Below are 57,671 nucleotides of genomic sequence, written 5' to 3'. Positions count from 1 at the left end.
CCGCTCGGCCGAGGGCGTCCTTGAGCTCAAGGACCGCCGCACCGGGGAACGCGAGGAGCTGACGGTGGCCGAGGCCATCGCTCGCCTGACGGCGTAACGGGGGGCTGTGTGCGGGAAGTTCGCGGCGGGGCGAGCCCCCTCACAGCCAGCCCGCGAACTCCAGCAACAGCTCAGCGTCCTGGACCCGCCCCACCCGCCGGGCCCGTACCCCCGACTCGACGGCCCGGAACAGCGTCCACCCCCGCAGCCGCTCCTGGTCCACGTCCAGGGACTCCGCGAGACGCTTCACCCGGCGGCGTGTGGTCGAGGCCCCGGCGGGCGAAGCGATCAGGTCCTCGACGCGGTCGCGGACCAGGCGGGCCAGATCGAAGGCGCACTCGCCGACGACGGGATCGGGACCGACGGCCAGCCAGGGGCTGCGTTCACCGGCGAGGACCTTGCTCTGCCGGAAGGTGCCGTGCAGCAGACGCTCCTCCGGCGGAGCCGCGAGCAACTGCTCACGGGCCGCGAGCGCCGCGTCGACCAGCGGCAGCGCCTCCGCGTCGGCACTCGCCCGCATCGCATCGGCCTGCCGTCCCGTCCGCTCGGCCACGGTCTCGAAGGCGTACCCGGCAGGCGGCTCGACCCACAGCCGCCGCAGCGTCCCGGCCGCCTCCAGCATCGACTTCGCCTCGGGCAACGACCGCACGGACAGGTCGGGATGCAGCCGCTCCAGGAGCAGCACACCACTGGTCGAGGGGAGCCCGGAGGACTCGAGGAGCCGTACCGCGCCCCGTCCGTCCCAGTGCGCGAGCGCGGCCCGCTCGCTCTCCGGCCGCGCTCGCGGCGGCGCGAGCTTGAGGACGGCGGGGGTTCCGTCCGGCAGCCGCACCAGCACCACAAGACTGCTGCGCCCGCCGGGCACCTGCACCCGCTCCACGGTCAACTCGCGTACCGCGACGGCTTGTCGAGCCGTCTCGGGCAGCTTCTCCAACCAGTCGTCACCGGCCGGTGACGACTCGCCGAGCGCCCTGACGAGCCGCTGCGGCGGTTCGAAAGCCATACGCGAGTGTTCCCTTCCGACGTGCTCGACGTGAACGACTGTTACGTGCGGGGTGTTGTCGGCACCGCGGCCGGGGCGGCCCGTTCGGCGAGACCAGGGAAGGCTACGCTCCCGCCACGCCAGCGTGCCGCCCGCACCGCCGCCTCCCGCAAGGCCTGAGCGGCATCGCGCCGCCGCGCACCTTCGGCGGCCCGTACGACATCCGAGTACACACCGGCCACCCGCTCCTCCAACTCGACGGCGAGCCGCACAGCCGCGTCCGCGTCGGTCACCGGGAACGGCAACGCGTACGCGGCCGCCGCCGACTCCGGCTTCCCGTCCAGGTCCCGCACGGCCCGCACGAGCCCGTCGCGCCGGGCCCGATGCGCGTCGTACGCCGCCTGCGCCTCAGCCTGCCGCTCCTCGCCCACCTTTCCGCCCACGACCCCGTACCCGTACACCGCGGCATGCTCGGCACGCAGCGCGGCCTGCACGGCCTTCAGCTCGACCAAGGCCGCCGCCTCCCCGGAACTCCAGGAACTCTGAGACCCGCTCACTTCCTACCCTCCGCCAACAAGTACACGTGCACCGCACCGGCCGCCGCCACCGAGGCCAGCAGCCGAGCCAGCTCTCCCGGCACCTCCTCCAGCGCCTTCGTACGCCGGTCCGCCAACGCCCGCTCGGCCGAGGCCAGTTCGGCGAGGGCGTCCTCCTCGCGGGCCGGAACGCCTGCGGCCGGAGCACTCGCGGAAGCAGCGGGAGACGAAGAAGCCGAAGACGCCGAGGCACTGGGTGTGGCAGACGCCCGCTTCCCGCCCCCGAACGCCTCCGCATGCCGTACGACCTCCGCCCGCAGCGGCGACAACCGCGCCGCCAGCGCCGGATGCGCGGCGAGCACGGCCTCGTACCGCGCCGCGAGCCCCTCGCTGTCGCGTGCCGCGCGCGCGCGTGCCCGATCGGCGGCGGAAGTGCTCCCCTTGGTGGTCTCGGAGGAGGAGTCGGAGGCGGAGCAGCCGGTGAGCAGCGCGGCTCCCGCACCGGCGGCTGAGGCGAGCAGGCTCCTTCGGCGCGGCCCCGAGGGCGAGCGCGACGGCGGGGTGAACGACAAGGCAGACGTCCTCGGCAGGCTCGTACGAAAGGAAGGGCGGCGACCGGAGTTCCGGGTGCGCCTGCCCCGGATCAAGGTAACCCGCGGTGATGCCGGTGGAACGCAACACCCTCCTGGACCCGATACCCTTTGACCTGACACGCGACCTACCCACAACAGCACACGCGGCCGAGGAGTCACCCGGATGAGCACCACCCAGAGCGAGAGGCTGCGAGGACTGCTGGAACCGCTCGTCAGCTCCCAGGGACTCGATCTCGAGGAGATCGAAGTGGACTCGGTCGGGCGTAAGCGTGTGCTGCGCGTCGTCGTCGATTCCGACGAAGGTGCCGACCTCGACCAGATCGCCGAAGTGAGCCGCGTGCTCTCGGCGAAGCTCGACGAGACGGACGCGATGGGCGAGGGCGAGTACACCCTCGAAGTGGGAACCCCAGGTGCGGAGCGCGAGCTCAGGGAACACCGTCACTACGTACGCGCCACCGGCCGGCTGGTGAGGTTCCAGCTGACCGAGGGGGGCGAGCTTCTCGCCCGGATCCTCGAGGTGGACGACGAGGGCGTGGACCTCGAAGTGCCCGGTGTGAAGGGGCGCAAGGCCACCGCCAGAAGGCTCGCCTTTGAGGACATCGCCAAGGCGCGCGTCCAGGTCGAGTTCAGCCGCAAGGACAAGAAGGAAGAGGAGGCGTAGCCGTGGACATCGACATGAGTGCCCTGCGGGGCTTGGTACGGGAGAAGGAGATCTCCTTCGACCTGCTGGTCGAAGCGATCGAATCGGCCCTCCTCATCGCGTATCACCGCACCGAGGGAAGCCGCCGCCACGCACGCGTGGAGCTCAACCGCGAGACCGGCCATGTGACCGTGTGGGCGAAGGAGGACCCCGAGGACCTCGAAGAGGGCCAGGAGCCCCGCGAGTTCGACGACACCCCGACCGGCTTCGGCCGCATCGCCGCCACCACCGCCAAGCAGGTCATCCTGCAGCGCCTGCGGGACGCCGAGGACGACGCGACGCTCGGCGAGTACGTGGGCCGCGAGGGCGACATCGTCACCGGCGTCGTCCAGCAGGGCCGCGACCCGAAGAACGTACTCGTGGACATCGGCAAGCTGGAGGCCATCCTGCCGGTGCAGGAGCAGGTTCCCGGCGAGACGTATCAGCACGGGATGCGGCTGAGGTCGTACGTCGTCCGGGTGGCCAAGGGTGTGCGTGGGCTCTCGGTGACACTCTCCCGGACGCACCCCAATCTGGTGAAGAAGCTCTTCGCCCTCGAGGTGCCGGAGATCGCCGACGGATCCGTCGAGATCGCCGCCATCGCCCGGGAGGCGGGGCACCGTACGAAGATCGCTGTCCGGTCCACCCGTTCGGGCCTGAACGCCAAGGGTGCCTGCATCGGGCCCATGGGCGGCCGTGTGCGAAATGTCATGGCCGAACTGAACGGCGAGAAGATCGACATCGTCGACTGGTCCGACGACCCGGCCGACATGGTCGCCAACGCGCTCTCCCCGGCCCGGGTCTCCAAGGTCGAGGTCGTCGACCTCGCCGCCCGCTCCGCGCGCGTGACGGTGCCCGACTACCAACTGTCCCTGGCCATCGGCAAAGAAGGGCAGAACGCCCGGCTCGCCGCCCGGCTGACCGGCTGGCGGATCGACATCCGTCCGGACACGGAACAGACCGGTGAGCAGGCCGGGGACCAGCGGGGGGAATAGATCACGCCTCCCGGTCGCTGAGATCACGACAGTTTTATACGCGGCAACCGTTCGATTCATGCCCCAAAGGGGTGAGGTCGGTGCGGGGAGGTAGACTTGATTGTGTCTGGCCGGACGTCAGCCCGAGCATGCCCTGAGCGCACGTGTGTGGGGTGCCGGGAGCGAGCGGCCAAGGACGATCTGCTGCGCATCGTGGCGATCGAGGGCGCCTGCGTCCCCGATCATCGCGGTACGCTGCCCGGCCGGGGTGCCTATGTACACCCCGCCCTGGTCTGTCTCGATCTGGCGGTGCGCCGCCGGGCGTTCCCACGGGCGCTGCGTGCCCCGGGACCGCTCGACACAAAGGCGTTGCGCCTAGCCGTCGAGAAGACCGTTGCCGAGAAGGCAACACCGTAAGACGTGTCGCACGGAACCCCGTGCGGCCCTGGTACCCCGCGAGTTGGAAGTAGGTCGAGATTGCGATGAGCACTCGATGAGCACGCGATGAGTACGCCCATGAAGTAGCGACGGTCCGGACGCAACCCGGACCTAAAAGGAGCGAAGTGGCTAAGGTCCGGGTATACGAACTCGCCAAGGAGTTCGGGGTTGAGAGCAAGGTCGTCATGGCCAAGCTCCAAGAACTCGGTGAATTTGTCCGTTCTGCGTCTTCGACGATCGAAGCGCCCGTAGTACGCAAACTGACTGACGCCCTCCAGCAGGGCAACGGCGGCGGCAAGCCCGCCCCGCGCAAGGCCGCGCCCGCCAGGCCGGCCTCCCCCTCTCCGGCGCAGGCCGCCCGTCCGGCTGCCCCGCGTCCGCCGGCCCCGAAGTCACCGGCCGCGGAGAGGCCCGCGGCTCCGGCCGGTGGGCCGGTCACTCCGGGTCCGCGTCCGACGCCGGGTCCCAAGCCGCCCGCGCCGAAGCCCGCTCCGGCGTCTCCGGCTCCGGCCGCGCCCGAGTTCACGGCGCCTCCTGCGGCACCCGCGGCACCTGCGGCATCCTCAGGTCCCGCGGCTCCCGCAGGTCCGCGTCCGGGTGGTGCCCGTCCGGGTGCCCCGAAGCCGGGCGCTCGTCCGAGTGGTCCCGCTCAGGGCGGCGGTCAGGGCCGTGGTGACCGCGGTGACCGTCAGGGCGCTCCGCGTCCGGGTGGTCAGGGCTCGCGTCCGGGTGGCCGTCCGGCCGGCCCGCGTCCGGGCAACAACCCGTTCACCTCTGGTGGCTCCACCGGTATGGCGCGCCCGCAGGCGCCCCGTCCGGGCGGTGCACGTCCTGGCCCCGGTGGACCTGGCGGCCCCGGTGCCCCGGGTGCTCCGCGTCCCCAGGGCGCGGGCCAGGACCGTGGTCCTCGTCCGCAGGGTGGTCCCGGTGGCGCTCCGCGTCCCGGCGGCGGCCCCGGCGGCAACCGTCCGACTCCGGGCGGCATGCCTCGTCCGCAGGGTGGTCCCGGTGGCGCTCCGCGTCCCGGTGGCGGCCCCGGCGGCAACCGTCCGAACCCCGGAATGATGCCGCAGCGTCCGGCTGCCGGTAGCCCGCGTCCCGGCGGCGGTGGCCCCGGTGGCCGCGGTCCCGGTGGCGGCGGTCGTCCCGGCGGTGGCGGCGGCGGTCGTCCCGGTGGCGGCGGCTTCGCCGGTCGTCCCGGTGGCCCCGGTGGCGGTGGCGGTTTCGCCGGTCGTCCCGGTGGCCCCGGTGGCGGTGGCGGCGGTTTCGCCGGTCGTCCGGGTGGTCCCGGTGGCGGCGGTGGCCGTCCCGGCTTCGGCGGTCGTCCGGGTGGTCCCGGTGGCCGTGGTGGCACGCAGGGCGCCTTCGGTCGTCCCGGCGGTCCCGCGCGTCGTGGCCGCAAGTCGAAGCGGCAGAGGCGCCAGGAGTACGAGGCCATGCAGGCCCCGTCGGTCGGCGGCGTGATGCTGCCTCGCGGCAACGGACAGACCGTCCGCCTGTCGCGCGGTGCGTCCCTCACCGACTTCGCGGAGAAGATCAACGCCAATCCGGCGTCGCTCGTCGCCGTGATGATGAACCTCGGCGAGATGGTCACTGCCACGCAGTCCGTCTCCGACGAGACCCTCCAGCTGCTCGCCGGCGAGATGAACTACGTCGTCGAGATCGTCAGCCCGGAGGAGGAGGACCGCGAGCTGCTCGAGTCCTTCGACATCGAGTTCGGCGAGGACGAGGGCGGCGAGGAGTTCCTCGCGCCGCGTCCGCCGGTCGTGACCGTCATGGGTCACGTCGACCACGGTAAGACCCGACTGCTCGACACCATCCGCAAGACGAACGTCGTCGCGGGCGAGGCCGGCGGTATCACGCAGCACATCGGTGCGTACCAGGTCGCCACCCAGGTCAACGAAGAAGAGCGCAGGATCACCTTCATCGACACCCCGGGTCACGAGGCGTTCACCGCCATGCGTGCCCGTGGTGCCAAGTCGACCGACATCGCGATCCTCGTGGTGGCGGCCAACGACGGTGTGATGCCCCAGACGATCGAGGCGTTGAACCACGCCAAGGCGGCCGGTGTGCCGATCGTGGTCGCGGTCAACAAGATCGACGTCGAGGGTGCCGACCCGACCAAGGTGCGCGGTCAGCTCACCGAGTTCGGTCTGGTGGCCGAGGAGTACGGCGGCGACACGATGTTCGTCGACATCTCCGCCAAGCAGGGCCTCAACATCGAGAACCTGCTGGAGGCCGTGGTCCTCACCGCGGACGCCTCGCTCGACCTGCGGGCCAACCCGGAGCAGGACGCGCAGGGTATTGCGATCGAGTCCCACCTCGACCGCGGCCGTGGTGCCGTCTCGACGGTCCTGGTCCAGCGCGGCACGCTGCGCATCGGCGACACGATGGTGGTCGGCGACGCGTACGGCCGTGTCCGGGCGATGCTCGACGACAACGGCAACAACGTCGAGGAAGCGGGTCCGTCGACCCCCGTCCTGGTCCTGGGTCTCACCAACGTCCCGGGCGCCGGCGACAACTTCCTCGTCGTCGACGAGGACCGTACGGCCCGTCAGATCGCAGAGAAGCGTGCCGCTCGTGAGCGGAACGCCAACTTCGCCCGCCGGGGTGTCCGGTTCTCCCTGGAGAACCTGGACGAGGCCCTCAAGGCCGGTCTGGTGCAGGAACTCAACCTCATCATCAAGGGCGACGCGTCCGGTTCGGTGGAGGCTCTCGAGTCCTCGCTGCTCCAGCTCGACGTCGGTGAAGAGGTCGACATCCGTGTCCTGCACCGTGGTGTGGGTGCGGTCACCGAGTCGGACATCGACCTGGCGACCGGCTCCGACGCCATCGTCATCGGCTTCAACGTCCGCGCGGCCGGTCGTGCCTCGCAGATGGCGGAGCGCGAGGGCGTCGACGTCCGCTACTACTCGGTGATCTACCAGGCCATCGAGGAGATCGAGGCGGCCCTCAAGGGCATGCTCAAGCCGGAGTACGAAGAGGTCGAGCTCGGCACGGCGGAGATCCGCGAGGTCTTCCGCTCGTCCAAGCTGGGCAACATCGCCGGTGTGCTGGTCCGCTCCGGCGAGGTCAAGCGCAACACCAAGGCGCGGTTGCTGCGCGATGGCAAGGTCATCGCGGAGAACCTCACCATCTCCGGTCTGCGTCGCTTCAAGGACGACGTCACCGAGATCCGCGAAGGGTTCGAGGGCGGTATCAACCTCGGCAACTTCAACGACATCAAGATCGATGACGTCATCGCGACGTACGAGATGCGGGAGAAGCCCCGCGGATAACACGGGTGCCTGAGGTTGGCCGGCGGGGTTCCGCCGGCCAACCTTCCCGTTTCCTGAGGGCTCCGCCCCCAGACCCCCGTATCGGCCTGAACGGCCTCGTCCTCAAACTCCCCCACTCTCGGCTTCGCTCGAGCGGGGGGACCCCCACGACGGGCTGAAAATCAGCCCCTCCGGCGTTTGAGGAGCGGGGGTCCGGGGGCTGGCCCCCGAAACGGGGTCCGGGGCGAAGCCCCGAAGGGGGTCTGGGGGTGCAGCCCTCAGCGGGGTCCGGGGCCGACCCCGGGACGGGTAGGGGCGGCGGGGGCGAAAACCCCGTCGAGCCGAACCGGCCCCCCGTTGTACCGTTCTCGACGTCCCTGCCAAGAGCTTGGCGGGTCATCTACCCCGTACCGGCGGGACATCCGGACACACACATGTACGTGGGGACTCTGTCCTTCGATCTGCTTCTCGGCGACGTACGGTCGCTGAAGGAGAAGCGTTCCGTCGTCCGGCCGATCGTGGCGGAGCTCCAGCGCAAGTTCGCGGTGAGCGTGGCGGAAGTGGGCGATCAGGATCTGTATCGCAGGGCCGAGATCGGCCTTGCGGTGGTCTCGGGAGACACGGGGCATCTGACGGACGTACTGGACCGGTGCGAGCGCATGGTCGCCGGCCGGCCGGAGGTGGAGTTGCTGTCCGTACGACGGCGGCTGCACGGCGACGACGACTGACCGTGCACGACGATGGACTGTGCACGCGGACACCCGCGGCACACGCGGATACGCGGAACAGGCAAGAAAGAGGGAGACGGACCAGTGGCCGACAACGCGCGGGCGAAGAGGCTGGCGGACCTCATCCGAGAGGTGGTGGCCCAGAAGCTGCAGCGCGGGATCAAGGACCCGCGGCTCGGTACCCACGTCACCATCACGGACACCCGGGTCACCGGGGATCTGCGGGAGGCGACCGTCTTCTACACGGTGTACGGGGACGACGAGGAGCGGGCGGAGGCGGCAGCCGGCCTGGAGAGCGCCAAGGGCGTGCTCCGCTCGGCCGTCGGGGCTGCGGCGGGCGTGAAGTTCACGCCGACCCTGAGCTTCGTGGCGGACGCCCTGCCGGACACCGCCAAGACCATCGAGGACCTGCTCGACAAGGCACGGGCCTCGGACGCGAAGGTACGCGAGGTCTCGGCCGGCGCCAGCTTCGCGGGTGACGCGGATCCGTACAAGAAGCCGGACGAAGAGGACGAGACGCCAGAGACGGACGGCGACGCCCCGGCATGACCCAGAAGAACAACCGGACGCCCGACGGCCTGGTCATCGTCGACAAGCCGTCGGGCTTCACTTCGCACGACGTGGTCGCCAAGATGCGCGGGATCGCGAAGACACGCCGCGTCGGACACGCCGGAACCCTCGACCCCATGGCGACGGGCGTCCTCGTCCTCGGCGTGGAAAAGGCGACCAAGCTTCTCGGCCATCTCGCGCTGACCGAGAAGGAGTACCTGGGCACGATTCGGCTCGGGCAGACGTCCGTCACCGATGACGCCGAAGGTGACATCACGGCCTCCGCCGACGCCTCGGGTATCGTCCGGGACGCCATCGACGCCGGGATCGCCAAGCTCACCGGCGACATCATGCAGGTGCCGTCCAAGGTCAGCGCCATCAAGATCGACGGGGTGCGCTCGTACAAGCGGGCCCGCGAGGGTGAGGACTTCGAGATCCCGGCCCGGCCGGTCAAGGTCTCCTCCTTCTCCGTGTACGACGTCCGGGGCGCCGTCGCCGAGGACGGCACGCCCGTACTGGACCTGGTCGTCTCGGTGGTCTGCTCCTCGGGGACGTACATCCGTGCGCTGGCCCGCGACCTCGGCGCCGACCTGGGTGTCGGCGGCCATCTGACGGCGTTGCGCCGCACCCGTGTCGGCCCCTACAAGCTCGACTCCGCGCGCACGCTCGACCAGCTCCAGCAGGAGCTGACCGTGATGCCTCTGGCGGAGGCCGCCGCGGCCGCGTTCCCGCGCTGGGACGTGGACGCGAAGAGGGCACGGCTGCTGACGAACGGGGTCCGGCTCGAGATGCCCGAGGTGTACGCGGGGGCCGGCACCGTCGGGGTGTTCGATCCCGAGGGGCGGTTCCTCGCGCTGGTGGAGGAGCAGAAGGGCAAGGCGAAAAGCCTGGCCGTCTTCGGCTGACCGGGACTGACCGGCGGGGTGCGGCCTGTCACAGGGCCCATGCCGATGCGGGGCGAGGGGGTGCGGCATGGCACCCTGGGACCTGCGTATGAGAGACCTGCGTATGAGGCGATCGGTACGCAGCCAATACGGACACGGGTTCTACGAGGAGCGGTCACAGTGCAGCGCTGGCGTGGCTTGGAGGACATCCCCCAGGACTGGGGGCGCAGCGTCGTCACCATCGGCTCGTACGACGGCGTGCACCGCGGGCATCAGCTGATCATCCGGCATGCCGTGGAGCGGGCACGTGAGCTGGGCGTTCCGTCCGTGGTCGTGACGTTCGACCCGCACCCGAGCGAGGTCGTGCGCCCCGGCAGCCACCCGCCGCTGCTCGCCCCGCACCACCGCCGAGCCGAACTGATGGCGGACCTGGGTGTCGACGCCGTGCTCATCCTGCCCTTCACCACCGAGTTCTCGAAGCTCTCGCCCGCCGACTTCGTCGTCAAGGTCCTCGTCGACAAGCTGCACGCCAAGGCCGTCGTGGAGGGCCCGAACTTCCGCTTCGGCCACAAGGCCGCCGGGAACGTGGCGTTCCTGACCGAGCAGGGGAAGACGTACGACTTCGAGGTCGAGGTCGTCGACCTGTACGTGACCGGCGCGGCCGGGGGCGGCGAGCCCTTCTCCTCCACGCTGACCCGACGGCTCGTCGCCGAGGGCGACGTCGAGGGCGCGCGCGAGATCCTGGGCCGCCCGCACCGGGTCGAGGGCGTCGTCGTACGCGGTGCCCAGCGCGGCCGTGAGCTGGGCTTCCCGACCGCCAACGTCGAGACGCTCCCGCACACCGCGATCCCCGCCGACGGCGTCTACGCCGGCTGGCTGCACACCCAGGGCGAGGCCATGCCCGCCGCGATCTCCGTCGGCACGAACCCGCAGTTCGAGGGCACGGAGCGGACCGTCGAGGCGTACGCCATCGACCGCGTCGGACTCGACCTGTACGGCCTGCATGTCGCGGTCGACTTCCTGGCCTTCGTCCGCGGGCAGGCCAAGTTCGACTCCATCGAGGGGCTGCTGGAGACGATGGCTCAGGACGTGAAGCGCTGCCGGGAGCTGGTGGAGGCGTACGAGGGGGAGTAGGCGGCTGTTGTACGTGGCTGGGGGCGTCCGGTGCCGGTGAGGGCACCGGACGCCCCCAGCCACGTATCGACCACTCGACTACGGCCGCACCTGCTCCACGGCCTCCGTCCGGACGACCCGTGCCCAGTGGCAGGCCACCTGGGTCCGGCCGGCTCCGGCCAGTACCGGCAGGTCCTGTTCGCGGCAGGCGTCCGCGACTGAGGCGCGTTCGGCCTCGCCGCTCGCGAGGATCTGGCAGCGGGCGTGGAAGCGGCAGCCGGAGGGGATGCGGGAGGGGTCCGGGGGTTCGCCGGTGAGGACCACCGGATCGCCGGGTGCCTCCGGCAGGACGGACAACAGGGCCTGGGTGTACGGGTGTTGGGGTGCCGTCAGGACCTGCTCCACCGGTCCCGTCTCCACGATCCGGCCCAGGTACATCACCGCGACCCGGTCGGCGATGTTCCACGCGAGGCCGAGGTCGTGCGTCACCACGAGGGCGGACAGGCCGAGTTCGGTGCGCAGACGTAGTAGGAGGGCCAGGATCTCGCCGCGTACGGAGGCGTCGAGGGAGGCCACCGGCTCGTCGGCGACGATGAGTTCGGGCTCCAGGACGAGCGCGCCCGCGATGACGACGCGCTGCCGCTGGCCGCCGGACAGTTCGTGCGGGTAGCGGAGGAAGAAGCGCTCGGGTGGACGCAGCCCGGCTCGGGAGAGGGCCTCGGCGACCGCCGCCCGCTCGTCACCCGCGTACCTGTGGATACGCAGGCCCTCCGCCACCGCGTCGTACACCGTGTGCCGCGGATTGAGCGAGCCGCTCGGATCCTGAAGGACCAGCTGAACGCGTCTGCGGTACGCCTTGAGAGCCCGCGAGGAGTACTCGAGGGGCCTGCCCGCGAACGTGACCCGGCCCGCGGTCGGCGGAACGAGCCCGAGCAGCGAGCGCGCCAGCGTCGTCTTGCCGCAGCCCGACTCCCCGACCAGCGCGACGATCTCCCCGGGCCGGATGTCGAGGTCGACCCCGTCGACGGCCCGGGCCTGGGCTGCGCCGTGGCGACCGGGGAAGGTGACGTGCAGACCTTCGGCGCTGAGGAGGGGCGCCGTCCTGGAGGGCGGGGGAGGAGTGGTGCTCGTCATGGCGTACTGCTCCTCGCTTCTCCGGCGGCATCTCCGGCGGGTTCTCCGACGGCTTCGCCTGCGGCGGGTGAGCTGGCGGCCTCGGCCGACGCCGCGCCGGACTGTCCGTCGGGCCCGGCCGGCCCCGGCGCCCTCACGTGGACGCACGCCGCTCGGCGTGCCGGGCCCGCGTCGCGCAGCGGCTGGTCCTCCGTGGCGCACATGTCCAGGGCCTCCGGGCAGCGTGGATGGAACGTGCAGCCGGAGGGCAGCGCAGCCGGATCCGGAGGGTCGCCCGGCAGGCCGCGTGGCGCGAAGCGCGAGGCAGGGTCGCCGATTCGGGGGAACGCTGCCGACAAAGCCCGGGCGTACGGATGGTGGGCGTTCTCGTAGACCGACTGCGCCGGGCCTTCCTCCACCACCCGGCCCGCGTACATCACCGCGAGCCGGTCGCAGGTGTCGGAGAGGACCGCGAGGTCATGGCTGATCATGATGAGGCCCAGGTCCTGTTCGGCGACGAGCTGTTCGATGAGGCGGAGGATCTGCGCCTGGATCATCACGTCGAGCGCCGTGGTCGGCTCGTCCGCGATGATCAGGCGGGGATCGCAGGCCAGCGCCATCGCGATCATGACGCGTTGGCGCTGGCCGCCCGACAGCTCGTGCGGGTACGCGGACGCGCGTGCCGCCGGAAGGCCCACGTGCTCCAGGAGTTCGCCGGCCTTCTTGCGGGCGCCCGCGGGCGTCGCCTTCCTGTGCAGCAGGATCGGCTCGGCGATCTGGTCGCCGACGCGGTGCACGGCGTTGAGCGAGTGCATCGCGCCCTGGAACACGATCGAGGCACCGGCCCACCGGACCGCCCGTACCCGCCCCCACTTCATGCCCAGCACGTCCTCGCCGTCCAGGAGAATCTCCCCGGACACCCGCGTCCCGGACGGCAGCAGCCGCAGCAGCGCGAGCGCCAGCGTCGACTTCCCGCAGCCCGACTCACCCGCGAGGCCGAGCTTCTGGCCCGCGTCCACGGTGAGGTTCACCCCGCGCACGGCGGCGGCCCCACCTGCGTACGTCACTTCCAGGTCGCGTACCTCCAGAAGCCTCAACGGGCCACCCCCAGCCTGGGGTTGAGAACGGACTCGACCGCACGCCCGCACAGCGTGAACGCGAGGGCGACGACGGCGATCGCGATACCCGGCGGGACGAGGTACCACCACTTCCCGGAACTGACCGCGCCCGCCTCCCGCGCGTCCTGGAGCAGCCCGCCCCAGGAGACCACCGTCGGATCGCCGAGCCCGAGGAATGCCAGCGTGGCCTCGGCGAGGATCGCGGAGGAGATGATCAGCGTCGTCTGGGCCAGCACCAGCGGCATGACGTTCGGCAGGACATGGCGGGACATGATGTGCCAGTGACCGCCGCCGAGCGCCCTGGCGCGTTCGATGTACGGCCGCGACTCCACGGCCAGAGTCTGCGCGCGCACCAGCCGGGCTGTGGTCGGCCAGGTCGTGACGCCGATCGCCAGGATGATCGTGCTGAGCGAACGGGACATCACGGTGGCGAGCGCGATCGCGAGCACCAGCGTCGGCATGACCAGGAACCAATCCGTGATCCGCATCAGCACGGTCGCGTACCAGCCCCGGAAGTGCCCGGCGGTGATCCCGATGAGTGCCCCGATCGCCACCGAAAGCACGGCCGCGAGCAGCCCCACGAGCAGCGAGACCCGCGAGCCCCAGACCACAAGACCGAGCAGACTGCGCCCGAACTGGTCCGTGCCCAGCGGGAATTCGGCACTCGGACTCTCCAGCGGCCCGCCCGGCGCGTCCGTCACGCTCTGCACATCGGAGCCGATGGTCAGCGGCGCGGTCAGCGCGACCAGCGCGAAGAGCACGAGGGCGGCCAGCCCGAAGAGACCGGCGCGGTGCGAACGGTACTGCTTCCAGAAGCGGGCTGCCGAGTGACGGCGGCGCTGCCGGGCGAGTGCGCGCGGACTCGCCTTCGCAGCCTGAGGCGGGGGAGTTGCTTCGGTTGTCATCGGCCCACCCGGGGGTCGAGCAGCGGATAGATCAGGTCGGCCAGCGTGTTCATCACGATCACCGCCGCCGCGAAGATGAAGAACAGCCCCTGGACCAGGGGGAGATCGGGCACGCTCAGCGCCTGGTAGAAGAGCCCGCCGAGGCCCGGCCAGGAGAAGACGGTCTCGACGAGGATCACACCCGCGACGGTCCGCCCGAGATTGACGAAGATCAGCGTCACGGTCGGCAGCATCGCGTTCGGCACGGCATGGCGACGGCGTACGAGATCGTCCCGAAGTCCCTTGGCCCGCGCGGTCGTCAGATAGTCGCTGCCCATCTCGTCCAGCAGCGCGGACCGTGTGACGAGCAGGGTCTGCCCGTACTCCACCGCGACCAGCGTGATCACCGGCAGGACCAGGTGATGGGCGACGTCGAGGACGTACGCGAAACCCTCCTCGCCGCCCGACTCCATGCCGCCGGTCGGGAAGAGGCCCGGAATCGGGCCGATGCCCACCGAGAAGACGATGATGAGCAGCAGCCCCAGCCAGAACGACGGAATCGAGTAAAGGGTCAGCGCCAGACCGGTGTTGAGCCGGTCGCCGAGCCTGCCGTGGCGCCAGGCGGCACGCGTACCGAGGAAGACGCCGAGCGCCGTGTAGAGGACGAACGCCGTGCCGGTGAGCAGCAGCGTGTTCGGCAGCGCCTCGGTGATCTTGTCGATGACGGGTGCGTTGAACTGGTACGAGGTGCCGAGATCGCCGGTGAGCGCCTTGCCGCAGTACTCCGTGAACTGCTGCCACAGCGGCAGATCAAGGCCGAACTCCCGCCGGTAGGTGGCGAGTTGCTCGGCGGACACCTGGCGCCCGCCCGTCATGTACTTCACCGGGTCGCCGGGGATCAGCCGGAAGAGGAAGAAACTGGTGACGAGGACGGCGAGCAGCGAGACGGCGGCGCCGCCCACCTTGCCCGCCACATACCGCAGATACGCGGTTCTCGTGCGCGCCCGTGGCCCGCGGACCGACGGCCCGGCCTCGGCGGGGCCGTCGGTCTTCTCGACCAGCGAGGGTGTCGCTTCAGCGGTCATCTCAGTCGTGGGACTCTCACTCGTTGGTCATTCGCGGTCTTCGGTAGTGGCACGACGGCGCATCGTGAAGAACGCCCCGGCGCCCGCCAGGACCACGACCCCCGCGACGATGCCGATGATGACGCCCGCGGAGCTCGACTCCTCGGAGGCAGCCTCGCCGTCGGCGGCCGGAGTCGCCGACCACCAGCCCCAGTAGCCGTCCTGGCCGTAGATGTTCCCCGCGTCCTGAGGCATCGTCATGATCGACTCGATCTGGTCGGTGCGATAGGCCTCGACCGCGTTCGGGTACGCCATGACGTTCATGTACCCGGTGTCGTACAGCCGCGACTCCATCTGCTTGACGAGGTCCGCCCGTTTGGCGGGGTCGTACTCGGCGAGCTGCTTCTCGTACAGCTCGTCGTACTGCTTGTCGCAGATGAAGTTGTCCGTCGCGCCGGTGTCCTTGGGGGTGGCCGGGAGTGCGGCGCAGGTGTGGATGGACAGGACGAAGTCCGGGTCGGGGTTGACGGACCAGCCGTCGAAGGCGAGGTCGTACTCACCGGCCAGCCATGGGTCGGTCACGTTGTCCAGGCAGTTGAGGGTGACGCCGATGCCGAGCTCGCCCCACCACTCCTGGAGGTACTTGCCAACTGCCTTGTCCTGGGGGTCGGTTGCGTGGCACAGAATGCGGTAGTTGATCGGCTTGCCGTCCTTGCCGACCCGCTTGCCGTCGGCGTTCTTCTTGTAGCCCGCCTGGTCGAGGAGCTGATTCGCCTTGTTCGGGGCGTACGACAGTTTCTGACCATCCGTCGGCTTCCAGTGATACGTCGAGAAGCGCGGCGGGATATAGCCCTCGCCCTCGACCGCATGGCCCTGGAAGACCTTGTCGATGATGGTCTTGCGGTCCACGGACATGAACAGCGCCTGACGGACCTTCTGATCGAGCAGCGACTCATGACCGTCGCCGAACTTCTCGCCGTTCTTGGCCCGCGCGCCCGGGTTGGTCGCGAGCGCGTAGAAACGGCGGCCGGGCGCATCGTTGACCTTGATGTTCTCCTCGCCCTTGAGGGACGCGGCCTGCGCCGGCGTCAGGGCGGGAGCGCCCGCGACGAAGGAGACCTCGCCCTTGCGCAGGGCGGCGACGGCGGCGTCCTGGTCCTTGTAGTAGCGGAAGACCAGTTCGTCGAACTTCGGGGCCCCACGCCAGAAGGACGTGTTGGCCTTCAGCCGTACGAAGCTGTCGGGGGCGTAGTCGGTGATGACGAACGGTCCGTTGCCGACGATGGGGAACGTCTTGTCGTTGTTGAACTTCGAGAAGTCGCCGACGTTCTCCCACACGTGCTTCGGCACGATCGGTACGTCCAGCGCGGCCATCGTGGCCTGCGGCTTCTTCAGTTCGATGACGAGCTTGGTGGGGCTCGGGGCGGTGACCTTGCGGAAGTTCGCGACGAAGCTGCCGTTCGCGGTGGCCGCGCCCTCGTCGGTCATCATCTTGTTGAACGTCCACGCCGCGTCCTCGGCGGTGGCCTGCTTGCCGTCCGACCATTTGGAGTTGTCACGGATCGTGTACGTCCAGGTGAGCTTGTCGGCGGACGGCTCCCACTTGGTGGCCAGGCCCGGGACCGCGTGGTTGTCCTTCGGGTCGTAGTTGGTCAGGTACTCGTACATGAGCCGGTGAATGCTCGTACTGACCAGCCGCGTCGCCAGGAACGGGCTCAGCGAGTCGACGCTCTGCGCCACGGCGACGGTGAGGACGTCTTTGCCGTCCTCCGCCGCCCGGGCCTGCTGGGGTGCCGGGTTGAGAGGGGTGGTGAGGGCGGCTGTGAGGGTGAGGGCGGCGGTGGCCGCGGCCAGGAGGAGGCGGAGGGGGCGGAGGGAGCGGACGGGGGTGCGTTTGGTTCTGTCGTACTGGCTGTACCGGTCGTGGGTGTCCATGGCTGCTGACCTCGCTGACCTCGCGTCATCACCGGCAGTTTGGTGTGCGTGTCTATCAGTGGCGATCGGCGTGCGTCAACGGTGGGAACACCCCATGTGGCCTGCGGAAATAACGAGTTGACGCGGATTTGGCGACCATTGGTTCAGACCGGTGAAGGTGCCCTGGTAGCAGCCTGGCGGTGGGGATCGGACGGGGATCGGGGCTGGTGTGAGGGTGTTTCGGGGGCCGTGGGTGGGGTCGGTGTCGGGACGTCCGCGGGCGGATACGGGCGTACGCGAAGAGCCCGCGCCGTTGGGGAACGGGCGGGCCTTTCGGGTGGAACCGGGGGGTGGGATTCGGCCGATTGGGTTACTGCGGGGGTGGGGGTGGTGGGGTTTGGCCCTGGCCTTGGTTCTGTCCCTGTCCCTGTCCCTGGCCTTGGTTCTGGCCTTGGTCTCCCTGGGGTGGCTGGTGCGGTTGGAATGGCTGACCTGGCTGGAACTGCTGGCCCGGGGCGGGGGGTTGGAACGGGGCGCCCGGTTGGGGGTGCGTGGGGTGGCCAGGGTGGCTGGGCTGGGGTTGCGCGGGTGCCGGGCCTCCGGGGTGCGGCTGAGGCGGTTGTCCTGGCTGGGGCTGGGGCTGGGGCTGGGGCTGTGCGGCCTGGCCGGGCTGCGGGAATCCGTAACCGCCGGGCTGGGGCGGTGTCGGTCCGCCCGGGTGGGGCTGCCAGCCCTGGGGTGCGCCGGGGTGGTCCGGTTGCGCGGGCGGCTGGGGGTAGCCGCCGGGCTGGGGCTGGGCACCGGGGTGAGGGCCGGGCTGGTGACCGGGTGGGGGTTGGGCACCCGGCTGGTGGCCGGATTGGGGCTGCGCGCCGGGCTGTTGCGGGTACGGCTGGCCGCCCGGCTGGCCCGGGTGCTGGGGGTACGCGTGACCAGGCTGGCTCGGCTGGCCCTGCGCCGGGACCTGGCCGGGGACGTGCTGGCCCGGCAGGGGCGGTGCGGCGACCGGCGGCGGGTTGCCGTCCGATGTCCACAGGCCCTGCGACTGCTGGTGCCGCGCGATGTCCTCGGCGACCAACGCCGAGAGGTTGAAGTACGCCTCGCGCACCTTCGGCCGCATCATGTCGAGGTCGACCTCGGCACCCGCCGCCAGATGCTCGTCGAACGGCACGACGATCACGCCGCGGCACCGTGTCTCGAAGTGGCTGACGATGTCGTCCACCTTGATCATCTTGCCGGTCTCACGCACTCCGGAGATGACGGTGATGGACCGCGACACCAGGTCGGCGTATCCGTGGGCGGACAGCCAGTCCAGCGTCGTACTGGCGCTGCTCGCACCGTCCACGGAGGGCGTCGAGATGATGATGAGCTGGTCGGCGAGGTCGAGTACGCCGCGCATGGCGCTGTAGAGAAGACCCGTACCGGAGTCGGTCAGGATGATCGGGTACTGCTGGCCGAGCACGTCGATCGCGCGCCGGTAGTCCTCGTCGTTGAACGTCGTGGAGACCGCCGGGTCGACGTCGTTGGCGATGATCTCGAGCCCCGAGGACGCCTGCGAGGTGAACCGCCGGATGTCCATGTACGAGTTGAGGTACGGGATCGCCTGGACGAGGTCACGGATGGTGGCCCCGGTCTCGCGGCGCACGCGGCGGCCGAGCGTACCGGCGTCCGGGTTGGCGTCGATCGCGAGGATCTTGTCCTGCCGTTCGCTGGCGAGCGTGGAGCCCAGCGCGGTGGTCGTGGTCGTCTTGCCGACGCCGCCCTTGAGGCTGATGACGGCGATGCGATAGCAGGACAGCACCGGCGTCCGGATGAGCTCGAGCTTCCGCTGCCGCTCGGCCTCCTCCTTCTTGCCTCCGAGCTTGAACCGTGAGGACGCGGCTGCTGTGCGACCGCTCTTCGCCTTCTGCTTCTTGTTGTTGAGCAGCCGGTCCGACGACAGCTCAACGGCCGCCGTGTACCCGAGCGGCGCACCCGGGTTCGTGGGCTGCCGCTGATCGTGCCGCACGGCCTGCGGCCAGGCGGCACCGGCACGGGGGTCGACGGGCGGTTGCCCGCCGGGCTGACCTGGCTGGCCCGGCTGGGGCATGGGCGGCTGCTGGCCGCCCTGCGGGTGCGGTACGCCGGGCTGGTGCTGGTCCGTGCCTGCCTGAGGGTTCGGCTGGTGCGGGACGTGCGGTTGGCCGCCCTGCGGCGGGTACGGCTGGCCGGGGTGGGGCTGAGCTTGGGGCGGCTGCGGCTGCGGCTGCGGCTGTGCGGCGGCCTGCCCCGGCGCCGGGGGCTGGCCGGCACCCTGCGCCTGGGGGAACCCGTAACCCCCCTGCTGGGCGGGCGAGTTGGGCGCAGCCGGGTTGGTGGGGGTGGGCGTGCCGGGCTGCGGGAATCCGTAACCGGCGGGCTGCCCGGGCCTGTTGGGCGCGCCCGGAGCGGCGTTCCCCGGCTGAGGGAATCCGTACCCGGCCTGCGGGCTGGACGCCTGTGGCGGCTGCGCCTGCGGTTGCGCGGCGGCGGGCGGCTGAGCAGCGGGCTGCCCCGGCGCCGGGAGCTGACCGGCACCCTGCGCCTGCTGTCCAGGAGCGGCAGGAGCGGGCGGCTGCGGGAATCCGTAACCGCCTTGCTGAGCAGACGAGTTGGGGGAAACGGGAGTGACGGCAGCACCTGCGGGCGTGCCGGGCTGCGGGAAACCGCCGACGGGCTGGCCAGGCTTGTTGGGTGTCTCCGGCGCGGGGCTCCCCGGCTGGGGGAATCCGTAACCGGCCTGCTGACCGGGTGCTTGGGGCGCGGCGGAGTGGACGGCGCCTGCGGGCGTGCCGGGCTGCGGGAACCCGTAACCGGCGGCCTGTCCAAGGGCGTTGGGCGCACCCTGCGCCGGAATGTTCGGCGCCTGAGGAGCGGGGCTGTTGCCCGGCTGCGGGAACCCGTAGCCGCCCTGAGCCTGAGCCTGCGGCTGCGGCTGCGGCTGAGCGGAGCTGTCCTGTGGAGCCGTCGTCGCGGCACCCGGCTGCGGGAATCCGTAACCACCCTGGGCGGCCGGAGGCGCGGTCGGGCTCCCGGCCTGCGGGAAGCCGGGGTTGCCCTGCGGTGCCGGTGTCGTACCCGGGCTGCCGCCCTGCGGACTCGGTGCCGTACCAGGCGGCGTACCGAACTGCGGGAAGCCCTGAGCCTCCGCCTGCCCAGGAGCCGAACCAGCCCCGGAACCACCCGCAGCAGGCGCCGAAGGAGCGGAGTCGGCGGCCGGAGCGGGCGCAGACTCCGCATCCGCACGTTGACCCGGCACGGCAGGCGTACCCGGACCAGCAGGCCAAGCCGGAGGCGCGGGCTGCGGTGCCTGCGGCTGGAACGGCTGCTGGCCCTGCGGCGGCACCGACGGCTGCGCCGGGCCCCCTGTCTGTCCGTCGTCGCCCCGGCTGTCGTTCTCCGCAGATGCGGGCCACTGCGCCGCCGTAGCAGGCGCGGCAGGCTGATACGCGGGCGGCAACGGCGGAAGCCCACCCTGCGGCAACGGCGGCGGAGCCCACGCCGGAGGCGCGTCCTGCACGGCACCGCCGGCCCCCGAACCAAGCCCCGGCACTACGTCCTGAGGCGCGGCGTCCTGGGGCCCCGCATCCTGAGGTTCCGCGTCCGCAGGCTCATCCCGGCCCGGCTGAGCGTCCTCCGGCTCGGCATCGTCGCCCGGCCGGACATCCTCGGGCTCCGCGTCCTGGGGCTCCAAGTCCCCCGTGGGAACAGCGTCGTTGACCTCGTCGTCCGAGTCCTCGGCATCCTCACCGGAACCCTCGGGAACGACATCAACACGGGGGAGACCGACAACGTCCGCGGACTCTTCCGCAACGTCGCCTTCGCCCTCCGCCTTGTCGGACCCCTCGGCCACACCTTCCGAGGACGCCCCCGCGTCGCCCCCCTCAACCTCTTCCTCTTCGTCTACGCCCTCGATGCCACCGTCATCCGACCCACTCCCGAACGACACCACCTCAGCGACATCCGAGTCGTCCACAACGTCCGAGCCGGCGCCAACGACATCCTCGACTTCGTCAGAGCCATCGGAACCATCAGAGGCATCAGAGCCATCGGAACCATCAGAGGCACCGGAGTCGGCGGAGCCGCTCCCCTCCTCAAGCCCAGCGCTCTCCTCAACCGAATCGACGGAGTCACCGCCGGCCGACTCCTCGCCAACCGCCGACTCCTCGACAGCCTCCGAACCGTCGTCGCCGCTCTCCCCGCCCTCGGCCTCCGTAGCCCGCTCCTGAATCTCCCTCTTAAGAGCGACAGCGGAGAACCGCATCGTGGCGCCACTCTCCAGGTCCCCGTTCTCCGCGTCCTCCTCCTCGTCAGGAGTCTCGGCAACGGGTGCCGGAGGCACAGGCGCAACCCAAGGAGCCTGGAAACTGCCCCCTACAGGCAGGTTGGGCAGAGCGGCAGGACTACCGGCGTCAGCGGCAGGCGCCGCTCCCTCAGCCGTACCCGCCTCCTCCGCGACCGGGGAAACGGGATAAGCGGGATAAGCAGGCGAAGCGGGAGAAGCAGGCGAAGAGGGGGAAACCGGAGAAGGAGACGCCTCCTCCGAACTACCCGACGCATTCTGCGTATACCAGGCAGGCGGCGCGTAATCGATGGTGAACTCGCCCGTCGTCTCGACGGCGGACTCCGCGTCGGACTGGTCATCGCCGGGTGTGGCCCAGCCCCCGCGGATCCCGTCCCGATCGCTGTTCACAATTCCTCCTGGTGTGGTCGAGCACCGTCATGCCGTACTGGGGCGACCGTTCTTGTCGTCCGAGGCCGTCTGATCCGCCCGGCTCTCCCCCTGTGACGCGGCCGACCCGTCCACGGGTTCTCCTGCCGCACCCCACCCAGCCTAATCACCACAACAACCCCCACGGCAGGCCCGCCCGCCCCTCGGCACCTACCCACTACGTCACACTCCGCCTCAGAAGTGACATACGCGATCGACGAAGTGGCGAACAACCGCGCAAAAGGCGAACAACGAACCGCCCGGGACCCGCGTTCAAACCGCCCGATTCCGTTCAGAGGTTCGCAAATCCAAACCCTCAGTCCATCCTTCGTGGCATACCCAACAATCCGGTCTCGGCGTCCGTCGGCTGTGTCATCACGTACTGCCGGTCGCGATCGCTGCACCACAGGGTGAGGCCGTCGGAGAGGCCGGGCAAGGCCTCCACCTCGGGCCGCGGCAGCGCCATCGTGCGGCCCAGCTCCGTCGCCTCGTCCGGCGAGATTCGCTGCACGCCGACGAGCCGCGCCTGCCGCACGAGCCGCGGAGCCACCGGGCTGAGGTACGGCAGCAGGGTCAGCACCGACTGCCAGGGCCCGGAGACGACCCGGCCGCGCGGCGGCCGCATACCGCAGTCCCGCACCACCAGCACGGGCGTACCGGCCGAGGTGCCCTGCGGCGGCACCCGTCCGACGTCATACACGGCCAGTCCGTTCTGCCCGCCGCCCATGGCATGCACCATCTGTATCCAGGCCTGCGGGCGCCCCGTCTCCACGGCCACCCGCGCTCCCGTCGCCGCCGCCCTGAGCGCGAGGACCTGCACGGTCCACAGCCCACCGATGAGGACGATGTCGTACGGAGTCGGCCGATTGAGCCCCAACACCGCGGGCCGTCCCTCCGCGTCCATGCCGATGACGACACCGTCGTCCCCGATGGGGAGGGCGAGGGCGTCCAGTTGGTCGACGGACACGGAGTGCCGAGCGTGCCGCGGGCCGATCAACCCGAGGCCGCTGCGCAGCAGTTCGCGCGCCCGCTCGGGGACGGAGGGTTGTGGTGGCTCGCCGCGACCGGTGGCCGCCTGTCCCACGCGTGTGCTCATCGCCGTCACCGGGCACCTCCGAGGGGCAGAGTGGCGAGCATGCCGGGGGCTTGTTCCCGGTCGAGGCGGGCGAGCCCCGTACCCGTGTGCCGGGCCGCTCCCTGCAACGCGCGCCGGGCGGCGACGAGTTCGTCGTCGCTGCGCCCGGTCACTCGCAGGTGTCCGGCCACGGAGACCTCCTGCCGCTCCCCGCGCGTGAGCGTGAGGCTGAAGGTGGTGGCGAGCGCGGGGACGGCCGTCACGAGAGCGAGGAGCTGCGGCATCGACGGCGCTCTCTCGCCGCCCAGCGTGGGCCACCGGCGGATCCAGTACGTGGTGTGTCTGCGGTTGTCGCAGCGCCAGCTCCGGCCCGACTCCTCGGTCCGCCGCTCCCGCGTCCCCGCCCGCCCGGCCTCCGCCGTCACCAGCGGGTTGGCGCAGGCCGAGGTGGCGATGGCGGAGGTCAGTTCCTCCTCGTCGAGGAGGGTCGCCCGGAATCTGGCTCCGGTCAGCCGGCTCGCGAGGTGATCGGCGGCACGCACGACGCACTTCTGCGCCCCGACGAGACCGCCCCCGCGCGCGGCCACGGCCTCCGGGCACAGCTCAGGGTCGAGCTTCAACGCGATCCACGTGATCCGCACGGCCGGCGCACCCGTCTGCTCCTGCAGGGGCGCGTAGTTGGCGACGGCCACGGACTGCTGGGGCAGATGAATCGCGGGCGCGGCCTGGGTGTGCAGCACGACCTGCGCCGACTCCAGCCGGATCCCGTCCACCTCCAGGGCGTCGTACACCAGGGAGATCGGCAGCGGCTGCCTGCTCCGCTCGGCCCGCAGCGCGGTGGCGTCGGCCTCCACCTGCAGGACCGCGGTGACGAACGTGCCGTCCCCGACGATTCCGACAGGCCGGCGGTCACGGCCGGCGTACGTGTACGTCCGCAGGCTCGGGTCGCACTCCACGGCCGGCGCGAGCCCCGGCTCCGTGCCCTCCGGTATCGGCGTACTCGCGGCCCGGCGCTGCCGTGCTTTCAACGCCCGTGCCGTGGCCAGCCATTCGGGCAGGGAGCGGCCGCGCCGACGGAAGAAGGAGAGCAGCACCAGGCAGACGGCGACGACGGCCGCAGGCACCAGGGCCACTGGGTCGATCACCCATCCGACAACCAGGATGGCGGCCGCGATCTCAAACAGGACGAAGCGTTGCAACTGAGATGTCCCGACCTGCCCCGAACGCACCCTGAAGTGAAGCGCGCCCGGCGAGGCCGGCCGCTGCGCCGGTGTCTGCCGGGGCGCCGAGGAGCCCCGTGTCCGCGATCGGTCACGAGACCGGACGCGCGTTCCGGATGCCATCACTCCATCCCCCGTTTTCCCTCACAACTCGCTGCAATTCCAGCACCGCACAAGGCCCTTGAGGGCCCGAGTACCCTACCCGCTCCACAAGTCCCCGCGGATACCAGGCATAGTAGGGGGCCGCTCTGACATCGGAGGCGGGGGACCAGGTCACCCCGGCGAGCGCAGCCCAAGTGAACACGGGGAGAGACAGGCACAGATGGCATCACGGCGCGACCAGCTCAATGCCTACACCTTCGCGAAGCGCCGCATGCTCGCGGCCTTCCTGCAGCCATCGCCCGACGGCTCGGAGGAAGGGGCGCCCCGCCCGCTGCGCGCGATCGTTCCCGGCCTCATCGTGGGCGTGATCGTCATCGCCGTCTTCGGGGCGTGGGGCATGTTCAAGCCCACCGCGCCCAAGGGCTGGAACGACCCCAACGCCAAGGTGATCGTCGCCAGCGACTCGACCACGCGCTACGTCGTCCTGAAGACCGACGGGGAGGTCCAACTGCACCCGGTCCTCAACATGGCGTCCGCCAAGCTGCTCCTCGACGAGGGCCAGGGCGATGTGGTGACCGTCGAGGAGTCCGTCCTCGACAACGGCAAGATCCCGCACGGCGTCACCATCGGCATCCCCTACGGGCCCGACCGCCTTCCCCCGGCGTCCGAAGCGGGCAGCGAGAAGCGCTGGGCGGTCTGCGAACGCCCCAGCGCGGGCGGCGAGATCCAGAAGGCGGCCCTGGTCCTCGCCTCCCGCGACATGAAGGCGACCGAGGGCAAGGGAGAGAAGCTGACGGGAGGTCAACTCCTCTACGTCACAGGCCCGGACGGCAACCGCTATGTAGTGGACGCGAGCGGACGGTCGTACCCCATCGGCAAGAGCGACGAACTGCTGCTGCGCGCCGTCGTCGGCTCCGACCGGCAGCCGCAGAAGGTGTCCAAGGAGTGGCTGGAGACCCTGCACCGGGGCGACAGGATCTCCTTCCCCGAGATCACCGACCAGGTGGGCGCCGCGGCCGACGCCCCCGGTCAGCTGGACGAGACGACCAACAGGGTCGGCATGGTGCTCAAGGCGCCCGACAACAACACGGACCAGTACTACGTGGTGCTGCCCGGCCGGGTCGCCCCCGTCTCGGCCTTCGTCGCCCAGCTCCTGCTGTTCAGCAAGGACCTGGCCTCCCTCGGACAGGCCGGTGAGGCCAAGGAGATGGGCCCCGGCGCGATCGTCCCGGGCGAGCCGTTCGGCACGGAGTACACCTGGCCGACCGGGGACCCCCAGCCCGTCAACGAGGCCTCCGGAGCGCCAGGCAGCCGCAGCACCGTCTGCAACGTCCTGCGCGACGTGAAGGCCGGCTCGGGCGCCACGACCCTGAGCACCTGGGCGGGCACGGACTTCCCGGCCAAGCTGCCCACCGGCTCCTCCAGCGCGTACGTCACGCCCGGTTCCGGCCAGCTCTACCGCCAGTTCCAGGGCGAGGAGACCAAGGCCGGCCCCGTCTTCCTCGTCACCGACACGGGCCTGCGCTACGTACTGCAGTCCAACGCCGACAGCGGCACGGACGACGCCGGCATCGGTACGACGGCCAAGGAGCGCGAACAGGCCCAGCAGGAGGCCGAACAGGCCCAGACCCGGCTGGGCTACAAGGAGGTGGCCCCCGCGCCGATCCCCGCCGCCTGGTCGGAGTTCCTGCCCACGGGCCCACGCCTGTCGACGACGGCGGCACGCCAGCCGCAGGGTTCCTGAGGGGGCGCGGACGTGCGACACATGCCCTCCCCCCTCCGCATGACGACCGCGGTGGCCGCGGCCCTGCTCACGACCACCCCCGTCGTCCTCGCGCCCCCCGCGGCGGCGGCCGACCTCCCGTACTCGGACCAGTGCCAGTTCCCCAACGGCAAGTACCCGGGCCGTCCCTGGTCCCTGCAGCGCGTCCTCCTCGACGAGCTGTGGAGCCAGTCCAAGGGCAAGGGCGTACGGGTGGCGGTGATCGACACCGGCGTCGACGTGACGAATCCCCAGCTGCGCGACGCGGTCGACGCGAAGAGCGGCCGTAACCTCCTGCCGAAGAACCTCAAGGACGACAACGGCAACGAGATCGAGCGGGGCAAGGAGAACGGCACCACGGACGGTGTCGGCCACGGCACCAAGGTGGCCGGCATCATCGCGGCCCGCCCCGCCGAGGGCACCGGTTTCGTGGGCCTGGCCCCCGAGGCGAAGATCATCCCGATCCAGCAGAACGACGAGGAGGGCCACGGCGACGTCGACACCCTGGTGCAGGCGATCCGCTACGCCATCCAGGCCGGAGCCGGCGTCATCAACATCTCCCAGGACACGTCGAACGCGGTGAAGCCGACGCCCAACCTGCAACTGGCGATCAACGAGGCCTTGGCCCAGGACATCGTCGTCGTGGCCTCGGCCGGCAACGACGGCCTCGGCGGCAACGTCAAGGAGACGTACCCCGCGTCCTACAAGGGCGTCCTCGCGGTCGCCTCCTCGGACCGCAACAACGAACGCGCCTCCTTCTCCCAGGCCGGCAAGTTCGTCGGCGTGGCGGCCCCCGGCGTCGACATGATCTCCACGGTCCCCAAGGGCGGCCACTGCTCCGACAACGGTACGAGCTTCTCGGCCCCGTACGTCGCCGGCGTCGCAGCCCTGATCAAGGCGAAGCACCCGACGTGGACGGCCCAGCAGATCGTCGCCCAGATCGAACAGACGGCAGAGCGAACGATCGCGGGCCACGACCGCCTGGTCGGCTGGGGAGTGGTGGACCCGGTCCGAGCCCTGACGGAGGACGAACAGCCCCTGGAGTCCCCCAACCCCCAGCAGGGCCTGGGCAATCCGGAAGCCCCCACCGCGGCCAAGTTCCAGGTCGGCGAAACCGCCGCGGAACGGAACGCTCGGCTTGCCACGTATGTGGCTGTGGGCGCGGTGGTGCTCGTCGCGGGTCTTGGTGGTACGGCGGTGGCGATCCGGGATGCGCGGCGCAGGCAGGGGAGGCGACTGGAGGGCGGATCATGGACGCGCTAACCCAACTGAACGTGCTGGGCCTCGTCCTGTCCGCCGTGCTGCTGGCCATGGCCTGCATCAAGGCGGACCGCATACGGGCGTGGCGCGCCGGCATCAACCCGTCGGCCGAGGAACTGCCTGACGCCTTCTTCGTCGTCGCCCGCGTCGCGCTCGTCGCCATGGCCGGCACCGGCATCTACCTGAGCGTGCAGGGCTTCGGCGTCTCCGACGACCTGTCGTGGGACGACAGCGAGCTGACCAGTGCGGTGCAGGGAGCGACGGACGCCTTGGACGGCAGTTCCGGCTTCGGCGACATCTACGCCGAGGACACCGACACCGGCTGGATCGACGAATACGCGACGACTATCGAAGACGAGGTCGTCGAGCACGGCGGCGGCGACGCCCCGCAGTACGACGTGTACGCGACGCCCGCCGCCTCGAACACGGCCTCCGAGGCGCGATACAGGGTCACGGCCTCCGGCGCGGGCACAGCCTTCTGCCTGGATGTCACGCGCACCCGGTCGAAGGACGGGGACTATGAGCCGCCGGGTATCGCGGGAGGCCAGGGGACGGTGACCGTCCCGTCGTACGACTTCGCGGTTACGAGCCGTGAGGGAGGCTGCTGACCTCGTGGCGCGGCCAGTTGACCACATCCGGCAGACGAGCAGCGAGCTCCACGCCTGGCTGACAACCGACCCGCTGCCTGCACCACCGTCGCCGGTCTTCGAGGTCCCCTCGGTGAGTGCGGACCCGAGCAATCCGCTGGTCCCCGCCCAGGTGACTGGTCGTACCTCCGTGGTGGTCAAGGCCAAGCGGCGCCGGTGACCGATGCATACGGCTGGCTCGCGCTCGTCGCGGATCGACTCGGCGGGCCGCGGGCGGACTACGGATCCTCAACGCATGGCGACGTGAAATGACCTTGCTGCTGGGTGAATCCCCTTCGAGTGTGCCTGGTACGGCGCCGTCAACAGGGCGCTGGATTCAGGTCAGCTTGTCGAAGAGTCCCGTGGAGTCGACCTACGGTGCGCACCGTGTGGTAGAGGACGCAGAGGCTCGCCCCATGTGCGGGAGTAACCCAGCGAGTTGCGGACTCGGCGGGCATCGCACGGGGAGCTACGACGGGCGCGCGTTGGCATCGCAAAGGTTGCGGCGCGCCAGGCGGCCAACTCCTTGGAGGGAAATCTGCCATGGGACGTGAGAGGGCTGAGTCAGGTCGCTGTGCCCAATATTCAGGCGTTTCACGGTAGTTCGGAGTGTGGCTGATTGACGCTGCCTCGACAACTTCGTAACTGATCTAACACAAAGCTCAGTTGGGCTCGATTTACACAATGACTACAGTGGACATTGAGTGAGTGGATCAGGTCACGGCCTGTGCGGCGCTCGTCGGCTTACGAACGGGGAACGGGGAGGGAAGGCATGCTGCCTGCGGAGGGCCTGAAGATCGGCCTGGAAGCGCTCGGAACCTTCAAGAAGCGTGTGGATACGGTGCTTTCCACCCTCGAGGGCTCGCCTGCCAGCCCTCAGAAGATCGCGGCGCACGCTCTCTCGGAGGCATCGTTCAGCGGTGCGGGCGGCTTCGCCGAGGCGAAGGGCCTCCACAGCCAGTACGAGCGCGTCCACGAACGCCTCACCACACTCTCCAAGCACCTGGGGCTTCAGATCGAGGCGATGCAGATCGCCGTCATGGGCGCGGACGGCAACTTCAGCAACCTCGAAGAGGAGCAGCGGCAGCGGTTCCACGAGATCGGGACCGAAATTCGCCGCCAGCAGAAAGAAGCGGCGCGGGAGAAGAGGGCTGAGGCGGAGGCTGCGAAGGATGGCCAGGCTGGGTCACAACGTTCTGATGACGACCAGGGAGGGGACGGGTACTAATGAGTGACCAGCAGGAGGACCAGGACCTGCACCAGGCGGAAAGGGAGCAAGCCGCTCGGCAGGTCGACGCCATCGACGTGATGAACGTCGTGTCCAGGGCGGGGTTCCTCCCCTTCGGAGGGAGCTTCCCCCGCTTCTTCGGCAAGACGAACTTCGAGGGCCACGACCTGAACGCCATGATCGACATGGTCGAGTCCGCGAAACCGGAGGACTTGGAGACCGCGGCCACTGCTCTCTTGAACGCCCAGACCGCCATCGAGGACGCCGCTGGGGAGCTCGAGGGCCACATCAGCCGGGTCGACTGGGAGGGCGAGTCCGGGGAGGCCTTCCGTAAGTGGGGCGCCAAACTCGTCATCCACACCCGTAAACTCGCCGACTTCGCAGAGGCCGCCGGGACCCAGATGACGGCAGCGGCCACGGGCCTCGCCTCCGTACGCAGTGCCATGCCGCCCCGCGACATCCGGCAGGACCCCAAGACGGTCGCGGACATTCCGACGCCCAGTCGAGTTGAAGGCAACGAGGAGTACGCGGCGGCGGTCAAGGCCGAGAAGGACCGCCAAGAGGCGATCAACCAGATGAACCGGCTGTCGTCCTTCTACGAGGTCTCGGAGACGACGCTGGCGCAGCAGGAGCCTCCTGTTTTTGAGGCTATGCCGGATGTGGGGGTGCCTAAGCCGACCCCGGGCTACGGGGCCCCGGTCGGGACAGGCGCTGAAGTGCAAGGTACCGGGGGGCTTGGTGCTGCTCGTGAGTCAGCGGTGGCGGGACAAGACTCGTCGAGTGCGCCGCCAGGCTACTCACGTTCGGGAGACACCACCCCGCCGCTCAAGGACGTGGACGGCTCGTCCATCTCCTCGAACGGGAACGTCGGTACGAAAATCGACAGCGTAGGCACTCCGCTGCCCCAGGAAACCGCAAGGCCGACAACCAATTCGCCGCAGCCGGTTACCAGTTCAGGCGGCCTCAGCGGAGGGACGCCTCTTCCGTTCGCCTCGGGACCGGTTGCTCCTGCCCGCGGCGGGCAGACCGGCCGCACTTCGGGATTCGGTGGAACGACCGGAAACAGGCCCCCGATCTCAGCGCAGGGACGTGCAGGTACTCCCGGCGGCACTGTTGGCGGGCGCGGTGCTACGGGTCCGGTCTCGGCTCAGGGACGTGCAGGTACTCCTGGCGGCACTGTTGGCGGGCGCGGTGCTACGGGTCCGGTCTCGGCTCAGGGACGCACAGGTACTCCCGGCGGCACTGTTGGCGGGCGCGGCACCACGGGCCCGGTCTCGGCTCAGGGACGCACAGGCGCTCCCGGCGGCACCGCCGGGGGGAGCGGCGCTACGGGGCCGATGGGACGTGCCGCGGCTACAGGGCAGCCGGGGGTCCGCGCCGGTGGCATGGCGGCTGGCAACTCTCCCGTGGGCCGAGGCATTTCCGGCGGAACACCTCGCCCTGTAGGGGGAACTGCGAGCGGCCGTGCTGATGGCATGGGTCCGACGGGGGCGGCGCGCGGCAATGGTGTCGTCGGAGGAAGGCCGATCAGTGGTGCTGCTCTGGGATCAACCAGTTCCAGGGTTCCCCGAGGGACGGTCGTCGGCGCCGAGGGCAGTAACGGTTCCCGTTCGCCTGCCGGCAAGATCGAGCAGCGGGGAGTCATCGGGGCGCCGCAGTCCGGCCCAGGCGCTCGTCCGGTGCAGGCCGGCCGCCCCGCCGCGGGCAATCCCGACGGGGTTGTGGGCACACCCAAGGGGCGAGTTCGGGAAGGCAGGAACGGCGGATCCGCCGGAGCCAGTGCTGGAACCCCACAAGGCCCGAGGGCGAGTCGCCGCAATACCAACCGCGAGGACCGCCAGGACCAACGTCAGCCCGAGACCCGGCGACGCAACGCGCCGCCGACGACTGACTGAATCGGAGGCGGTGCCTTCGCCGTAGTTCGTTCACGGCGCGGCGCGTGATGAATCACGCGGGATTGAACCCACCGCACACAACGGTTCCGGCGCAGGCCAACCACAACTGCGCACAAGCGCGACGACCAGCGCATCACGATTCAGTGATGCGTGCAGAAATGAACCACAGCTCTCAGGAAAGGGAGTGCCGAAATGGCGGATCGCGTTCTTAATGAAAGCGATGTACAGAAGCTTCAGACCGAGGTCGTCGATCGATACGACCGCATCAGGGGATCGCTCGCGAAGTTGCAGGGCACGATCGACATGATCGAGAAGGCCTGGCGTGGACAGGGCGCCCAGGCGTTCAACATGAAGCAGACGGAAATCAACCAGCACATGGTCGCGATCGGCAAGATGCTCGACGACTTCCTCGAGGGCATCAACCTGAACAAGACCGACAAGCGCAACCTCGAAGCGCAGATCGAGGCCGACCTCAGGCGGATCTCGGTAGACGATCTCGGTGGAAAGACCTCGGCGCTCAACAGCTACTGAGGACCCATCAGCGGCACTGAACCGCACCGTTGTCCGGGCTGTGCAGTCCGGCTGAAATCTTCAAAGAAGCGAGGGAAACATGTCCGGAGCCCACTACGACGAACTTGCCGTTACGTACGGCACCATGGACGCGCTTGCCACCGAGCTGGGCAATCAGGCCAAGAGGCTCGAGGAGGACCTCGAGGCCCTGAAGACGGCCGTGCTCAACGTGGCCTCGGGCTGGGGCGGCGAGGCGTACGAGGAGTTCCAGAGGAAGTCCAAGGAGTGGGACACGCACGCGCGCGGCATCCACCAAGCCCTGGTCAGCATCGGGCAGCGGGTCAACACGGCCGGCGGTGACTACCGGGGCGGCGACCTGAAGGGCGCGAGCTACTTCCAGTAGGAGCGCGCGGTTTGCGAAAACAGGGTGGGCATGCACGGGAGGTGCCCACCCTGTGTTGTGCCGCGCCTTTCGGGAAGCCCGCACCACACGTCCGTGGTGTGTGTCCCGGACGAAGCGTTGACTGCTCCGGCTTATGCCAGGGAGCCCCTCCAGCACGCCGGGATCACCACTGCCAAGTCTGCTTCCTCAGACCGGAGTCCCCCGACCGCAACCCGGTTGTCCGTAGCCACTTCGATCCTCTCGGCCTGAAGGGCGAACACCGGTGGTACGGAACGCGTTCGCTCGAGCAGCGCATCGCCGAGACGGAGCGCTCGCTTCTCTACGGGGAGCTCCGTACCGAATCCTCCTCCAGAGTTGAATGAAAAGGATCATGCACCGAAGTCTTCGAACCTGCGCTGTGTCCGCCGCTTGCCTGTTGGCCATCGCCGGTCCGTCCCCCCTCGCCACGGCAGCGGACAAGGCTCCCAGACAGTGGTACCTCGACTCCATGGATGCCGAAGGCATGTGGAAGGTCAGCACGGGCAAGGGGATCAAGGTCGCCGTCATCAGCACCGGCGTAAACCCTGATACGCCCTCATTGCGGGGACAGGTCCTCACGGGGGTGGACGCTTCGGTGAAGTCCGGGAACGTCAAGGGCAGGGTGACGGACACCACCGACACCACCGGGGCAGGGACCACGGCCGCCGAGCTCATCGCCGGAACGGGCCGCGGCGGCGGGCTGCAGGGACTCGCCCCCGGCGCCAAGATCATCCCGATCCGCGTGCCACCTGTCGCACACGACGAGGCCCCCGACATCCGCTACCCGCTGCTCACCGCCGTGAAGGCGGCCGCCGACAGCGGAGCGCGGATCATCTACTCCTCCATCAACAGCCAGTACGCCCTCGAGGGGCTGTTCGGGGACAGTGGAGCATATAAGTACGCGCTCAAGAAGGGGGCGCTCCTGATCGCTGGCACCGGCGATGTCGCGAAGCTGGGCAACAAGCCGCAGTACCCCGCCGCGGACCTTGATGTGATGGGCGTGGCGGCCGCCGACCAGTCCGGGAAGGTCGCCCCCACGTCCCAGCACGGTGAAGATGTCGACATGGCTGCTCCAGGGGTCGACATACCCCGGTGGTGCGACGCGACTTTCCAGCGGTACTGCAAGGACGGAGGCGGCACGGCCGCAGCTGCTGCGCTGGTGTCGGCCTCGGCTGCCCTGGTGTGGTCCAAGCACCCCACGTGGACCGCCCCACAGGTATGGCGCGTCTTGCAGGAGACAGCTGGCCGGGACTGGCCCGTGGATTCCCCCAGCAACTATCTGGGATACGGGTTGGTTCGTCCTAGGCAGAACGTCGTGCACGGCAACGGCCAGCCGGGGAGCGCGAAGCCGGACTACGACGAATACTGGTACGTAGAGCCGGTCACCGGGGTATCGTCAACCCCGTCGCCGATCCCGACCGGCCAAGACGCCGAACCCGCCCGCGGATCTACACCCTCCCCCGCCTCTCACGAGTCAGCCGCCCCGGAAGGAGACGACGGCTTGCCGACGTCCGGCTTCATTGCCGGCGCGGTCGCCCTCATCTTGCTGATCGGAGGCGTGGTCTGGAGCCGGATGCGGCGCCGCGCGCGCTGACCCGGGTCTCACGGTCGAGTCGACGACAGGCGGGCCGCGGACCGGGCGGCTCGCCTCGCCCCACAAGTCCGGCGAGGGCACCCGTCGGGCTCTCCGTCGGACCGAACCCGCTTCCTCTGTGCATCGACGTTGGCGACGACACAGCGAAGCTGCTGTATTCATTCCAGCGAAGAGTCAGGAGTGACGGAGGCGGTGGCGGGTAGGGCGGCTAGCGTGGGATCCGCTCAGCGCGGAACAGCTGGGTGGGCACGCACGGGAGGTGCCCACCCCGGCGAGTTTCGGTAGTGAGATTCCGTCTCGCTGGGGCTCAGCGCAACCGCCCGTCGACCAGCGCACCAGCGAACCGCCCCCACGCCTCACGCCCGACCGTGGCATACGGCAACTCCGGATGCTTGGAGTCTCGTACGGTGATGAGGGGGCCGTTCTCGGCGACCTCGACGCAAGCGTTGCCTGACGCCTCCGAGTACGAGGACTTGATCCACTTCAACTCGGACAAGGCGGCACCTCTTCACAGCTCTCCGGCGATTCCGAGGATCAGATCCCTCGACTCGTTCGGATTCAACGCCACCTGTTCGACCAAGTCCAGTCGCCTGCGGAAGTTGGCCAGTTGGGCTGGCGCGTCGAAGAAGACGGCACCAAGCGGAGAGTCCACCTCGACCGTGTCCAGGTGAGGGCTGGCGGCGGAGACGTACATCATCGTGTCGCCGGCCATGGGGAAGCCTTCCGCGGTGAACGGGATGACGAGCAGCCGGACGTTGGGGCGCTCGCTCTCCTCCAGAAGACGGTCCAGCTGAGCTCTGGCCACTTTGCGTCCCCCGATACGCATGCGGAGGGCCGCTTCGTGAATCAGGCCGACGTACGGCACTCCCGGCTCGTTCGCGACCACGGCGTGGCGGGTCAGACGGTGGGCGATCCTCAGCTCAACTTCCAGGCGGGGCAGGGCCGGTACGAAGAGGTCGAAGAGCGCCCGGGCGTGGTCCTCGGTCTGGAAGAGACCGGGAATGTGCGCTGTCTGGAGGGTGCGCAGACTTGTGGCGTGGTGCTCCAGCTCTGCCACGTCAAGGAAGTCCGATGGGATCTTGCCCCGGTACTCGTCCCACCAGCCCCTCGAGCGACCGCCAGTCATTGCGGCCAGGGCGTCGATCAGTTCGGAGTCGTCACACTCGTAGATGCTCGCCAGTCGGCGGAGCCGTTCCTCGCTGATGCCGAATCTGCCCGACTCGATGTTGGAGATCATCGTGCGGTCCGCTCCGAGCCGCTCGGCCGCGACCGGTGCGGACATGCCGATCGCGTCGCGCAGCCTGCGGAGCTCAGCGCCGAATCGACGCTGACGGATGGTGGGGGCCTGCCGTGGTGCCATGGGTCAACTCCTCGTTCGCGCGCACAGTTTGCCGATCTCTGGAGTGGGGCGTCCATCGGGATCGCAGAGAATACCCGTTTGAGTGAAGCAAGTAGCACGCGTTTTAGTTTTGCCGTTAGCGTGCGATCCCGGACACCCTCCACTCCCTCGCGAGGTGAACGATGGATGCACTGGCCCTGCCCGCTCCCTTCGACGCGACTCCCACCCGTGTCGGCTGGGACGTCTCCGCTCTCGACCCTCACCGCCCTGTCGCGGAAGCCCGGCATCGCACCCGCGTATGGGTCCAACAGCACTGGAAACTCCCGAAGTTGGCCGACTCGGTAGAGCTCGCCGTCGGAGAGCTGTGCACCAATGCCGTACGACACGGTGGTGGGCTCACGGGATTGGAACTGATCCTGGCTGCGTGCCGAGAGTACGCACCGCCTGTACTGCGCGTGATGGTCATCGACCATGCTCCGGAGCTGGTGCCCGAACTGGCCGACGACTACGACCCGTTCAGTGAGTGCGGCAGAGGGCTGCACCTGGTCGCGGCGCTGTCGCACCGATGGGGGTGGCACCGCACGGGATTCGACGAGAAGCAGGTCTGGTGCACCTTCACCCTGGACGAAGGGCGGCGATCGCCCCGTTGAGCAACTCGGGGTTGAGGGCGTGAAGGGAATGAACTGAGGAGCCGTCAAAGGGCGACTGTCCTGAGAGTGCCTCAGGGGGCTTCTGCGTAAAGGCCCACGCCTCTGCGGATAGTTCTCCACGATGTATGCCCCGGGGCCCCCATCACCAAGAACACCACGGGTGATGCCAGCCACCATGGGACAAGAGACCGCCCCGCGCAGAGCACGTGGTGAGCGGCAAGGTCCGGCGCCAAGCGAGTAAAGATTGAACGAATGACTCCCATTCACACGTCGCTCGTCATGATCGCTGGCCCTCACCAAACATCGGTTTCCGTAACTCCGAATTGAGTGGGGGAAGAGTCGGCGCTACGCCGTGGTAGGTGCGGCTTGCCGTGGAAGAGGCGGTGGCGTCATGCCCTCAGCCTCGCCGACCCGCCTGGCCGAGTTCCTGAGCGCTCCCACTCAGGCCAGTGCTCCAACGTCATTCCGGCGAAGAGTCTGGGGTGACGAAAGGCGGTGGTGGAGGCGGAGGCGGATAATGCGGCCGGGACGGGATCCGGGGCCCGGGCGGGGTCGGCGGTGGTGGCGGCTGGGGTTCCAGCGAGCGCCTGGGGCGGGATGGTGGCTGCCGGGACGTGAGAGGTGGGACTGGGGGCGGCGGAGGTGGAGGATGCTCGATGACTGGCAGCACAGGGCCGCCCGCGCGCAGCCGTCCAATGGTCTGCTCAGCCCGGCGACGCGCGTGCGGGGCGTCGTCGCGTTCGTAGACAAGCCGGACGCCGGCACGGCCGAGGCTCTGGGTGGCGAGCAACCGGTATCCGAGCGCATGGGCAATCTCCCCGATCCGGCGCTGCTTCGAGGCTGTGGCATGGCCGGGCAACAACTCGACGCGGCCACGGCCATCGAAGTGCGCGCGTATCTCATCGTCCTTCATCTGACTCCACTCCTGGGAATGGTCGGCAGCCACTAGGCAATTCCGCACCACGATCGTTGCACGCGCCCCGTTTCTCCCGAACACACGAGCGCGGTCTCAGGTATCCGTGAGATCACCCCTTGCGGCACTTTTCGACCTTGTACGCGTAGGTCCGACAGTTGAACCGCGAACTCGGTCAACGCTTCCCGTAGCTCACTCCCGGGGATCGCCGCGTTCATCGTCCCCGGCCACAGCAACGCCAAGAGTGAAGGCATCAACCACGTGATCAAGCTCGTCGCCCGCGCCGCCCACGGCTTTCGCGCCTCGGCCCCCAACGCCTACGCTGCGTCACCCCCTGGCCGACCTCGCGGACACCTCCATCCTGCCTAAATTCGAAGGCCCAGATTTGCAGGAGGCGAGAGCCATATTCAGCCTAGAGCGACACAGATGAAGAAGCTCATTGAGAAGGTACCTCGGCCGGGAGGCCAGCCTCCGAAGCGCAACTCGCCTCTTGGGCCACTCTGCGGGAGATGGAATTCAGGATCACTATACGGTCCTTGTTTACGTTGTCGCCTCGCATCTTGTTGGCGACTGAAAAAAGCTCCGCCTTCACATATTTCGTGTCACCGACGTATGCGTCTTCAGTTGGCGCTTTGGTGGTGCACTGGAAAAAGAGATCTGCCCCACTGGGGCCCACTTGTGCATAGACACCAAGTGGGTATCTGACCTTGCTGCCGCTGGATTCATTTTCAGAGTCCGAGGGGTAGCTGCGGGATGCCGAGAATCGGATCTCGAGAAGTGGCTCCCCGCTGTCGTCGCCGGTCTTGTACACCCAGCATGCGCTCCGCTTGCGGTACTCAGCGTGCAGATTTTTGACCGCGTTCCTCAAGGAAAAGGCGGTGGGATCGCCTGCCTCATTGGTTCCCGTGGATTCATCAAACTGATCCGTACCAGCCAGGCGTTGCAACGCTGCCACAGCCGAGGTGTCGAGTGTTCCATCGCAGACCTTGCTCGCGGCGATTCCCGTGCTCGACTCCTCGGGTTTGTCCTTACTGGAGTTGTTGCTGCAAGCCCCGACAAGAAGCGCCACAGCTGTGATAGTCAGGGCTCTTCTGCATGCACTACATTCTGAGATTCGCCGCACTTTCTGTCCCAACTCAGTCCTTGTACGGAGGTCGACCTCGATAGTCGTTCTCATGCGAGCCCGTACCCAAGTAGCTGCTCTTTGTTTCTTCGATCCACTGCTGATCGTCCGCTGTATCCTTCGCCTTTTGGTTGTCCTTGAAGTACGAGTCGTAGGTCGATCCAAGGTCGTCGACTCCCTGGCGGTAGAAATCCCGGCTGGTTACCTGGGACTGAACGAGCGGATCGGATTCCGCACCGGCCGTGGCTTTGTCGATTTCGTGTCCGAGCATCGTGTTGGCCGTGTTGGTGATTGTGTCCGCGGCGAGAGGGGCGATGACGAGCGCGGCAGCTGTTGAACCGGGGAGCGGGATGGCGGCGACTCCACCTGCGACGACTGCTCCCACCATCAGTTTCTTCCAGTCGGCCGACCGGCCCAGCTCCTTGTTCGCTTCCTCTGAATTCGCGCCGTAGGTTGTCTCGGCCTGCTGCACACGGGAGTTGTCCAGGATTCCGCGGGCTTCCGCACCAACCGCCATGACGTCCCGAGCATGGTTCATATTGGCATCGCTTGTAGGTGGGTGGGAATCCAACATGCTCAAGGTGTAAAGGTGTTGGGCGGTTGTCACAGCCTTGTGCGAGTCCTCGTTCTGCCCGAGAACGCTCAGGAAATCGATGGCTCCTTGGTTTCCGAACTCCGCGCGGCCGGCGTACCGGGCAGGGAAGTCGCCCGCGTCCTTACTGTGGTCGCCGATGCCAGACAGTTCGTAATCGAGGTCATCAATGTACGCACCGGCCATCTTGCCCAGACTGTCGGCCAGCTCCGGCTGGTCGTGCAGCATCTTGGGGCCGTCTTCGCTCCCGTAGAGGTAGGCCACCTGCTCCATCACGCCTGCTGTTGCGGCGGTGCGGTGGTCGCCACCGGCTTTCACGGCGTCGGTGCCCGTGTCGTACGAGTAACCGGTCGTGGCGGCATCAAGGGCGTGGCCGAGTGCATCGTGGCCTGCGATGAAGTCGCGTTCGCCGTCAAGGGTGGGGTCGGGCAGCCAGATCCGGTCCTTGGTCAGGTACTTGAGGTGGTCGTTGAGCTCGGAGTTCTTGTCGACGCCGTCTCCCGTTCCTTCAGGCTGAGCGAAGAACTGGGTTGAGGCATCGGGGTTGTGGCCGAGCGCCTGGAGGAAGCCGTTCATGGGGTCACGACCACGGTCGTTCTTGTCCCAGAAGTTGAGATCACCCTGGTTCCAGTTGTTGATCCAGGGGCTCATGTCCTTGACGTTCCGTTCCTTGTCGAAGGCAATGAGCTTTTCGCCGTAGTCATTCAGGAACTGGTCGTCGTAATCGCCGAACCGCATGAGGTTGCTCATGACTGCGAAGCCACTAGGATCGTTGGCGTCGTCAATTCCAAGTTGGTCGGGACCGAGCCGGATCATCTTCCTCTCCCACCCCGCCATGGCGTCGCTGTCGGAGAGAGTGGCGGTGCCGAGCGTGATGCCAAGATTCTTCTGTAGCTGCTTGGCTTGTTCCCACATCTTCGGGTCGCGACTGTAGCCCTGGTACGGGTCGGCGACACCGGCGTAGAACTCGAGGGTCTTCTTGGCCCCTACGTCGGTGGCGAGCCTCTCAGCGAAGAGCGGGTCGTTCCCGTACTTGATCAGATTCTCGTTGAGCTGATTGAGCTCAGTACTGGTGAGCTTATGGGGGTCCTTTCTCATGAAGCCGGCCATGTCTTTGGCAGCCTTGACTGCCTCCGCTGCCGAGTCCCGGTCGTTGTAGCTGGCATCGGAGAAACCGTGCTTCGCCTGGTCCACGAGAAGCTTGAGTACATCGGCTGCACTGTTGTCGGATTCTGTGGCCTTGGTGAGGATCCGCTGGATCTCGTCCCGGAAATTGTCCACGTCCTGCTGCGTGTGCTCGGGGACTTGAGTGCCCTTGGCAGCGCGGTCGGGGTGGATGTTCATCGTGACAGTGAACGTGCCATTGCCCGTGTCCATCACCGTGAGGTTTTTCTTGACACCTCGCTCGATGGCGTCGGTGAGCTGTGTGCGGTAGCTGATGAGTTCGCCACGGGTGTCTTTGAGGATCTTGGTGATGGAGCTGGCCTGCGTGTGGGCGTCGGTGAACTCGCCAGCGGTCTTGTCGACGAACTCACGGGTGACTGTTGCGTTGACGCCGGCCCAGTTGGCCTTATCTGCCTTGGCCTTGAGATTGGTCTTGGCGTCCTTCTGCAGGTCTGCGAGCTTTTTCGTCATCTGTTCCCAGTCGGTGATCGCTTCACCGAGCTTCGAGAAGCTGCCGTGGCGCAGGGCGTCGAGGTCCATCGGCGTCAGTGGCCCTTCCGGTCGTCGAAACCCTTGTCGAGCAAAGCGATGCTGCTGACCGTGCCGGCGATGTAGGACTCGTCGGCAGCGTGCTGGTTCTTGGTGAACCGCAGGTGGTTGGAGATGTGGGCGCAGGCATCCAGCAGGGTCTTGGTCTGCTCGCTCCATCGCTCCGTCACATGCTTCAGCGCGCCTCCCAGGGCAAAACCCTCCCCTTTGAGTCCGCCTGCGGCTGCCTCGGAGGCCACGCGCGCGTGGCCGCTGTAGGTCGTGAAGTCCGTGAACAGGTCATGGGCTGCTTTACCGACCGCTGCAAGATCTTGTTGACCTGCGACGAGGTCTCCCTGGGTGCTGCCCCCTCCCTGGTCTGCCGGGTACTGGTTGAGCTGCATCTGCGTCGACTGCCGCTCCGCTGCCTGCGACTTCAGCTGCTCCCACTCATCCCACGCCATCGCTGTGCCCCTTTCCGCGTGTATTCGCCCGGCCAGCTCCCGGACGATCGCGCTCCGCCAACTCCCGGACGATCAAGCCCTGTTCAGCGTAGCCAGACGTCCTCTGGCGTCCTCACCCGATCGAGTTGCTACTCGTACTCTTCACAAGCCCTTGTAAGCGGTCCCTGGTATCAGTCCTCAAGCCCACCCGACTCGAAGTAGTCAATGCTGGTGAACCACCACACGGCCATCGCGACCATCGCCGCCGCGCATGAGAGCAGCAGAATTCGCCGACCCCGATATCCCGCTTCCGACGGCTCGTTCGCCTCCGGGTCGCTGAAGCGGCGGGCCTGGAAGCGCCACCAGAGTGCCTTCTGGTCGGCCAGTCCCATCCCACCCAGCCAGAGGGCGAGCAGAAGCATGAAGATCCCCACACCGACCATCAGAACGTCCCTCCCGACGCCAAGCACGCCACGTACGACAACTCCACACGCCCTCGGCGCACCTCAACTCGCCCTCCGCACACCTCAATAAACCCTCTCCGCCATCAACCCCACCTGCACCAACGGCTTCCCCCTCCGCCGAGACACAAAGACCCCCCGCCCCGCAGGCATAGGCCGCGGCCGAACCCCACCCAGCAGGTCCCCCTCGCCCGGATCGCCGGCCAGCACAACCCCCTGCGCCCCCAGCTCCTTGACGCGCTGCATGAACGCCTCGTACGACGCCCGCCCCGCGCCCGCCGTCGACCGCGCGATGATGAACCGCACGCCCACGTCCCGGGCGAACGGCAACAGCTCCGTCAACCCGGCCAGCGGATTCCCGCTCGACGTGGCGACAAGGTCGTAGTCGTCGATGACGACGAACACTGTCGGTCCGCTCCACCAACTCCGGTCCCGTAGCTGCTGTGCGGTCACGTCGGCGGTCGGTGTGCGGCGTTCCATGAGGCCGGCCAGGGCGGACACGTGATGGTCCATGGCGTTGGACATGGGGATGTACTCGGCCAGGTGGGAGGACGGGGTCACGTCCAGCAGGGCGCGGCGGTTGTCGATGACGAACAGCTTGGCCTCGTCGCCCGAGTAGCGCTCCGTCACCTGCTTGATGAGCAGTCGCAGCAGGTTCGACTTGCCCGACTCGCTCTCGCCGAAGACGAGGAAGAACGGGTCCTGTTCGAAGTCGACGAAGACCGGTTCGAGGTTGTCCTCGTCGAGGGCGAAGGCGACGCCGCGGCGCGGGAAGCGGTCGCCCGGAGGCAACTGCTCGGAGGGGAACTCGCGGGGCAGCAAACGGACTTCGGGTGCGCCGGGCGCCTGCCAGTGCCGGGAGACCTCGGTGGCCAGCGCCGCCGTGGCGTCCGCCAGGTCCGTGTCGGAGGTCAGACCGTCGATGCGCGGCACCGCCGCCATGAAGTGCAGCTTCTGCGGGGCCTGTCCGCGGCCGGGTACGCCCGCCGGCACGTTCGCGGCCACCTTGCGGTCCAGTTCGGAGTCCATCGTGTCGCCGAGCCGCAGCTCGAGGCGGTTCATCAGGTGGTCCTTGAGGTTGGCCCTGACCTCCATGGAGCGTGAGGCCGTCAGGATCAGGTGGATGCCGTAACCGAGACCACGCGACGCGATGTCGAGGATCACCTGGTCCATCGCCTCGTAGTCCGCACGGAAGTTGCCCCAGCCGTCGATGACCAGGAACACATCACCCCACGGCTGATCCGTGACCGAGATGTCGCCCCGGGCCCGCCGCGCCCGGAACTCCGCGATCGACGAGATGCCCGACGAACGGAAGTACTCCTCCCGACGCGTCAGCACCCCGTACACCTCGGCCACCGTCCGCCGCACCCGCTCCGGATCCAGACGCGAGGCGACGCCGCCCACGTGCGGCAGTCCGGCCACCGCCGACATGCCGCCACCGCCGAAGTCGAGGCCGTAGAACTGGACTTCGTACGGCGTGTGCGTGAGCGCGAACGCCGAGATCAGGGTCCGCAGCAGCGTCGACTTGCCCGACTGCGGGCCGCCGAGGATCTGCATGTGGCCGGCCGCGCCGGAGAAGTCGACCCAGAGTGGGTCGCGGCGCTGCTCGTACGGCTTGTCCACCAGGCCCGCCGGTACGACCAGGCGGCCGGCGCCTTCGTAGTCCGGCTGCGTGAGGCCGCGGCCCTGCACCGCCGTGAGCCCGGGCAGGAGGCCGTCCAGCGACGGCGGGCTGTCCAGCGGCGGCAGCCACACCTGGTGGGCCGCCGGACCCTGCGCCTCCAGCCGGCGCACGATCACGTCGAGCACGGTGTCGGCGAGCGCGTCGTCGACCTCCGGACCGTCCGGAGCCGAAGGGCGCTGCTGCGGGACCGGCGCGTACTGCACCGGCACCTCGGCCGCCGTGAACAGCACCGGCCGCCGATCCACCGGCAGCGGGCCGCCGCCCAGCGACGCCCGCTGCGTGCCGGAGCGGTAGACCCCGGAGACGTACGCCGCCTTGAAGCGCACCATCTCGCCGGTGCCGAACTTCAGGAGGCCGGAGCCCGGGACGTTCGGCAGCTCGTAGGCGTCCGGTACGCCGATCGCCGCACGGGACTCCGCGGCGGAGAAGGTACGCAGACCGACCCTGTACGACAGGTACGTCTCCAGGCCGCGCAGGCGGCCCTCCTCCAGCCGCTGCGACGCCAGCAGCAGGTGCACGCCCAGCGACCGACCGATACGACCGATCTGCACGAACATCTCGATGAAGTCCGGCTTCGCCGTCAACAGCTCACTGAACTCGTCGATCACCAACACCAAAGAAGGAATGGGCTGCAGCGCCGCACCCGCCGCGCGCGCCTTCTCGTAGTCGTGGATGTTGGCGTAGTTGCCCGCGTCGCGCAGCATCTCCTGGCGGCGGTTGAGTTCACCGCGGATGGAGTCGCCCATGCGGTCGACCAGGGTGAGGTCGTCCGCGAGGTTGGTGATGACGGCCGCCACGTGCGGCATCTGCGCCATACCGGCGAAGGTCGCGCCGCCCTTGAAGTCCGCCAGGACGAAGTTCAGCGTCTCGGACGAATGGGTGACCGCCAGGCCCAGCACCAGGGTGCGCAACAGCTCCGACTTGCCGGAACCCGTCGCGCCCACGCACAGACCGTGCGGGCCCATACCCTCCTGCGCGGCCTCCTTGAGGTCCAGCATCACGGGGCGTCCGTCCTCGCCGACGCCGATCGGCACGCGCAGCCGCTCGGCCAGCGAACGCGGCCGCCAGGTGCGCTGGGTGTCGACGGACGCCGCGTCACCGAGGTTCAGCAGGTCGGTGAACTCCAGGTTGGCGAGCAGCGGTTCGTCGTCGTCCCCGCCGGTGGCCATCCGCAGCGGGGCGAGTTGCCGGGCGAGGGCCTCGGCGGATTCGTACGAGAGGGCGTCGGGCGTCCCTTCGTAGGCGGCGCCGTGCGCGGACTCCAGGTGCAGTGCCTCGGGCCGTACGACGATGGAGAGTTCGCCGCCGCCCGTGGTCAGCTCGCCGGGAACGACCTCGAGGACGGTGACACCCTGCAGCCCTTCGGGGTTGGCCAGGACCGAGTCGGGGGGCAGGGACCGGCCGTCGAGTACGACGACGATGTGGGGCTCTTCCGGCAGGGGCGCCGCGTTCGGATGGAAGCGCGGGCGGCCGGTCAGCCGGGTGGCGAGCAGGTTCTCCAGTTCGCGGGTGTCGCTGTCGATCAGCCTGCGGCTGCCCGCGCCGTCCACGGCACCGGGGGCCTGGACGTGCGGCAGCCACTTGGCCCACTCCCAGTGGGGCAGGTCCTCGCGGCCCGCCGCGACCACGATGAGCAGGTCCTCGGGGGAGTGCAGCGCGGCCAGCGAGCCGACCATGGCCCGCGCTGAGGACCGTACGGACTGTGGCTCGCCGCTGATCGTCACGTGGTAGAAGGCGCGCAGCGAGACCGCCATCGGCAGGTCGTCCAGGGTGCTGTGGACGGCGAGGAAGCGCTGCATCGCGCCCGCGGTCAGGGGCTCCAGCTGCTCGACGGGGCCGGTCTCGGGGGCGACCAGCGTGCTGGCGAGGGACTGCGAGCCGAGGCCGATGCGGACCTGGGCGAAGTCCTCGTCGCCGGGGCGGCGTTCCCAGACGCGGCTGCCCTCGGCGACCAGGGCCCACAGCTGCTCGGGGGAGGGGTGGAGGAAGTACTGCGCGTCGCGCTGGGCCTTCGCCGTGTCGACTGCCGTGCGCCGGGTCTGCGCCAGGTAGCTCAGGTAGTCGCGGCGCATGTCCGCCAACTGCCCCTGGTTGCCGCGGCGGAAGCGGATCGCCATCGCGACGCCCATGGCGATCGTCGAAGCGATCATGATCATGCCCATGATCCTCATGAAAGGATGTGCGTTGGGCATGAAGAAGAACACCACGGAGCCGCCCATGCCCAGCATGGGCAGCAGTTGCATCAGCATGCCTTCCTGCTGCCCCCGCGGCAGTTCGGGCGGAGGCTGCAGGACGATCTCCCGCGTGGACACTTCGGACGGCAGCACCCGAGGCGGGCGCTTCACGACGATGTGGCTCACTTTCACCCATTCTCTTGACCGGCCCGAGAGTCCGTCCGCCGCCCCGTGTCGGGCGGACGCAGCCGCCGGGTGATCCTACTGACTTCGGCTGAGGCAAGAGGGCGGTAGGGTGCCCCATGTTCGCGTCAGCACACGCGAGTTGAGCCAGAGCAATGGGGCATTCCGTGTGATCCGGCGGGAAGCGGAATCCTGGCGGCGGCACGACGGCACCGTTCTCGCCACCTCGCCGCATCGTCGGTCACAGGGGGCGGGAAAAACGGCGCAGGATGTCCATACCGCAGGTACAGAATCATCACTGAGGGGGAGCAGCAGGTGAGCATGACGGCCTCCGCGGCAGTCACCGGAGGAGGACCCGGTACGGGAACTCCTGCCGGGACGGGCACAGGTCTCGGCTTCTGCCGGGTCACCATCGTCGCGCCGGACAGCCGGATCGACGTGGCGCTGCCCGACGACATCCCGGTCGCGGACATCTATCCGGAGATCCTCAGGCTCTCCCAGCAGAGCCCGGCCCAGAGCGCACCCGTCGGCTACCACCTGGTCCGCCGGGACGGCACCGTCCTCGACAGCGCCCGTTCCTTCGCCGCCCAGCGCATCCTCGACGGCGAACTCCTCACGCTGCGCCCCTTCTCCGAGTCGCTGCCCCCCGCCGTCTTCGACGACGTCTCCGACGCGGTCGCCTCCGCCGTGACCAGCGAACGTGCCTTGTGGAGCGACGACTTGACGCGCGCCGCGGGCCTCGTCGGAGGAGGCGTACTGCCGGTCCTGCTCGCCTTCGTGGCCTGGACGGGCGACCCGCTCCACGACATGCACAGCCTGCCCGGCATCCTCGCCGGGGTCGCCGGTGTCCTCCTGGTCGTCCTCGCGTGTGTACGCGCGCGGGTCTATGCCGACCGGGCCTCGGCCATCGCCCTGGGGCTCGGCGCCCTGCCCAACGTCGGTGTGGGCGGCTCGGGTCTCCTGCCGCTCGCCGACGGACAGGGCATCGGCAAGCTCCAGTTCCTCCTCGCCTGCGCGGCGGTGCTGCTCGCCTCGGTGCTGCTCACCCTGTGCTCGCCGAGCGGGGACGGGCCGTTCGTCGCCTTCGTCTTCGCCTCCGCCATCGGCCTGCTCGCCCTGTTCGCGGCGACCCTCGCCGACTGGACGCCTGCCGAGATCGGCGCCCTGTGCGCCCCGATCGCCGTCGGAGGCCTGGCCTTTCTGCCGGGCCTGTCGATGCGCTTCGCCCGGCTCCCGATCGGCTTCGACACCCCGGACACGACCCCGCGCAGCGCGTACGACACCGACCCCGCCCCCCAGGAGCCGGTCGACGCCGAGCGGGTCGCCGCCAAGGCACGGCGCGGACACGAACTCCTGGTCGGTCTGGTGGGCGGCTGCGCGCTGATCGCCGTCGGTTCCTCGGCCGTCCTCGGCTTCTCCTCGAACGTCTGGGCCCAACTCCTCGCCCTCGCGACCGGCGTGGCCCTGCTGATGCGCGCCCACCTCTTCCGCTACACCGCCCAGGTCGCCCCCGTCCTGGCCGGCGGCCTCGCTTCGCTCATGCTGCTCGGCCTCGGACTGGCGCTCAACCCGCCGAACGCGATCGACCGCGCCGACCTCGACCTCCGGACCATCTGGCTCGTCGCAGCGATCGCCGCGGTGGCCGCCCTCGTCACAGCGATCGGCCTGATCGTCTCCCGCGGCGGCCTCACCCCGTTCTGGGGCCGCTTCCTGGAGATCGCCGAGGGCTTCGTACTCCTGACCCTGGTACCGCTGGCACTGGCCGTCTTCGACGTGTACGCGACGGCTCGGTCGATGACCAGCTGACGGGGCGGCGAACGCCCGAGGGGCCGACGAGACGCGTCCCGTCGGCCCCGAACGGCCGCCGCGGCCGCGAGCTTTCCTCGTACCTCGAGCGGCTACTCCGCCGCGAGCCCTCCGTTGTGCGGAGCCGGCTCCAGGTCGAACTCCCCGTCCCGAGCGCCCAGTACGAAGGCCTGCCATTCCGCCTCCGTGTAGCGCAGAACCGTATCCGGGTCGAGGGACGACCGCATCGCCACAGCACCGCCGGGAAGGTACGCGATCTCAACGCGCTCCTCGTGCTCCTCGGTACCCGGCGCGCTCTGCCACTCGACGCCGGAGATGTCGAGCGCGTAGAGCTCGTTCTTCTCCCGCTCCTTGCGCGCCTTGACGTCCTCGTCCTGCGCCTCGACGCCCTGGTCCTGTCCCTCGGCCATGGTGCGACGGCCCCTTCCTGAGGTGCGAATGAACTGTGTGTTCACCCTACTTGGCCTGCCAGGTCTGACGCTGGGCAACTGCAAGGTCACAGTCCGGAAGATCACCTGAGACCGCGAACCCCTGGCAGGAGGCGTGCACAGCTGCTGGTACCCTGTGTAACGGCCGTATGCGTACGCACCCCCGGACCGCCCCCCAAGGGCCCTGGAGGACGCGCCCAGCGGATCCCCGCCTCCCGAGTAACGGAAGCTCCCCTGAGAAGTGGACCAGGGGCACTCGGTGGCTATCAAAGAAGACTACGAGGAGTACGCGTGTCGCTCGACGCCGCTACGAAGAAGCAGATCATGTCCGAGTTCGGTACCAAGGAGGGCGACACCGGCTCCCCCGAGGTCCAGGTCGCCATGCTCTCGCGCCGGATCTCGGACCTGACCGAGCACCTCAAGACCCACAAGCACGACCACCACTCCCGTCGTGGTCTGCTGATCCTGGTCGGTCAGCGTCGCCGCCTGCTGCAGTACCTGGCCAAGAAGGACATCCAGCGCTTCCGTGCGCTGGTCGACCGCCTCGGCATCCGCCGCGGTGCGGCGGGCGCCCGGTAAGACGCCGTGAAGGGAGCGGTTCCCACACTGAGGGGGCCGCTCCCTTTGCTGTACGTGCGGAGTGTCGCCGCCCCTTTGTAGTGTGGTAGCACAACACAAGACGTACGACACGACGTGGTTCCGCGACAGCGCACAGCGACGGCGCGGACACCACAACTGAACGAGGAGAAGCGCACCTCGCCGCCGCCGGTCCTCGGTAGTGGCCCCCGGGGAATGCGAACCCCGGGTGCTTCGATCGAAGACCGGCCCGCACCAGACGGAGCGCTTCTCCGACGTCCACCCGCCACACGGGCGGGACGGGACGAAAGACGAAAAGCATCGGAGAAAACGCTAGTGGAGAACGAGACCCACTACGCCGAGGCCGTTATCGACAACGGTTCCTTCGGCACCCGCACCATCCGTTTCGAGACGGGCCGTCTGGCCCGCCAGGCCGCCGGCTCCGCCGTGGCCTATCTCGATGACGACACCATGGTTCTGTCGGCCACCACGGCCTCCAAGAACCCCAAGGACCAGCTCGACTTCTTCCCCCTGACGGTGGACGTCGAGGAGCGGATGTACGCCGCCGGCAAGATCCCCGGCAGCTTCTTCCGCCGTGAGGGCCGCCCCTCCGAGGACGCGATCCTCACCTGCCGTCTCATCGACCGCCCGCTGCGCCCGTCCTTCAAGAAGGGCCTGCGCAACGAGATCCAGGTCGTCGCCACGATCATGGCGCTCAACCCCGACCACCTGTACGACGTCGTGGCGATCAACGCCGCGTCCGCGTCCACGCAGCTGGCCGGTCTGCCCTTCTCCGGCCCGATCGGCGGCGTCCGCGTCGCGCTGATCCGCGGTCAGTGGGTGGCCTTCCCGACGCACACCGAGCTCGAGGACGCCGTCTTCGACATGGTCGTCGCGGGCCGCACCCTGGAGGACGGCGACGTCGCGATCATGATGGTCGAGGCCGAGGCCACCGAGAAGACCATCCAGCTGGTCAAGGGCGGCGCCGAGGCGCCGACCGAGGAGATCGTCGCCGCCGGTCTGGACGCCGCGAAGCCCTTCATCAAGGTGCTCTGCAAGGCCCAGGCCGACCTCGCCGCGAAGGCCGCCAAGCCGACCGGCGAGTTCCCGATCTTCCTCGACTACCAGGACGACGTCCTGGAGGCGCTCACGGCCGCCGTCAAGGACGAGCTCTCGCAGGCCCTCACCATCGGGGGCAAGCAGGAGCGCGAGAGCGAGCTGGACCGCGTGAAGGCGCTCGCCGCCGAGAAGCTGCTCCCGCAGTTCGAGGGCCGCGAGAAGGAGATCTCCGCCGCGTACCGCTCGCTGACCAAGTCCCTGGTCCGTGAGCGCGTCATCAAGGAGAAGAAGCGCATCGACGGCCGCGGCGTCACGGACATCCGTACGCTCGCCGCCGAGGTCGAGGCGATTCCGCGGGTGCACGGCAGCGCACTGTTCGAGCGTGGCGAGACCCAGATCCTGGGCGTCACCACCCTCAACATGCTCCGCATGGAGCAGCAGCTGGACACCCTCTCCCCGGTGACCCGCAAGCGCTACATGCACAACTACAACTTCCCGCCGTACTCCACCGGTGAGACCGGCCGCGTCGGCTCCCCGAAGCGCCGCGAGATCGGTCACGGCGCCCTCGCCGAGCGCGCGCTCGTGCCGGTGCTGCCGCTGCGCGAGGAGTTCCCGTACGCGATCCGTCAGGTGTCCGAGGCGCTCAGCTCGAACGGCTCGACGTCGATGGGCTCGGTCTGCGCCTCCACCATGTCGCTGCTGAACGCCGGTGTGCCGCTGAAGGCCCCCGTCGCCGGTATCGCCATGGGCCTCATCTCCCAGGAGATCGAGGGCGAGACGCACTACGTGACGCTGACGGACATCCTCGGTGCCGAGGACGCCTTCGGCGACATGGACTTCAAGGTCGCCGGCACGAAGGAGTTCGTGACCGCGCTCCAGCTCGACACCAAGCTGGACGGCATCCCGGCCTCCGTCCTGGCCGCGGCCCTGAAGCAGGCCCGTGACGCACGCCTCCACATCCTCGATGTGATGATGGAAGCGATCGACACTCCGGACGAGATGTCCCCGAACGCCCCGCGGATCATCACCGTGAAGATCCCCGTGGACAAGATCGGCGAGGTCATCGGCCCCAAGGGCAAGATGATCAACCAGATCCAGGAGGACACCGGCGCCGACATCACGATCGAGGACGACGGCACGATCTACATCGGCGCGGTCGACGGGCCCTCCGCCGAGGCTGCCCGCACCACGATCAACGGCATCGCCAACCCGACCATGCCGGAGGTCGGCGAGCGCTACCTGGGCACGGTCGTCAAGACGACCACCTTCGGCGCGTTCGTCTCGCTGCTCCCCGGCAAGGACGGTCTGCTGCACATCTCGCAGATCCGCAAGCTCGCCGGCGGCAAGCGCGTGGAGAACGTCGAGGACGTGCTCGGTGTGGGCTCCAAGGTCCAGGTCGAGATCGCCGAGATCGACTCCCGCGGCAAGCTCTCCCTCATCCCCGTGATCGAGGGCGAAGGCGACGACGACAAGAAGGACGACACCGACAAGTGACGTCGAGTAGCTCCACGGCGACGGCCCGCACCTCCTCCGAGGCGCGGGCCGTCGCCCGTACCCAAACCCTGATCAAGGGCCAGAACGGCATCGGTACGGTACGCAAGACGACCCTCCCCGGAGGCCTGCGCGTCGTCACCGAAACGCTGCCCTCCGTGCGCTCCGCCACCTTCGGCATCTGGGCGCACGTGGGCTCCCGCGACGAGACGCCGGCTCTGAACGGTGCCACGCACTACCTGGAGCACCTGCTCTTCAAGGGCACCTCCCGCCGTAGCGCGATGGACATCTCCTCCGCCATCGACGCGGTCGGCGGCGAGATGAACGCCTTCACGGCGAAGGAGTACACGTGCTACTACGCGCGCGTGCTCGACGCCGACCTCCCCCTCGCCATCGACGTCGTCTGCGACATGCTCACCGGCTCGCTGATCCTCGAAGAAGACGTGAACGTCGAGCGGGGCGCGATCCTCGAGGAGATCGCGATGACCGAGGACGACCCGGGCGACTGCGTACACGACCTGTTCGCGTCCACCATGCTCGGCGACACTCCCCTCGGCCGCCCCGTCCTCGGCACGGTCGACACGGTCAACGCCCTCACCGCTGACCGCATCCGCCGCTTCTACAAGAAGCACTACGACCCGACGCACCTCATCGTCGCCTGCGCGGGCAACGTCGACCACAACAAGGTCGTACGCCAGGTCCGTGCCGCCTTCGAGAAGGCCGGCGCCCTGAAGCAGCCGGACGCCACGCCCATGGCCCCGCGTGACGGCTCGCGCGCCATCCGTACCGCGGGCCGCGTCGAACTGCTCGGCCGCAAGACCGAGCAGGCCCATGTCGTCCTCGGCATGCCCGGTCTGCCCCGCACCGACGACCGCCGCTGGGCCATGGGGGTCCTGAACACCGCGCTCGGCGGCGGCATGTCCTCCCGCCTCTTCCAGGAGGTCCGCGAGAAGCGCGGCCTGGCCTACAGCGTGTACTCGTACACCTCGGGCTTCGCCGACTGCGGACTCTTCGGCGTGTACGCGGGCTGCCGGCCGAGCCAGGTCCACGACGTGCTGAAGATCTGCCGTGACGAGCTCGACCAGGTCGCCGAGCACGGTCTGTCGGACGACGAGATCGGCCGCGCCATCGGCCAGCTGAGGGGTTCCACCGTCCTCGGCCTGGAGGACACGGGTGCGCTCATGAACCGCATCGGCAAGAGTGAGCTGTGCTGGGGCGAGCAGATGTCGGTCGACGACATGCTGGCCCGGATAGCCGCGGTCACCCCCGACGACGTACGGGACGTGGCCCGCGACATCCTGGGCCGACGACCCTCGCTGTCGGTCATCGGCCCGCTCAAGGACAAGCAGGCATCCCGGCTGGACGAAGCGGTCGCATAAGTCCTCGACCGCCGCGTAAGTCCTCGACAGTCCTCGACTAAGGAACCAAGAACATGAGCAAGCTGCGCGTGGCGGTCCTCGGCGCCAAGGGCCGTATCGGATCCGAGGCGGTACGAGCCGTCGAGGCCGCCGAGGACATGGAGCTGGTGGCCGCCCTCGGCAGCGGCGACAAACTGGAGACGCTGGTGGAGACCGGCGCCCAGGCCGTCGTCGAACTGACCACGCCCGCCTCGGTCATGGGCAACCTCGACTTCTGCGTACGCCACGGCATCCACGCCGTGGTCGGCACGACGGGCTGGACCGACGAGCGCCTGGCGCAGCTGAACACCTCGCTGGCCGCCTCCCCGGAGACGGGCGTGCTCATCGCCCCGAACTTCTCCATCGGCGCCGTACTGACCATGAAGTTCGCGGAGGTCGCCGCGCCGTACTTCGAGTCCGTCGAGGTCGTCGAGCTGCACCACCCGAACAAGGTGGACGCCCCCAGCGGCACCGCCACGCGCACCGCCCAGCTCATCGCCGCGGCCCGGGAGCGCGCGGGCAGTGCCCCGCAGCCCGACGCCACGGTGACGGCACTGGACGGCGCCCGCGGGGCGAACGTCGGCGGGGTGCCCGTACACGCGGTGCGGATGCGCGGGCTGCTCGCGCACCAGGAGGTACTCCTCGGCGGCGAGGGCGAGACCCTCACCATCCGCCACGACTCGCTGCACCACAGCAGCTTCATGCCGGGCATCCTGCTCGGCGTACGCCGCGTCGTGGACACCCCCGGCCTCACCTTCGGCCTGGAACACTTCCTGGACCTGAACTGAGCGGTCGGACGACAACCATGCGCGCGAAGATCACGTACGCCGTCACGGCCGCCGTCCTCGTCGTCTACTTCGTCCTGGTCGGCAGCCGTGGGGTCATGCTCATCGAGACCGGCACGGCTCTGACGGTCACCTTCGGGGTGGCGGTCCTCATCCTGCCGGTGATCGGCCTGTGGTTCCTCTGGAAGAACACGCAGTTCGTCCGGAAGGCCAACCAGCTCGCCGCTGAACTCGACGCCGAAGGCGGCCTGCCCGTCGACGAGTTGAAGCGCACCCCGGCCGGCCGCATCGACCGCGACTCGGCCGACGAGGTCTTCGCCCGCCGCAAGGCCGAGACCGAGGACGCCCCGGACGACTGGCGCAGCTGGTTCCGCCTCGCGGTCGCCTACCACGACGCCCGCGACACCGCACGCGCCCGCAAGGCGATGCAGCGCGCCATCGCCCTGCGCGAGGGCAGGCCTGTGCAGGCCTGAGCTCGAGGGATACGACGAAGAGGGATACGACGAAGGGGCCGGCCCTACACGGACCGGCCCCTTCGCGCTGCCGATCAGGCGTGCCGGTACTCGTCCGCCCACACCTCGACGCCGTCCGCCGCCCGGTTGAAGGCCGCGGGGCGCCCCAGGAAGTCCGCGTTGTGCGTGGTCAGCAACGGCGTCGGCTCGTCGCCCGGCCGGTCCCGGCGGACGAGGAGGAGCGCCTGCCCCTGCACCGTGCGCGGCAGCCCGAGCCAGCGCACCGGCTGCTGCACCGTGCGCACCTCCACGACCTGTGCCCAGGGCGCGGTACGCGTAGCGAAGAAGCGCACCTGACGCAGCCCGTGTGCGCTCACCCACGCACCCACCCGCAACAGCCGCAGCGCACAGCCGATGACCAAAAGCGCCACACCGAAGCAGATCGCACCCGCGCCCAGCGTGCCGGCCACCGCGATGATGACCGCCGCGAACAGCACGTACGAAGCGAGCAGCAGCAGGAGCGCTGCCATGGCGACCCGCCACGGACCGGGCCGGTAGGAGCGCCGCCAGTGGTCACGGTCGTCGAACGGCAGCGGGAGATCGTCCGCCACCTCGTCGAACGCGCGGTCGGCCGTCAGGAAGGGCAGGGGCACGACTGATCCTCACTCAATCCACGCACGGTCTGTGCCTGGTGAGGCTACCTAGCCATGTCCCTGCTCACCACCCTCGGGGTCCGGATGAGCCCCGGCTGCCAGCGGCGCTCAGCGGCTGTTCGAGGCCTCGGACTGCTGGGTCTGGGCCGGTGACTGGTTCTGCGACAGCGCGGGCATCCCGAAGAGCAGAGAGCCCGCGAGCCCGGCGACGACGGTGAGGCCGATGAGCCAGCGCCCGGCTATCTCTGAGACGGAGGCACGCTCGCGGGGCGGGGGAGTGACATTGCTGCGGTACTTGTCGGCTTCGGCGATGAAGGCGAACGGGACAGGCTCGCGCCGACGGAACATGGAAACTGCTTCTCCTCGTGAAACTCGAACGGATCGTGCTCACCAAGACAGACGCACGAACGCCCCAAAAGGTGCCCCGTTTCACCGAATTCGCAGAAGTTCGGCGAAGAATGTCGCGGCCCGCCACCGAACGACCCGTTGTCAGTGCCGGGCCGTAGAGTGGGCGCCGCCCGAGCCAGCGATGGGAAGGACTCCGCAAGCCGTGACCGACAGTCCCGCCGACGACCTCAAGCCCAGCTTCCGCAGCGATGTGACCGTCGAGTTGGTCAAGCACAGCGCGGCCGACTCCGACGTGCTGTTCGCCGCCCGCGTCTCGACCCTCGGGGAGCAGTCTCTGGACGAGCTCAAGAAGGACCCCGAGCGCTCCAAGGGCCTGATCAACTTCCTGATGCGGGACCGGCACGGCAGCCCCTTCGAGCACAACTCGATGACGTTCTTCATCAGCGCCCCGATCTTCGTCTTCCGCGAGTTCATGCGCCACCGCGTGGGCTGGTCCTACAACGAGGAGTCGGGTCGGTACCGCGAGCTCCAGCCCGTCTTCTACGTCCCGGACGAGTCCCGCAAGCTGGTCCAGGAGGGCCGCCCCGGGAAGTACGTCTTCGTGGAGGGCACCCAGGCCCAGCAGGAGCTCGTCGGCCGCGTCATGGACGACTCGTACCTGCACGCGTACGAGGCGTACCAAGAGATGCTGGCGGCCGGCGTCGCCCGCGAGGTCGCCCGCTCGGTCCTCCCCGTCGGCCTGTACTCGTCGATGTACGCGACGTGCAACGCCCGCTCCCTGATGCACTTCCTAGGCCTGCGCACGCAGCACGAGCTCGCCAAGGTGCCGTCCTTCCCGCAGCGGGAGATCGAGATGGTCGGCGAGAAGATGGAGGCGGAATGGGCACAGCTCATGCCCCTCACGTACGCCGCGTTCAACACCAACGGTCGGGTCGCGCCGTAGCGCACTCCATTGCAGCATCCGGCACAGATGTACGGGTCGACCGGCGAAGTGTCCGTATTGCGGCATTTCGAGTTGTTCATTTAGCCTGATCAAACGGACCCGGCACTGCTTGAACCCCCGAGCAGGCAGTGCCGGGTCCCACCTTTGTCGCGACTTGTCGCCCGACCCGAGGGCAGACCGCGCGCTGAGCAGCGAGTAGCGTGTTACCCATGGCTCCGACCTCCACTCCGCAGACCCCCTTTGGGCGGGTCCTCACCGCAATGGTCACGCCTTTCACGGCGGACGGAACACTCGACCTGGACGGCGCGCAGCGGCTCGCCACCCACCTGGTGGACGCAGGCAACGACGGCCTGATCATCAACGGCACCACCGGCGAGTCCCCGACCACCAGCAACGCGGAGAAAACGGATCTCGTACGGGCCGCACTGGAGGCGGTCGGTGACCGCGCCCACATCGTCGCTGGCGTCGGCACGAACGACACTCACCACAGCCTCGAGCTGGCCCACGCCGCCGAGAAGGCAGGCGCACACGGCCTCCTCACCGTCACGCCGTACTACAACAAGCCCCCGCAGGAGGGTTTGTACCGGCACTTCACGGCGATCGCCGACGCGACCGAACTCCCGGTCATGCTCTACGACATCCCGGGCCGCAGCGGCGTACCGATCAACTCGGAAACGATCGTGCGCCTCGCCGAGCACCCGCGTATCGTCGCCAACAAGGACGCCAAGGGCGACCTCGGCCGCGCCAGCTGGGCCATCGCCCGTTCCGGCCTCGCCTGGTACTCCGGCGACGACATGCTGAACCTGCCGCTGCTCTCCGTGGGCGCGGTCGGCTTCGTCTCCGTCGTCGGCCACGTCGTCACCCCCGACCTGCGGGCCATGATCGACGCGTACATCAGCGGCGATGTCCAGAAGGCCACCGAGATCCACCAGAAGCTGCTCCCCGTCTTCACCGGGATGTTCCGCACCCAGGGCGTCATGACCACCAAGGCCGCGCTCGCCCTCCAGGGCCTGCCCGCCGGACCGCTGCGCCTGCCCATGGTCGGACTCTCACCTGAGGAGACCGCCCAGCTCAAGATCGATCTTGCCGCCGGCGGGGTACAGCTCTGATCACAGACTTCACAACTGAATACGTACGACCACGCAGGCCAAAATCCTGCACCACCCAGACAACTGCTAATGCACGAACGTCACGCGCGCCACGTGCCCTGCCAGGTACGTGGCGCGCGTGGTGAGGAGAGAGTCTTTTGAGTCATCCGCATCCTGAACTCGGCCCCCCGACGAAGCTCATCGAAGGTGGCCTCCGGGTCACCCCACTCGGCGGGCTCGGCGAAATCGGCCGAAACATGACGGTCTTCGAGTACGGCGGCCGACTGCTGATCGTCGACTGCGGAGTGCTCTTCCCCGAGGAGGAGCAGCCCGGAATCGACCTGATCCTGCCGGACTTCACGTCCATCAGGGACCGCCTCGACGACATCGAGGGCATCGTCCTCACGCACGGCCACGAGGACCACATCGGCGGTGTCCCCTATCTCCTGCGCGAGAAGCCGGACATCCCGCTGATCGGCTCCAAGCTGACCCTCGCCCTCATCGAGGCGAAGCTCCAGGAGCACCGCATCCGCCCCTACACCCTCGAAGTCGCGGAGGGCCACCGCGAACGCATCGGCCCCTTCGACTGCGAGTTTGTGGCGGTCAACCACTCCATCCCGGACGCCCTCGCGGTCGCCATCCGCACTCCTGCGGGCATGGTGGTGCACACCGGCGACTTCAAGATGGACCAGCTCCCGCTGGACGGCCGCCTCACAGATCTACACGCGTTCGCGCGCCTGAGCGAGGAAGGCATCGACCTCCTTCTCTCGGACTCGACGAACGCCGAAGTTCCGGGCTTCGTCCCGCCTGAGCGCGACATCTCGAACGTGCTGCGGCAGGTCTTCGGTGGCGCTCGCAAGCGGATCATCGTGGCCAGCTTCGCCAGCCACATCCACCGCATCCAGCAGATCCTCGATGCCGCCCACGAATACGGCCGCAGGGTCGCCTTCGTCGGCCGCTCGATGGTCCGCAACATGGGTATCGCCCGAGACCTCGGGTACCTGAAGGTCCCGCCGGGCCTGGTCGTCGACGTCAAGACGCTCGATGACCTACCGGACGGCAAGGTCGTGCTGGTCTGCACGGGTTCGCAGGGCGAGCCCATGGCAGCCCTGTCGAGGATGGCCAACCGGGACCACCAGATCCGTATCGTCCAGGGCGACACGGTGATCCTGGCGTCGTCACTCATCCCGGGCAACGAGAACGCGGTCTACCGCGTCATCAATGGCCTGACCCGCTGGGGCGCCAACGTCGTCCACAAGGGCAACGCCAAGGTGCATGTCTCCGGCCACGCATCGGCCGGCGAGCTCCTGTACTTCTACAACATCTGCAGGCCCAAGAACCTGATGCCGGTCCACGGCGAATGGCGCCACCTACGCGCCAATGCCGAGTTGGGCGCCCTCACCGGCGTCCCGCACGACCGCATCGTCATCGCCGAGGACGGCGTCGCCGTCGACCTCGTCGAGGGCAAGGCCAAGATCTCGGGCAAGGTCCAGGCCGGGTACGTGTACGTCGACGGCCTCTCCGTCGGCGATGTCGGCGAGCCCGCGCTCAAGGACCGCAAGATCCTCGGCGACGAGGGCATCATCTCGGTCTTCGTGGTGATGGACTCCAGTACCGGCAAGATCACCGGTGGTCCGCACATCCAGGCCCGCGGTTCGGGCATCGACGACTCCGCCTTCAGCGACGTCCTCCCGAGGATCACCGAGGTCCTGGAGAAGTCGGCCCAGGACGGCGTCGTCGAACCCCACCAGATGCAGCAGCTCATCCGCCGCACGCTGGGCAAATGGGTCTCGGACACCTACCGCCGCCGGCCGATGATCCTGCCGGTCGTGGTCGAGGTCTGACACATCGTCGTACGCGTGAACTCGGAGCGGGGCGCCTCGATTTGCATCGAGGCGCCCCGCTCCAGTACGTTTACGGCTCCGCCTGAACGGGAACCCGGCGCAACTGTGCGTGGGGAACCAGCCCGAACGGGACGGGAATTCCGACCAAAATCTTCTGATAAAGTCGGAGACGCAAGACCGAAGGGAAGCCCGGAGGAAAGCCCGCGAGGGTGAGTACGAAGGAAGCGTCCGTTCCTTGAGAACTCAACAGCGTGCCAAAA

Annotated in this window: 51 protein-coding genes and 1 pseudogene (1 of these 52 running past the window's edge); 29 read left to right on the top strand and 23 right to left on the bottom strand. The window is 68.8% G+C overall.

All coding sequences use genetic code 11. The annotated features are described in order from the left end of the window. Window positions 1-97: the 3' portion of a proline--tRNA ligase gene (locus tag OP79_RS37480; RefSeq protein ID WP_033326880.1), read on the top strand. It extends 1,598 nt beyond the left edge of the window; only the last 97 of its 1,695 coding nucleotides appear in the window; its start codon lies beyond the left edge, outside the window; it ends in the stop codon at window positions 95-97. Window positions 98-139: 42 nt separating this feature from the next. Here OP79_RS37480 and OP79_RS37475 read toward each other — a convergent pair whose 3' ends face one another. From OP79_RS37475 to OP79_RS37465, 3 genes are read right to left on the bottom strand one after another with little or no spacing between them, the layout of a single operon-like run. Further along, complete coding sequence (locus tag OP79_RS37475; RefSeq protein WP_033326879.1) at window positions 140-1,042, bottom strand: aminoglycoside phosphotransferase family protein; 903 nt, start codon at window positions 1,040-1,042, stop codon at window positions 140-142. 41 nt (window positions 1,043-1,083) lie between these two features. Next, on the bottom strand, window positions 1,084-1,533 hold the full coding sequence (locus OP79_RS37470; RefSeq protein ID WP_033326878.1) for a ferritin-like domain-containing protein: 450 nt from the start codon (window positions 1,531-1,533) through the stop codon (window positions 1,084-1,086). A gap of 41 nt (window positions 1,534-1,574) precedes the next feature. Then, entirely contained in the window at window positions 1,575-2,129 is a 555-nt protein-coding gene (locus OP79_RS37465) for a hypothetical protein (protein WP_033326877.1), read from the bottom strand. A gap of 184 nt (window positions 2,130-2,313) precedes the next feature. Between OP79_RS37465 and rimP the strand changes: the two genes are divergently transcribed. The 8 genes from rimP (at window position 2,314) to OP79_RS37415 (ending at window position 10,793) form a co-directional block, all read left to right on the top strand. Then, window positions 2,314-2,811, top strand: a complete 498-nt coding sequence (gene rimP, locus OP79_RS37460) for a ribosome maturation factor RimP (RefSeq protein ID WP_033326876.1) — start codon at window positions 2,314-2,316, stop codon at window positions 2,809-2,811. Between the two features lie 2 nt (window positions 2,812-2,813). Continuing rightward, window positions 2,814-3,824, top strand: coding sequence for a transcription termination factor NusA (nusA, locus tag OP79_RS37455; RefSeq protein ID WP_033326875.1), 1,011 nt, complete (start codon window positions 2,814-2,816; stop codon window positions 3,822-3,824). 102 nt (window positions 3,825-3,926) lie between these two features. Beyond that, on the top strand, window positions 3,927-4,220 hold the full coding sequence (locus tag OP79_RS37450; RefSeq protein WP_078492252.1) for a YlxR family protein: 294 nt from the start codon (window positions 3,927-3,929) through the stop codon (window positions 4,218-4,220). A 146-nt stretch (window positions 4,221-4,366) separates the two neighbouring features. After that, a complete protein-coding gene (gene infB / locus OP79_RS52590) occupies window positions 4,367-7,519 on the top strand; it encodes a translation initiation factor IF-2 (protein WP_078492251.1) in 3,153 nt (1,050 codons plus the stop codon). A gap of 413 nt (window positions 7,520-7,932) precedes the next feature. Beyond that, the gene (locus OP79_RS37430) at window positions 7,933-8,226 is read left to right on the top strand and encodes a DUF503 domain-containing protein (RefSeq protein ID WP_033326870.1); all 294 of its coding nucleotides are present in this window, start codon (window positions 7,933-7,935) and stop codon (window positions 8,224-8,226) included. Window positions 8,227-8,310: 84 nt separating this feature from the next. Continuing rightward, entirely contained in the window at window positions 8,311-8,775 is a 465-nt protein-coding gene (gene rbfA, locus OP79_RS37425; RefSeq protein WP_033326869.1) for a 30S ribosome-binding factor RbfA, read from the top strand. Then, entirely contained in the window at window positions 8,772-9,680 is a 909-nt protein-coding gene (gene truB, locus OP79_RS37420; RefSeq protein ID WP_033326868.1) for a tRNA pseudouridine(55) synthase TruB, read from the top strand. The genes rbfA and truB overlap by 4 nt, the downstream gene beginning before the upstream one ends. A 159-nt stretch (window positions 9,681-9,839) precedes the next feature. Further along, complete coding sequence (locus OP79_RS37415; RefSeq protein WP_033326867.1) at window positions 9,840-10,793, top strand: bifunctional riboflavin kinase/FAD synthetase; 954 nt, start codon at window positions 9,840-9,842, stop codon at window positions 10,791-10,793. A gap of 78 nt (window positions 10,794-10,871) precedes the next feature. Here the strand turns inward: OP79_RS37415 and OP79_RS37410 are convergent, their stop codons facing one another. The 9 genes and pseudogenes from OP79_RS37410 to eccE all read right to left on the bottom strand — a co-directional run bounded on the left by OP79_RS37410 (window position 10,872) and on the right by eccE (window position 24,012). Next, entirely contained in the window at window positions 10,872-11,906 is a 1,035-nt protein-coding gene (locus OP79_RS37410; RefSeq protein ID WP_033326866.1) for an ABC transporter ATP-binding protein, read from the bottom strand. Then, complete coding sequence (locus OP79_RS37405; protein ID WP_078492250.1) at window positions 11,903-12,982, bottom strand: ABC transporter ATP-binding protein; 1,080 nt, start codon at window positions 12,980-12,982, stop codon at window positions 11,903-11,905. The genes OP79_RS37410 and OP79_RS37405 overlap by 4 nt, the downstream gene beginning before the upstream one ends. Then, the gene (locus OP79_RS37400) at window positions 12,979-13,908 is read right to left on the bottom strand and encodes an ABC transporter permease (protein WP_033326865.1); all 930 of its coding nucleotides are present in this window, start codon (window positions 13,906-13,908) and stop codon (window positions 12,979-12,981) included. The genes OP79_RS37405 and OP79_RS37400 overlap by 4 nt, the downstream gene beginning before the upstream one ends. Beyond that, window positions 13,905-14,972, bottom strand: coding sequence for an ABC transporter permease (locus OP79_RS37395; RefSeq protein ID WP_033326864.1), 1,068 nt, complete (start codon window positions 14,970-14,972; stop codon window positions 13,905-13,907). The genes OP79_RS37400 and OP79_RS37395 overlap by 4 nt, the downstream gene beginning before the upstream one ends. A 27-nt stretch (window positions 14,973-14,999) precedes the next feature. Continuing rightward, on the bottom strand, window positions 15,000-16,886 hold the full coding sequence (locus OP79_RS37390; RefSeq protein ID WP_033326863.1) for an ABC transporter substrate-binding protein: 1,887 nt from the start codon (window positions 16,884-16,886) through the stop codon (window positions 15,000-15,002). A 349-nt stretch (window positions 16,887-17,235) separates the two neighbouring features. Then, on the bottom strand, window positions 17,236-21,225 hold the full coding sequence (locus tag OP79_RS54445; RefSeq protein WP_425428663.1) for a MinD/ParA family ATP-binding protein: 3,990 nt from the start codon (window positions 21,223-21,225) through the stop codon (window positions 17,236-17,238). Between the two features lie 270 nt (window positions 21,226-21,495). Further along, window positions 21,496-21,576: pseudogene (locus OP79_RS58660) on the bottom strand (SCO5717 family growth-regulating ATPase); the annotation flags it as partial. A gap of 334 nt (window positions 21,577-21,910) precedes the next feature. Further along, window positions 21,911-22,690 carry a hypothetical protein gene (locus OP79_RS37380; protein ID WP_051745209.1) on the bottom strand — a complete coding sequence of 260 codons (780 nt, stop codon included), beginning with the start codon at window positions 22,688-22,690 and terminating at the stop codon, window positions 21,911-21,913. Window positions 22,691-22,695: 5 nt separating this feature from the next. Continuing rightward, entirely contained in the window at window positions 22,696-24,012 is a 1,317-nt protein-coding gene (gene eccE / locus OP79_RS37375; protein ID WP_078492247.1) for a type VII secretion protein EccE, read from the bottom strand. Window positions 24,013-24,211: 199 nt separating this feature from the next. On the opposite strand from eccE, the gene eccB reads away from it, so the two are divergent. The 8 genes from eccB to OP79_RS37335 all read left to right on the top strand — a co-directional run bounded on the left by eccB (window position 24,212) and on the right by OP79_RS37335 (window position 33,287). After that, complete coding sequence (eccB, locus tag OP79_RS37370; protein ID WP_033326860.1) at window positions 24,212-25,735, top strand: type VII secretion protein EccB; 1,524 nt, start codon at window positions 24,212-24,214, stop codon at window positions 25,733-25,735. Window positions 25,736-25,756: 21 nt separating this feature from the next. After that, window positions 25,757-27,016: a type VII secretion-associated serine protease mycosin gene (mycP, locus tag OP79_RS37365; protein ID WP_033326859.1), complete on the top strand. Its 1,260-nt coding sequence runs from the start codon at window positions 25,757-25,759 to the stop codon at window positions 27,014-27,016. Continuing rightward, window positions 27,004-27,621 (top strand): hypothetical protein, encoded by a 618-nt coding sequence (locus OP79_RS37360; RefSeq protein ID WP_033326858.1) that lies wholly within the window; start codon window positions 27,004-27,006, stop codon window positions 27,619-27,621. Before mycP ends, OP79_RS37360 begins: the two co-directional genes overlap by 13 nt. Window positions 27,622-27,625: 4 nt before the next feature. Then, complete coding sequence (locus tag OP79_RS55530) at window positions 27,626-27,820, top strand: hypothetical protein (protein WP_157857425.1); 195 nt, start codon at window positions 27,626-27,628, stop codon at window positions 27,818-27,820. Between the two features lie 591 nt (window positions 27,821-28,411). After that, window positions 28,412-28,867, top strand: a complete 456-nt coding sequence (locus OP79_RS37355) for a hypothetical protein (protein WP_051745206.1) — start codon at window positions 28,412-28,414, stop codon at window positions 28,865-28,867. Window positions 28,868-30,954: 2,087 nt separating this feature from the next. Beyond that, window positions 30,955-31,293 carry a WXG100 family type VII secretion target gene (locus tag OP79_RS37345; protein ID WP_033326856.1) on the top strand — a complete coding sequence of 113 codons (339 nt, stop codon included), beginning with the start codon at window positions 30,955-30,957 and terminating at the stop codon, window positions 31,291-31,293. Window positions 31,294-31,372: 79 nt separating this feature from the next. Further along, a complete protein-coding gene (locus tag OP79_RS37340) occupies window positions 31,373-31,675 on the top strand; it encodes a WXG100 family type VII secretion target (RefSeq protein WP_033326855.1) in 303 nt (100 codons plus the stop codon). A 487-nt stretch (window positions 31,676-32,162) separates the two neighbouring features. Next, a complete protein-coding gene (locus tag OP79_RS37335) occupies window positions 32,163-33,287 on the top strand; it encodes a S8 family serine peptidase (RefSeq protein ID WP_245685587.1) in 1,125 nt (374 codons plus the stop codon). A 307-nt stretch (window positions 33,288-33,594) separates the two neighbouring features. Here OP79_RS37335 and OP79_RS37330 read toward each other — a convergent pair whose 3' ends face one another. Together OP79_RS37330 and OP79_RS37325 are read right to left on the bottom strand one after the other, a co-directional pair. Further along, on the bottom strand, window positions 33,595-33,783 hold the full coding sequence (locus OP79_RS37330; RefSeq protein ID WP_033326853.1) for a DUF397 domain-containing protein: 189 nt from the start codon (window positions 33,781-33,783) through the stop codon (window positions 33,595-33,597). 12 nt (window positions 33,784-33,795) lie between these two features. Continuing rightward, window positions 33,796-34,647 (bottom strand): helix-turn-helix domain-containing protein, encoded by an 852-nt coding sequence (locus OP79_RS37325; protein WP_033326852.1) that lies wholly within the window; start codon window positions 34,645-34,647, stop codon window positions 33,796-33,798. Between the two features lie 161 nt (window positions 34,648-34,808). Between OP79_RS37325 and OP79_RS50700 the strand changes: the two genes are divergently transcribed. The 3 genes from OP79_RS50700 (at window position 34,809) to OP79_RS58655 (ending at window position 36,558) form a co-directional block, all read left to right on the top strand. Beyond that, window positions 34,809-35,276 (top strand): ATP-binding protein, encoded by a 468-nt coding sequence (locus tag OP79_RS50700; protein WP_051745204.1) that lies wholly within the window; start codon window positions 34,809-34,811, stop codon window positions 35,274-35,276. Between the two features lie 649 nt (window positions 35,277-35,925). Next, on the top strand, window positions 35,926-36,225 hold the full coding sequence (locus tag OP79_RS56540; protein WP_033326851.1) for a hypothetical protein: 300 nt from the start codon (window positions 35,926-35,928) through the stop codon (window positions 36,223-36,225). 168 nt (window positions 36,226-36,393) lie between these two features. Continuing rightward, the gene (locus OP79_RS58655; RefSeq protein WP_106972574.1) at window positions 36,394-36,558 is read left to right on the top strand and encodes a transposase; all 165 of its coding nucleotides are present in this window, start codon (window positions 36,394-36,396) and stop codon (window positions 36,556-36,558) included. Window positions 36,559-36,625: 67 nt separating this feature from the next. On the opposite strand, the gene OP79_RS55520 is transcribed toward OP79_RS58655, so the two are convergent. The 5 genes from OP79_RS55520 to OP79_RS37295 all read right to left on the bottom strand — a co-directional run bounded on the left by OP79_RS55520 (window position 36,626) and on the right by OP79_RS37295 (window position 44,544). Further along, window positions 36,626-37,258, bottom strand: a complete 633-nt coding sequence (locus tag OP79_RS55520) for a hypothetical protein (RefSeq protein ID WP_157857424.1) — start codon at window positions 37,256-37,258, stop codon at window positions 36,626-36,628. A 67-nt stretch (window positions 37,259-37,325) separates the two neighbouring features. After that, window positions 37,326-39,608, bottom strand: coding sequence for a hypothetical protein (locus OP79_RS37310; RefSeq protein WP_033326850.1), 2,283 nt, complete (start codon window positions 39,606-39,608; stop codon window positions 37,326-37,328). Between the two features lie 5 nt (window positions 39,609-39,613). Continuing rightward, window positions 39,614-40,060: a hypothetical protein gene (locus OP79_RS37305; protein WP_033326849.1), complete on the bottom strand. Its 447-nt coding sequence runs from the start codon at window positions 40,058-40,060 to the stop codon at window positions 39,614-39,616. 170 nt (window positions 40,061-40,230) lie between these two features. Continuing rightward, window positions 40,231-40,482 carry a hypothetical protein gene (locus OP79_RS37300; protein ID WP_157857423.1) on the bottom strand — a complete coding sequence of 84 codons (252 nt, stop codon included), beginning with the start codon at window positions 40,480-40,482 and terminating at the stop codon, window positions 40,231-40,233. Window positions 40,483-40,566: 84 nt separating this feature from the next. Beyond that, the gene (locus OP79_RS37295; RefSeq protein WP_033326847.1) at window positions 40,567-44,544 is read right to left on the bottom strand and encodes a type VII secretion protein EccC; all 3,978 of its coding nucleotides are present in this window, start codon (window positions 44,542-44,544) and stop codon (window positions 40,567-40,569) included. A 312-nt stretch (window positions 44,545-44,856) separates the two neighbouring features. Here OP79_RS37295 and eccD point away from each other — a divergent pair, with 312 nt between their 5' ends. Beyond that, window positions 44,857-46,347 (top strand): type VII secretion integral membrane protein EccD, encoded by a 1,491-nt coding sequence (gene eccD, locus OP79_RS37290; RefSeq protein ID WP_051745203.1) that lies wholly within the window; start codon window positions 44,857-44,859, stop codon window positions 46,345-46,347. 92 nt (window positions 46,348-46,439) lie between these two features. Here eccD and OP79_RS37285 read toward each other — a convergent pair whose 3' ends face one another. Further along, the gene (locus OP79_RS37285) at window positions 46,440-46,757 is read right to left on the bottom strand and encodes a DUF397 domain-containing protein (protein ID WP_033326845.1); all 318 of its coding nucleotides are present in this window, start codon (window positions 46,755-46,757) and stop codon (window positions 46,440-46,442) included. Between the two features lie 309 nt (window positions 46,758-47,066). Here OP79_RS37285 and rpsO point away from each other — a divergent pair, with 309 nt between their 5' ends. From rpsO to OP79_RS37260, 5 genes are all read left to right on the top strand, one after another. Further along, entirely contained in the window at window positions 47,067-47,354 is a 288-nt protein-coding gene (rpsO, locus tag OP79_RS37280; RefSeq protein WP_033326844.1) for a 30S ribosomal protein S15, read from the top strand. A 333-nt stretch (window positions 47,355-47,687) separates the two neighbouring features. Further along, window positions 47,688-49,904 (top strand): polyribonucleotide nucleotidyltransferase, encoded by a 2,217-nt coding sequence (locus tag OP79_RS37275; RefSeq protein WP_033326843.1) that lies wholly within the window; start codon window positions 47,688-47,690, stop codon window positions 49,902-49,904. Next, complete coding sequence (locus OP79_RS37270; protein WP_033326841.1) at window positions 49,901-51,280, top strand: M16 family metallopeptidase; 1,380 nt, start codon at window positions 49,901-49,903, stop codon at window positions 51,278-51,280. Before OP79_RS37275 ends, OP79_RS37270 begins: the two co-directional genes overlap by 4 nt. Window positions 51,281-51,333: 53 nt before the next feature. Next, the gene (gene dapB / locus OP79_RS37265) at window positions 51,334-52,086 is read left to right on the top strand and encodes a 4-hydroxy-tetrahydrodipicolinate reductase (RefSeq protein ID WP_033326840.1); all 753 of its coding nucleotides are present in this window, start codon (window positions 51,334-51,336) and stop codon (window positions 52,084-52,086) included. Between the two features lie 17 nt (window positions 52,087-52,103). After that, on the top strand, window positions 52,104-52,556 hold the full coding sequence (locus tag OP79_RS37260; protein ID WP_033326838.1) for a tetratricopeptide repeat protein: 453 nt from the start codon (window positions 52,104-52,106) through the stop codon (window positions 52,554-52,556). 74 nt (window positions 52,557-52,630) lie between these two features. On the opposite strand, the gene OP79_RS37255 is transcribed toward OP79_RS37260, so the two are convergent. Then, the gene (locus OP79_RS37255) at window positions 52,631-53,188 is read right to left on the bottom strand and encodes a PH domain-containing protein (protein WP_033326837.1); all 558 of its coding nucleotides are present in this window, start codon (window positions 53,186-53,188) and stop codon (window positions 52,631-52,633) included. 108 nt (window positions 53,189-53,296) lie between these two features. Next, window positions 53,297-53,536 (bottom strand): hypothetical protein, encoded by a 240-nt coding sequence (locus OP79_RS37250; protein WP_033326835.1) that lies wholly within the window; start codon window positions 53,534-53,536, stop codon window positions 53,297-53,299. 202 nt (window positions 53,537-53,738) lie between these two features. On the opposite strand from OP79_RS37250, the gene thyX reads away from it, so the two are divergent. The 3 genes from thyX (at window position 53,739) to OP79_RS37235 (ending at window position 57,411) form a co-directional block, all read left to right on the top strand. Continuing rightward, a complete protein-coding gene (gene thyX, locus OP79_RS37245) occupies window positions 53,739-54,479 on the top strand; it encodes an FAD-dependent thymidylate synthase (protein WP_033326833.1) in 741 nt (246 codons plus the stop codon). A 209-nt stretch (window positions 54,480-54,688) separates the two neighbouring features. Beyond that, window positions 54,689-55,588 (top strand): 4-hydroxy-tetrahydrodipicolinate synthase, encoded by a 900-nt coding sequence (gene dapA, locus OP79_RS37240; RefSeq protein ID WP_033326831.1) that lies wholly within the window; start codon window positions 54,689-54,691, stop codon window positions 55,586-55,588. Between the two features lie 137 nt (window positions 55,589-55,725). Then, the gene (locus tag OP79_RS37235; protein WP_033326829.1) at window positions 55,726-57,411 is read left to right on the top strand and encodes a ribonuclease J; all 1,686 of its coding nucleotides are present in this window, start codon (window positions 55,726-55,728) and stop codon (window positions 57,409-57,411) included. A 70-nt stretch (window positions 57,412-57,481) separates the two neighbouring features. Here the strand turns inward: OP79_RS37235 and OP79_RS56535 are convergent. After that, window positions 57,482-57,671: hypothetical protein (locus OP79_RS56535; protein WP_211270934.1), on the bottom strand; the 190-nt coding region annotated here is incomplete at its 5' end.

This window comes from Streptomyces yerevanensis (assembly GCF_000716805.1).
GTDB classification, from domain to species: Bacteria; Actinomycetota; Actinomycetes; order Streptomycetales; family Streptomycetaceae; genus Streptomyces; species Streptomyces flaveus.
Note: the sequence above shows the minus strand (reverse complement) of the source record. Positions and strands in the feature narration are given on the sequence as shown.

Bases quoted from the DNA above. Each gene is read 5' to 3' on its own strand.
- OP79_RS37475 (WP_033326879.1), bottom strand. From the start codon at position 1,042: ATGGCTTTCGAACCGCCGCAGCGGCTCGTCAGGGCGCTCGGCGAGTCG.
- rimP (WP_033326876.1), top strand. From the start codon at position 2,314: ATGAGCACCACCCAGAGCGAGAGGCTGCGAGGACTGCTGGAACCGCTC.
- OP79_RS37430 (WP_033326870.1), top strand. From the start codon at position 7,933: ATGTACGTGGGGACTCTGTCCTTCGATCTGCTTCTCGGCGACGTACGG.
- truB (WP_033326868.1), top strand. From the start codon at position 8,772: ATGACCCAGAAGAACAACCGGACGCCCGACGGCCTGGTCATCGTCGAC.
- OP79_RS37410 (WP_033326866.1), bottom strand. From the start codon at position 11,906: ATGACGAGCACCACTCCTCCCCCGCCCTCCAGGACGGCGCCCCTCCTC.
- OP79_RS37400 (WP_033326865.1), bottom strand. From the start codon at position 13,908: ATGACAACCGAAGCAACTCCCCCGCCTCAGGCTGCGAAGGCGAGTCCG.
- OP79_RS37395 (WP_033326864.1), bottom strand. From the start codon at position 14,972: ATGACCGCTGAAGCGACACCCTCGCTGGTCGAGAAGACCGACGGCCCC.
- OP79_RS37390 (WP_033326863.1), bottom strand. From the start codon at position 16,886: ATGGACACCCACGACCGGTACAGCCAGTACGACAGAACCAAACGCACC.
- OP79_RS37380 (WP_051745209.1), bottom strand. From the start codon at position 22,690: ATGAGCACACGCGTGGGACAGGCGGCCACCGGTCGCGGCGAGCCACCA.
- eccE (WP_078492247.1), bottom strand. From the start codon at position 24,012: ATGGCATCCGGAACGCGCGTCCGGTCTCGTGACCGATCGCGGACACGG.
- eccB (WP_033326860.1), top strand. From the start codon at position 24,212: ATGGCATCACGGCGCGACCAGCTCAATGCCTACACCTTCGCGAAGCGC.
- mycP (WP_033326859.1), top strand. From the start codon at position 25,757: ATGCCCTCCCCCCTCCGCATGACGACCGCGGTGGCCGCGGCCCTGCTC.
- OP79_RS37360 (WP_033326858.1), top strand. From the start codon at position 27,004: ATGGACGCGCTAACCCAACTGAACGTGCTGGGCCTCGTCCTGTCCGCC.
- OP79_RS37355 (WP_051745206.1), top strand. From the start codon at position 28,412: ATGCTGCCTGCGGAGGGCCTGAAGATCGGCCTGGAAGCGCTCGGAACC.
- OP79_RS37345 (WP_033326856.1), top strand. From the start codon at position 30,955: ATGGCGGATCGCGTTCTTAATGAAAGCGATGTACAGAAGCTTCAGACC.
- OP79_RS37340 (WP_033326855.1), top strand. From the start codon at position 31,373: ATGTCCGGAGCCCACTACGACGAACTTGCCGTTACGTACGGCACCATG.
- OP79_RS37335 (WP_245685587.1), top strand. From the start codon at position 32,163: ATGGATGCCGAAGGCATGTGGAAGGTCAGCACGGGCAAGGGGATCAAG.
- OP79_RS37325 (WP_033326852.1), bottom strand. From the start codon at position 34,647: ATGGCACCACGGCAGGCCCCCACCATCCGTCAGCGTCGATTCGGCGCT.
- OP79_RS50700 (WP_051745204.1), top strand. From the start codon at position 34,809: ATGGATGCACTGGCCCTGCCCGCTCCCTTCGACGCGACTCCCACCCGT.
- OP79_RS56540 (WP_033326851.1), top strand. From the start codon at position 35,926: ATGCTCGATGACTGGCAGCACAGGGCCGCCCGCGCGCAGCCGTCCAAT.
- OP79_RS37310 (WP_033326850.1), bottom strand. From the start codon at position 39,608: ATGGACCTCGACGCCCTGCGCCACGGCAGCTTCTCGAAGCTCGGTGAA.
- OP79_RS37305 (WP_033326849.1), bottom strand. From the start codon at position 40,060: ATGGCGTGGGATGAGTGGGAGCAGCTGAAGTCGCAGGCAGCGGAGCGG.
- OP79_RS37300 (WP_157857423.1), bottom strand. From the start codon at position 40,482: ATGGTCGGTGTGGGGATCTTCATGCTTCTGCTCGCCCTCTGGCTGGGT.
- OP79_RS37285 (WP_033326845.1), bottom strand. From the start codon at position 46,757: ATGGCCGAGGGACAGGACCAGGGCGTCGAGGCGCAGGACGAGGACGTC.
- dapB (WP_033326840.1), top strand. From the start codon at position 51,334: ATGAGCAAGCTGCGCGTGGCGGTCCTCGGCGCCAAGGGCCGTATCGGA.
- OP79_RS37260 (WP_033326838.1), top strand. From the start codon at position 52,104: ATGCGCGCGAAGATCACGTACGCCGTCACGGCCGCCGTCCTCGTCGTC.
- OP79_RS37250 (WP_033326835.1), bottom strand. From the start codon at position 53,536: ATGTTCCGTCGGCGCGAGCCTGTCCCGTTCGCCTTCATCGCCGAAGCC.
- dapA (WP_033326831.1), top strand. From the start codon at position 54,689: ATGGCTCCGACCTCCACTCCGCAGACCCCCTTTGGGCGGGTCCTCACC.